Raw genomic sequence first — 41,276 nt, 5'->3', positions numbered from 1 at the left:
GGAGATACCCGGAAACAACTTCTGGCAAGAAGCAGATACCTGCTTTATAAGAGCCGGGAAAAATGGACTCTATCCCAAAGACAGAGAGCCTGCATCCTTTTTACTGAATATCCTGACTTGGAACAAGCTTATCAGCTAACTGATAAACTTAGAAAAATTTATAATCAGAATATTTCAAAATCTATTGCGATGACCAAGTTGGCGCATTGGTTTAAAAACGTCGAAGAGGCAGGATTTAAATCGTTTTCTACATTAAGAAAAACAATAATGAATCATTACAGAGATATTTTAAACTTCTTCGATAAAAGAAGTACGAATGCTTCTGCTGAATCCTTTAATGCCAAGATTAAAAACTTTAGATTACAGCTTAGAGGTGTAAAAGATAAAACTTTCTTTATCTTCAGATTAACCAAACTTTTTGCTTAGCCCCCAGATTTTGTGCTTGATCCAAATTATTGACCATCAATGGCCAGAAAGGATATGAAAACAAAAAAGTCTTAAGCATAAAACTTAAGACTTTTCTTTGCAGAAAGGAAGGGATTCGAACCCTCGATACAGTTACCCGTATACTACCTTTCCAGGGTAGCTCCTTCAACCACTCGGACACCTTTCTTTTTGAGATTGCAAAAATAGGATATTTTCTTTAATTACCAAATTTTTAGTGCATTTTTTCAGTAGTAATTTCTCCGCAAAGGCTTTGGGTAAAGTTATCTGCGAAACTCCCGGAATAATTTGGATTATCGATCAGGTGCATTGCTTTCGTAATGGCAGTCTCTGCAGTCATATCTCTTCCGCTGATGGCCCCTATTCTTGAGAAAATATTACTGTTCTCATATTTCCCGAAGGAAATACCTCCTGAGATACACTGGCTCACTACTACGATCTCTGTCCCATTATTCCTGATTTCTTGAAGCGTTTCCTGGGTTTTTTCACTGCTGAAGATCGTTCCGGAACCAAAAACCTGTAGGATCAATACTTTCATTTTAGGAATTTCTCTGAAGTGGCTCAGGTGCATTCCTGGGAAAATTCTCCAGAACAAAACATCTTCAGAGATATGTTCGTCAACATGAAACTCCACTTCAGGAGCACAACGGAAAAGGTTGTCTTTGATAATGTTTAAATGAACCCCGGACTGCCCAAGGATAGGGTAGTTTGGACTTGCATAAGCATCAAAATATTCAGCAGAATATTTTAATGTTCTGTTTCCTCTTAAAAGTTTATATTCAAAATAAATGGCTACCTCCTGAATGACTGCTTCATCATTTTCGTACAAGCTTGCATAATACAGACTGGTCAGAAGGTTTTCCTTGGCATCAGTTCTCAGGTCACCAATAGGGAGCTGCGAACCCGTCATAATCACAGGTTTTCTTAGTCCTTTTAACATGAAGCTTAATGCTGAAGCGGTATAAGACATAGTGTCTGTACCGTGAAGGATCAGAAAACCGTCATATTCATTGTAATTCTCATGAATGTAATTGGCGATTACTCTCCATTCCTCAGGTCCCATGTCTGAAGAGTCCAGCGGCTTGGCAAAAGGATGTACAAAAACTTCACATTCCATAAGCTTCATTTCAGGCATCTTTTCGAAGATATTGCCAAAATCAAAGGCACGCAGACTTCCGGTTTCATAATCTTTTTCCATACCGATGGTTCCGCCGGTATAGATGAGTAGGACTTTTCGCTTCATGTATTATTTTTAATTAAGAATTTAATCCCGGTTAAGGATCATAGCCCAAAATTACGTTAATTTGCAAAGATTTGAAAATGAATGAAACGCTTATCATCAAATTTTATAAGAATAAAATGAATTCCAGGCGTTACATAAGGCTATTGAAAAAAATAACTAAATGCAGATGAACGATTTAGCACAAACTTATGAATATTTAAAACAGTTTTTAACAGAAGAAAGGTTAGCAAAAATTGAACATTTTTCTCAGGAAAGTTCAGATTTTGTTCTTCCGGTGGTAGAAGACATTTACCAATTCAGGAATGCAGCAGCTATTGTACGTTCTGTAGAAGCCTGTGGTTTTCATAAAGTAGTGGCGTTGCAGGAAGAATATAGTTTTGAACCCAATCTTAGGGTAACCAAAGGGGCTGATACCTGGGTGGAGGTTGAAAAGCTTCCCCGAAATATGGAATCCTTCCAGGAAATTAAAGACAGGGGCTACAAAATTGTAGTAGTTTCATTGGAAAATAATGCCAAAATGTTACCTGAATACGAAATTACAGAACCTATAGCGTTGGTATTCGGAACAGAAATGGAAGGCGTTTCTCAGGAAATTCTGGATTTTGCAGATGAAACACTGGCGATTCCGATGTATGGCTTTACAAGAAGTTTTAATGTTTCTGTAGCTGCTTCCATATGTATGTATGAGTTGAAACAGAAGCTGATAAAATCTGGTATTGATTATAAACTGGATGAAGAAAAGCTTTTAAGAATGAAAATCCTTTGGACCGTAAACTCCATAAGAAGCGGTCAGCAGATTTTTGACAAATACCTGAAAGAAAATAATATTGATTGGAAATAATCAATGAAGCATAGAAAAAGGAGGTCGTAAAACCTCCTTTTTTATTATTGTTAACTATCTGTTAGTGGGGATATGTCATTCTGAATGTAACGAAGTGGAGTGAAGAATCTCAGTAAAGAGAGAGTTTTTTTTTCACCAGAAATCGAAGATTGTACATTTTCAGATTTAAATCATATTGTAATAATTCCACGCGGCTACAAATAGGCCAGCCGTTTCAGTTCTTAATCTCTGATTTCCTAATGAAACTGCTTTGATCTTCTGTTCGGCCAGAAATGCAATTTCCTTTTCTGAAAAATCCCCTTCAGGACCAATGAGAAAAGTGATCTCTTTCATGGCAGGAATACTCTTAAGTTCTATTCTTTCCAGATTTTCATGACAGTGTGCGACAAAAGTATTATCAGGATTAATACCTTTTAAGAAATCAGTAAGCTTTAGGGTATCATGAATAATAGGAAAATGAAATCTCAAGCTTTGTTTAGACGCTGCAATAGCTTGTTTTCTGATCTTATCGATATTGACATTTTTGCGCTCTGTTTTTTCTGTAGCAATAATGCTGATCTCAGAAATACCCATTTCCACTGCTTTTTCCACAAAAAATTCAATTCTGTCAATATTTTTTGTTGGAGCAATGGCAATATGAAGTTTAGGGCTAAAGCTGGAAAGATCGGTTTTGATTTCTGAAACATTAATGCCAGCTTTTTTCCCTTCGATAACAAGTGTTCCTGAAGCCAGGGCTCCTTTTCCGTCTGTTACATGAATATCTTCACCTGATCTCATTCGAAGAACTTTTACAATATGCTGTTGTTCCTCGTCGTTGATGATAACAGTATTGTCTGTTATTTCTCCGTAAAATAATTTCATATATCCTGAGTTAAAAATGCAACTCCTGTTTTTATAGTTGTGTAAATATCCGTATCACATTCACGGTAACTGCACATATAGATTTCTTCTATCCACTTATCATTAATGTAAATAAGATTCAGGTATTCCTGTTTTCTTAAATTATTTTTGATGGATAAATAATCTCCTTCTTTGGGAGTATAGGGAAAGCTGAAAAGGTTTTCAGAATTTATTTTCTCAAGAATTTCTTCTTTTACATCCTGAATATATCCTGTCTCAGAACTTGCCGGAAAATAATCATTAAGTGCTTCTGAATTTTCATTTTTTCCAGTAACGGTTTCTAGTACCCAATAATATTTTGAGTTCTTTTTAGAATGCGTTCCCAGTATTTTTTCTTCTAAGAGTATTTTCATAAGTCATATTTTGCAGTAGCAGAAGTTCTCAGATCTGTAAATTCACCTCTTTCGAACTTCAATTGAGCTACCATGGCAATCATTGCGGCATTATCGGTAGTATATTCAAACTTTGGAATGTAGATATTCCATCCTAATTTTTCTTTGTTGTCTTCCATAGCCCTTCTCAATGCAGAATTGGCAGAAACTCCACCTGCGATGGCTACATCTTTTACATCAAGATCTTTAGCTGCTTTTTCAAGTTTATTCATTAAGATCTCAATGATGCATTTCTGTACAGAGGCACAAAGGTCATTAAGGTTTTCCTTAATAAAATCCGGATTCTTTCTGACTTCCTTCTGAATGAAATATAAAACGGATGTTTTAATACCACTGAAAGAATAGTCGTAGTTTTCAAGCTTTGGTTTATTAAACTTAAATGCATCGGGATTTCCTTCTTTGGCAAGCCTGTCGATGATAGGTCCTGCAGGATAATCCAGGTCAAATATTTTTCCGATTTTATCAAAGGCTTCTCCGGCGGCATCATCCGTAGTTTTTCCGATAATTTCCATATCAAAGTAGTCTTTTACCAATACAATCATCGTATGGCCACCACTTACGGTAAGACATAGAAAAGGGAAAGTTGGCGGCACAGGATTTGCATCCTCGATGAAATGGGCCAAAATGTGAGCTTGAAGATGGTTAACTTCAATTAATGGAACATTAAGACTCATAGCCAGAGACTTAGCAAATGATGTTCCTACAAGAAGTGATCCCAGTAGACCGGGGCCGCGTGTAAATCCTATAGCAGAGATTGCATTTTGTTGTATATTTGCTTTGGTAAAAGATTTTTCAACAACGGGGATTATATTTTGTTGATGGGCTCGCGAAGCCAATTCAGGAACTACGCCTCCATATTCTTTATGGATAGCCTGGTTCGCAGCAATATTTGAAAGAATAGAATTCCCCTTGATGATAGCTGCTGAGGTGTCGTCGCAAGACGATTCAATACCTAAAATTATAGAGTCGCTCATAATAATGGCAAAGTTAGAGAATAATAACGAGAATGAGAATAAAAAATCAGTAGCTGAAAACCTAGGGGATCAGGTACAGAAGACTGTTGAAAATGTAGAAGGAAAAGTACGGGAAACAGTTAAAGAAGCTTCTGAGCTGGCTTCAGATGCTATCAATCATCCTGTGGAAACTGCTGAAGAGTTTGGTAAACAGGCAATGAAAGATGTCACCAGCTATACCTGGTGGGCAAAACTTCTGCTTATTCTTTTTTGGCTGGGGATTGTTCTTGTTGCCGGGGTTATTATTACGATTAACCTTCCCGTTACCAAGCAATGGGCCGCAGATCAGGCTTTGAAGCTTGTGAATAATGATTTTAAATCCGGGTTTTCTACGGAAAGCGTAGATGTAAACTATTTTGGAGATGTTACTATAAAAGGATTAAAAGTAAAAGACTATAAAGGCTTAGATTTTATTCAGGCTCGTGAATTTCGTGCTGATTCAGATTGGCTCTCTCTTGCAGCGAATGCTATTTCAGGGAAAAGTAATTCTTTAAGCTTTAATTCCCTTACTCTTGTTAATGCAGAAGTAAAAGTCATTACTTATAAAGGCGACAGTATTTCCAATTTTGTCAGATTTACAGAGTTGTTTGATGATGGAAAGAAAAGAGACCCAAATAAACCTCCTTTTCAGCTGAATTCAAGAGTACAGATTATAGATTCTAAAGTATCTATCATTAATCAAAACTCTGAAGGCGATCATGGAAAATGGCTTACAGCAACAAAATTTAATTTAAAAGCTCCCAATGTGAAGGTCGTAGGCCCTAATATCACGGCGCTTATTAATAATATGTCTTTCGTAACCTCCAGATGGGGGAAATCTCATATTGTAGATACCTTTTCAACAGAACTGTCTTTGACCAAGCAGTTTTTATCGTTAAAAGACCTTACCTTAAATACAGATCATACTTTACTTCAGGGAGATATAAAATTCAATCTTCATGATGGCTCATGGGCTGATTTTGCAGACAAGGTTCGCTGGGATATGAATATCAATCAGGGAAGCCAGGTGAGTGGATATGACATCAGCTATTTTGTGACCAACTGGGATAATAGTAAGCCATTCAACCTTTCAGGTAAAATGACAGGACCTTTAAATAAATTCCATTTAGAGAATTTTCTGATCAGAAACCCTGATGTAAATATTGCTACCAAAACCATGAAGGTGGATAATCTGCTGAATGGTCATTTTTCTATTGAAACAAAAGACCTTTCAACTGATTTTACCTATAAAGATCTGAAGGCAATGATGCCTACATTCATTTCCAGCAAAATGAAAAATTTTGCAGATGACTTCGGAAAACTGAAGTATAACGGAATGGCTAAAGTAAATCCGGATCAGGTATATGTAGAAAGCGGAAATTTAATGACAGGAATAGGGCAGGCAAAAATTTCTAAACTGTCTTTAACAGGATACAGTACGGCTATGCCAAAGTACTCAGGGCGTCTTGAGGTAAAAGATCTTAATACTTCTGTAATTACTAAAAATAAATCGGTAGGATTGATTTCCGGTAATTTTGATCTCAATGGGCAGAGCTTTGATGTGAATACAATGCGTCTTACCACCAAATCCCAGATTACCAGTATTGAAATTATGGATAAGGTCATTAATAATCTCTATTTGGATGGTTTATTAGACCATAAAAAATATAACGGGCTGATTACGGTTAATGATGAACAGGCAAAAGCCACCATTAAAGGGTTAATAGATTTCAGTACCTCGAAAATTGCAATGGATGTGAATGCTGATGTTACCCAACTGAACATGAATTATTTTACCAATAAACCTGGCAGCCAGATGGTAAGTGGGCAGGTAGAAGGTAAAATGTCTATGTCATCCATTAATGACCTTACATTGGACGTAAATGCCAATAATATTCATTTTGCAACCGCTACACAGAAATACACTATCCCGGCAGCGAAATTAAAAACCTTTATTGAAGCCGGAGGACGTGTTATTGATGTGGATGCACCGGGAGCAGCTAACGGAAAAATTTCCGGTAAATATAATCTTGCGGATCTTGTAGGCATGGTAGAAAACGGTGTAGGACGAATTCTTGTAGGACCGCCGCCAAGAAAATTATACCGAGGTCAGAATTTTGCCATGAAATTTGATATTCAGCAGGGGTTGGTTAACTATTTCTTACCGGATCTAAAGTTACCTAACGGAGCTGCGGTAGAAGGAGAATATGATGGAGATTCAAATAACCTGATCCTAAATCTTGATGCTACCGCACTGAAATATATTATGACCAAAGAAGAGGAAATTACTGATGCAGATGAAGCGTTGGCAAGTTCCAATCCTGACTACCAGATCAATACTAGAAAAAATCTGAGCAAAGATAGTGCTATGGTAGATAGTATTAAGGTAAGAATCAATACTGCGAATCTTGCTCAGCAGCTATATGCTAGAATCAATAGGTTAGAGTACAATAAAAATATCATTAAAGATTTCGAACTTAAAGGGAATAACGAAAACGGAAATACCTTGCATCTGGCTACCGTATTCAAGCATGGAAGCCCAGATGATGAGATCAATGAAAAGCTGAAGGAATATGCTATTAATGTAGACCAATCTACGGATGCAGCCGGTGATTATGTTTTCAGGTTTGAGCCTACAGAAGTTAAATTCAATGAAGTATCCTGGGCTATTGATACCAGCCCTGAGCTTAATCATTCTATTACTTACAGGAAGAATACCGGAGATTTTGATATCAGGAACCTGAGGGTGTATTCTGATAAGAGTGCTTTGTTTATCAAAGAAGCACAATTTAAATCAATCAAGGATTTCTATGTAGATGCAGATATCAGCGATTTTGCCATAGAGAAACTGCTGGATATGCAGTCTGGAGGGAATAGCATGGATATTCAAGGTCTGGCAAATGGAAGTGTAAAGATCAAGATGGATAAAAGCACTTTACAGCCTCTGGTGGACCTGAATGTAGATGATATTAAAATGAATGGTAATGATATGGGAGCCATTTCTATTTCGGCTACCAACGGGTTCTCATTGAACGTATATGATATCGATGTAAAGGTTCACTCTGCAGGTGTTCTAGGAAACAACAGTTTAAATCTTACGGGAACTGTAAATAACAATAGCGCTTCTCCGGATATTGATCTTACAGCAGAAATGCGTGACTTTGATCTTTCATTTACCCAACAGTTTGTTCAATCTATTTTTGGAAACCTTAGAGGAAAAGCAACAGGAGATCTTAAGATTAATGGAAAGCTTAATAATCTTGATTACAGTGGTGACATTGCCTTAAAAGATTTCGGATTAAAACTTTTGTTTACAGGGGTAGATTATTCATTTGACGATAACGTGATCCAATTAAGTAAAGGGTTGGCCATTCTCAACAATATTGAAGTACATGATGGTAGAACCAATTCGAAAGGGAATATTTCCGGGGCGATCCGTTTTGAAACACTTTCTTCAATGGGTATTGATCTGATCATGAGAGCTGATAATCTTTTGGTACTGAATTCTACTCAAAAAGATTCTGATTTGTTTTGGGGAAGAGTATATGGGCAAGGTGATTTGTACGTTTCCGGTCCTGTGTCTGGTTTAAGTATAACTACTCCTAATATGAGAGCACTTAACGGAAGTACTTTTACTTTCAACTCAAGTTCCACTTCAAATGTTGAAGAATTCAAGATGCTTAGATTCCTGAAAGAAGGAAAAGATGGATTGGTAACATTAGAAGACAAGAAAAAGACCGGAGCTAATATGAATATTGATTTCAATTTAGCAGTAGATAAAGGGACTACGGTAAATGTACTTATCGGAGATGATGTGGGAAGCATTACTGTAAAAGGAACGGCAGATCCGCTGAGGTTCCAGATGAACAGACAGGGAAATATTGCCATGAACGGAACGTATAAGGTAGATAACGGAACATTTGTTTCTAAAGCAATTCTTAATAAAACCTTCCAAATTCAGAAAAACAGCAGCATAAGATGGGATGGTGATGCAATGAAACCGGCACTGGATATTACTGCTAACTATGTAAGAATGGTTTCCAATGCAGGAGAATACCTGAGTATGGGGAAACTACAGCCGATAAGTATTTTACTGCAGGCTAATATTACTGAATCTCTTATAGATCCTAAGGTTGAGCTGAATGTCACAGCAATGGATGTTTCAAGCCAGGTGAGAGAAACTTTGGCTGCTAAAATGAGCCAGGAAGGGGAAAAAGTACTTCAGTTTGGTTCCGTTCTTTTGTTGAGCACCTTTAATGTATCCAATAGCGGAGGAGTAGAAGTGAATATGGGTAACGTTGCAGAATCACAAGGGTATAATATACTTCTGAAACAGTTGGGATCAGTTCTTAATACTATGAGTAATGAATTCCAGATTGACCTAAACTATGTAAAGGGTGACCAAAATTCAAATACAGCAGACAGAGCGAATGCTGGAGTGAGTGTAGCTCTTTCGCCAAGGGTGAATATCAAGACCGGACTGGGTATACCATTATCCAAAACGGAAGCAAGCACTACCGGAGCCCAGAACAATTATCTTTCGGGAGAAGGGTCTATAGAATATGATTTATCTAAAAAGAATGACGGTACTTTAGTGGTAAGAGGATACTCTAAGCCCACCAATATTGGGATGATCAGTACAAATGGAACTGCTAATCAAGCCTATGGAGTAGGGGTCTTATGGAGTAAAAGCTTTAATTCTTTGTTTAAAAAGAAGAAAAAAGATAAAAAAGCATCTGCAGAGAAAACGGAAATAAAAACAGATTCTACAAAATCGAATGCTAAATAATTGGAATATTTTAATGATTTTTATCATCCGTGTTAATTATTGTTAATATTTGATATATTTTTTTTAGTTAAATTATTTTTTGTAAATTTGCAAAAAATACATAGATTTTTTAAAGAAATTGTAATTTAACTAATATGAACTATCAACTGGACGAAATAGACAAGAAGATTCTTGATTTCTTAGTAGAAAACACAAGAATGCCTTTTACAGAAATTGCTAAGCAGATGGATGTTTCTGCTGGAACAATTCACGTAAGAGTGAAAAAGATGGAAGATGCAGGTATTATTTTGGGATCATCTCTAAACATCGATTATGGTAAGCTGGATTATCACTTTACAGCTTTCATCGGAATCCTTTTGACAAAATCAAACCGTACTCAGGAAGTATTGAAAGAATTGTCAACTATTCCTAACGTAATCGAAGCTAGCGTTATTTCCGGGAAATATAATATTTTCTGTAAAGTAAGAGCTAAGAATACGGATGATGCTAAGAGAATTATCTATCAGATCGACGACATTCAGGATGTAATGAGAACTGAAAGTATGATCTCTATGGAAGAATTCTTGAGTGACAAAAATAGACTGATCGACGCGATCTCTATTTAATTCAAATTTTAAACGAATAACTATAAAAGAACTTATGAAATCTCTCATAAGTTCTTTATTTTTGTACCTATGGAAGAATACAGCTATTTTGACGAAGATCCGAAGAAAGGATGGGGTTTTGTACTGGCATTTGCTGCCTTAATGTTGTTTACAGTAATGGGACTGGGAATAGATGTTGATGAATATCTTCAGCATGAATATCTTGAGATCCCAAGATGGTATTTTTATGTTATCTTTTCAATTGATGCATTGATGATGATTGGCCTAGTACTGATGTTCTTTTACAAAAAAGTAGGAATTATAATGTTCCCGGTTTTACTGGTACTGCATTTCTTCATGCATAATTACTACCTGTCGACCTTCTTATATACAGATGTTACCAATCTGTTTCTTTTTACAGGCTTTGGAATGCTGGCCATTATCCCGAAGTGGAAGTTTTTTAAATAAGATTTTTTTTAATCTCTTATTTCTACATAAAAATAGCTTTTGAACATTGTTTAAAAGCTATTTTGTTTTTTGTATCTCATAATAATGAATGACTTTCTTTTTAAGAGGATTTTTACTCCATTCTTTCCATTCATTGGTATAAGGGTTATAACCGCATTTTAATGGCTTTGATATATCCAGGTTTCCAGACGTATAATGAGTTCGTTCGGTATAAGCCCTGCAGTCTGTACAGATATGCCTGAATTCGCAGTCTTTGCACCCTTCAATGCTGTCTTTAGTAATATTCCAGTATTTCCTAAATTCTGGGTGGGATAAAGCATCCTCCAGACTTGTGTCCTGAATATTTCCAAAGTTTTCCTGCATTAAAGGACAGTTTTTAATATGGCCATCTTTATCTATCCCTATTTTTTTATGCAGACAAGAATTATGGTTGACAGCCTCCAACACTTTGGTGAGATTGGTATTGAAATATTTCATATCTACTTTTCCACAGGATGATATTTTTAGTTCTTCGCTTGTAAAAGTAACTGTAAAACGAAGTTTATTTCTTATTTTAAAAGAAGACGATGGAGAACAATATACTATAAGGCTGCTAATTCGGGATACTTTTTCATTTAAGTTGTCAAATAAATGACTATTAATCTGGTTGTGGTAAGGTAAATAAATATCAATATTGTTTAGAGGACCATCTCCAAACAATAAATCAATCTCAAGAATCTCATCATAGGTCATCTTATTTTTGGTGAATATAATAAGGTGTCTGCTATTTAGATTTTCTATAGAATGTTTTATTTTGTAAAGGACCTCCAGATTATCCAGTTCTATAAAAATATTTGAAATAGTAGTATAATCTTTATACTCATAAGACAATGGTGGAAAGTTGTCTGCCCAGCTATTTTCAGTGATAAAACCATATTCCCTTTCCAAAAGAATATCTAGATACTCTTGGATAATTTCTTTAGATTCATGATCATAGCCCAACAGTATGTTTTCAATAGAGCAAATTTTAAGCTCTTCAATAAGCGCATACAGCTCTAAGGGATATAACTCTGATCTATTTCTCTGTAAATCTGAAATAAGGATTCTGTTAGCACCTTTTGTAATCATAATATTGCTAAACAAATTGAAGCATTTCATAGAATTCTTACAAGGAATTTATTGGGCTTTAGCTTTACATAGAAATCTGTCTGGAATTTTTCGCACTTTATAGTAGTACTGCCAAGGGTTTCTCTTGTTTTATTCTTTACCACTTCTACATGTTTATAAATAAGAGGAAGGTCTTTTTTTTCTTTTGGTATAAAGTTTTTTTTCATAAGTATTTTGCTATTTCTTTTTCTAATGAATAGTTGCATTTAACTGACAGGCCAAGAAACTGCCCCACAGCATTGACTTCCAAAAAATAATGTTTATCTCCACTTTTAATAAAATCCAAAGAACCACAGTTGAGATCTAACGATAACATCAATAGCTGTACTTTTTCTTCAATATCTTGGGGAAGTTGATAAGGTACATTTCTGTTAGGCTTTTTAGTATTATATTTTCTGAAATCAATTTTAGTTTGTTCATCATCCTGAGAAAAAATAGCTGTTGACCAAATTTTTCCATTCAGATAAAAACTTCTGATCTCGAAATCTTTTTCAATTTTTTCTTGAAAAAAAGTGGTAAAGAACATTGTACTCTCTTGTTCTTCAACTACATAAGTGTACATCATACCACTATAATTTTTAATAATGTTTTCCATTCTTGGATTTTCTCCAATAGTTTTCATGATGGTTTTACCTAAATCTACATCATCAGTGTTTTCAGCAAGGAAATAGGGCGGAACATCTAAACCATATTTTTGTGCTTGTTCCAATACCCATAATTTATTAATATCACTATTGCTTTCTTTGTTAATGTGCTTTTTTGATTCCAGCTTTTTTCTAACATAATCTTCTAACCAATGCTGGTATTCATCCATACTCAGATTAATAGAATTATTTTTATACTGTAAACGGTTGAATTGTAAACCTCCTCGTCTGTACCACAAACTAGTAATGTCATCAATAAAAAAACAATTTCTATGACTTTCTAAATAAATTCTTTTATCTTTTGTCCTGATATTAAAAACTTCATCTTCATGAACCCGGATGAAACTTTTCTTCATCTTTATTAACCACTTTATTACCTCGGTAGTTGTAGTTTCTTGATTTTGTGAGATAATCAGAATCATTTTTCCGTTTTATTCTTTTTATTATAATCTTTTATAATAGCATTTCCATGTTTCATACTTGGTAATCCTATGCCTTTTCGATTACGATTGATAGCTGCAGAATCTTTTACAGAACTTTGTCCTACATAGATGTAATAAGGAGGATCCTTTTTAAGTACATGCAGATTATATCGGTCTATAAAAGCAGCGTAATCCCGAGGAGGGCAATCGCCTGATTTTACATATTCTAATATTTTGGTTTTGAAATATTGATGATATTCTTCATAATTTGCCATATGAAGTAATACTGGACCAGTAGGTATAAAAAGATCTTTATTCCATAGACCTATTTTTTGTATACTGGGAAATCCTTCATTTTCAAACATCCATTTCAACATTTCAGCATTTTTTTTATCATTTTTGAATAAATTTTCATAGTTTGAATCTTTACGACTGTCTTGGTCACGCTTAAATGCAACGGTGAATGAATCTATCATTTTTTTATTGAGGCCTTTCTCCCATTGTGAAATTTCTTTTTCCATTTCCTGACGACTTATACCATTTTTTTGAAATAGATTTATAAACATGCTATCCTTCTTTTTATACTGCCAATTAGGAGCAACCAAAGGGATTAGTTTATAAAGGCTTTTTTTTCCGCCAAAGTTTTTATGCTTCTGGTTGGCAAGCCTGAGGTAGGTTTCATATTCCTGAATACGGTCCTGGTTTTTTGGTGGATATTTTTTGAATAACTTTTTATATTGTCTGATAACTGTTAGGGTATCCTTCTGGAAACGGTAAATGCTGTCTATGTCGTTCACTTTGTTATAATAAGCGATATAATTTAAATTTCTGTTCTTACATGCAGAAAGAATAAAAAAAATAATAATAATTAAGATACATGAAAAATAATTCCTAATATATTTTTTCATTGATTTTGTAGGATTGGTTTGACAATTAATGTTTTGAAAACATTTTAGATTTACCGCTATATTAGTAAACAGATATAGAGGGATAATCCCTCTATATTTTCTGGGAATACATATATTTAAGTATTTATATACAATGTATTCAGTCTTACGCCACCTTTCCAAGTCTCTTTATCATAGCAGTTACCTCCACAATCTGTTTCTATATAGCTGTAACCATCGCCACCTCCTTGAATTAATTTCAAGTCTTTTCTTTGTAACTTCTTGTTTTCTGTTGAAGAGAAATCTCTCTTCATTCCAACTAATTTTTTCATTTTTGATTGTTTTTTGTTTAATAAGTAGTTTGCCATATAATCCCTGGCATTGGGTGTGATGTATTTAATTTGCACTGTACACATGCAATTTAAATACAGAATTTTATCAACGTTGATATTTCAAAACTAAAAATAATTACATCACTTTAATGTGATTAAAATTGTATTTTTTTTGTAATATTTCATTGTGTAAATCCGTAATCTGTACAGTAATTAAGGTTATTGTACAGATTTATTGTATCAAATTTGGCAAGGATTTAATGATGCTTTAGAAAATAGAAAATAGTATAAACTATTGGTAGAAAAGTGAATAAATAACTTAATTGAGTATGGCAAAAAACTCAGAATTATTTTCTATTGTACACAAATGATGCATAAAATACAAGTTGTATCATCATGTATTTAACTCGTTAAAGCAGTGAGGCTTTTTATTGCAAAAACTATTTTATGTATCTGCATAGCTAATAACAAGATAGATAAATAGGATAAAGTTGGTATTAATTAAATAGTGGAATTTATTGTCAAGCCATACTGTTCAAAAAAAGCGAAATAATTAGTGTATTCACAGCAGAAAGGCGGTTTATGCAGAAAATACTCCTTGAAAGAAAGTATCCAAAGGCATATTCTCATCCAATCCGAATTTCTTTTTCAGACGATATTTGGTCATTCTTACACTTTTAGGTTCCACATTCAGCAGATTGGCTATTTGTTTCGTGTCCATTCCGAGATAGATGTAAGCGCAGTATTTTAAATCCAGCGGGGTGAGCTTCTGTTTAGCTTTTTCATTAATGTTTTTTAAAAAGTCAGGGTGAAGTTCCTGAATGGTAAATCGGATCTTTTCAAAATCATTATCTACACGGTTTTGCTCTTTGACTACCTGGTTGATATTAATATCCGTATCAGAAAGCTGGGTCTGAAGTTGGTAAAGGACTTCATTTTTATGCTGAATATGGAGCTGGCTGGCAAGAACTTCACTTTGAAGTTTCTGCTGTTGTAAGGTAAGAAGTTCCTGTTCTGCTTTTAGTCGGGCTTGTTCTTCTTCCTGAAGTTTTACGAGCATTTCAGCTTCATGTTTTTCAGTATTTAATTTTTTCTCTTGTGCTATAGAGTAGCGTAATTTATAATGATAAGAACGGAACATGAAAAATGCACCAATCATCCCAATGATTCCCAATCCGATATAGAGAAACTTTTCTTTCTTCAGACTTGCCGTTTTTTCTGTGAGGGCTTTCAGTGCAGATTCTTTTTTTTGAGACTGGAACTGCGCTTCAAGTCTTTTGGCCGTTTCTGCCTGTCCTTCATTATAAAGAAGACTGTTGTATTCCGTTACCTTAGCTTGATATTCATATGCCTTTTGATAGTTTTTCCGTTTTTCATACAGTTTAGCCAAATCGCTGACTACATTGATCATGACATGGTAATAAACAGGCTGCTGAGTAAGTAAAATCTGCTCAGCTTTTAAAAGATATTGTTCTGATAAGGTATCATTTCCGTCACGTGCAGCAAGATTACTAAGGATTCCTAAGGCCCCTGCTTGAATACCCTGGTTTAATGTGGTATGCTGCGTAAGGGAGAGGATTTCAGCAGTATTTTCCTGGATTTCCTTGCGAATTTCCGGGGTAATCACAGGGTAACTCAGGTTGTAGTTGGCAAGGTTTAGTAACGCCATAGCATGAGCGTGGGCAGAAACCTGTCCCGGAAACTGATGATAAAGAGCAACTGCTTTTTTGCACATGGCTGTAACAAGCTTTAGATCCTTTAAATTTCCTGTTTTTTCATAAGGAAAATAATAACAGACAGCCATAGCGGAATATGCTGAGCTCAGCATATTTTTATTCCCTGATTTTTGAGCTAATTCTACAGCCTTTTGAGCATAGATTGTGGCATTCTTAGCATCATTCCATTCAGAATGGATTCCGTATAGGAGGTAATTGAGCTTAGCATTCAGAAGAACTTCTGAGGAGAGCTTTTCAACTTCAGGAAGGGTTTTCTGAATCAGTTTCATGGTATTTTCAGACTCACCCAGGATATTATTATAGTAGATATTTAAATACGCTGCATATAGTGAAGCTGTTTTATCATTTGTTTTTTGTGCAGATGCATTCGCTGCATCAATTAGCAGAGGAACTTTGTCATATTGTGACTGATTAAGTTTAATAATTCCATCCTGAACTAAAGCTTTTACCTCTTCTGCATAATTATGTTCATTTCTAGCCAGTTTTAATTGTTCCTGGACATATTTTTCAGCAGCAGAATATTGGTCACTGACTCTATAATATTCTGTAAGTTCATTATAGATTTTAAATTTTTCCTCAACAGCCGTATTGCCTTTCAATTGATTTTGAAGACCTTCAATAAATGTATTTTGAGCAGGGCAGAGAACGCAGATCAAGAATAAAAAATAAAAAAAAGTGAACGGCTGTTTCATGAAGTGAAAGTACAAAAATTGCGGACACTTATCAATAATTCATATAAAAAAAAGAAAATGATAATAGTATTTAAGTGTTTGTAAATTAATTATTTGTGTGAATGTGTAGACACTTTGTAGACACTTTTGTTTTGTGTTGAAGTTGTTTTGTAGGCATCCGAAAAATTGAAGCTTTGTTTTTCTGTAGCAATTTTGAACCAACAAAAAATCAAAGAATATTAATTCATAAAAACTTTATCATGGACAACAAAACATTATCTATCATCTCATACATTACCATTATTGGATGGTTGATTTCTTTTATATCAGGAAAAGATAAGGCCGATAGTTTATTAAAATACCACCTTAAACAGGCTTTAGGAGCGGTTATTCTATCTTTTATTTTACCTGTTATTCTAGGGATCCTAATTTCAGTTACTCATATTGGTATGCTGGGAGTATTAGGAGTATTGCCATTTGTACTCATGATTATTGGAGCTATTAATGCGGCTAATGAGGTAGAGAAACCTTTACCATTGATTGGAAAAATAGCCGAAGAACAATTTTCATTTATTGGATAAAACTTCAAATACTTAAAGGGATGGACGATTTTAAACATTTAAAAAGAGAGGGAACGGGTTATCAGGTAAAGCAATATCTTTCATTACAGCATAGTATAGTGATTGCATGGGTTCTGATTTCAATCATTGTGATTGTGTATACCAGTTATCTGAAAACGGGAATCATAATGTTGATGTTTTCATTACTTCTTACCATTGTTTCGTTCATGCCTCCTGATATTACTTTTGATCCTGTATCAAAGCTTCTTACTATTTCTAATAGAGGATTGAATCGTAAAAAGTTTACTTATGATTTAAATGACTTTGGAGGATTTGAGCTTCAGACTATGTATATAGGTTTTATTCCTTTAGGATGCTATTTATATGGTAATTTTAAAAATGTGCCCCATTTTAAGCGTCCAGTAATATCTCAGTCTTTCAGTAAGAAAACCATGCAGGAAGTGATTAATGAATTGGAAGATGTTAATGAAAAATACAAAACAACACCTATTTAACTTTAAATATTAGAGTATGAAAAAATCATTAATCATTTCAGGAATACTTATTATAGTATTTTCTATGACATCCTGTGATAAACTTGAGAAAATCAAAGAAAAGCTTTCACAGCCTGGAAATAGTAATCAGGTGAACCCTTTTAGTGTTAATTCTGGAGATGGAAACAGAGACATCGTTGCTTTTAACAATAAAGTAGTGAAAATGGATGAAGCTCAGGCTGATTTTATTAAAAATTTTCAGAGTTCACTGACCCAGATGGAAGAATATGTAAAGAGTGTATCAGAAAATCCTCAATATATTGGCATGTCTCCAATATTTACGCCTACCATAACGATGTGGATGAACCAGGATATTAAAGCACCGGATATATTGGGAAAAGACTATCAGGTTCTTGTTGATAAAATGAAGGATACAGCAGCTCAGTTAGAAATACTGAAGAAAGAATTTGAGGCTTATAAAAATGGAGAAGACTGGAAGGATGATAAAGGAAAGAAAATCGCTGAGATCAATGAAAAGGCAGATAAAATTATTCAGGAGAACCGAAATGCTGCCAATGAACTGTTTGCGAAACTGTCACCAAAAGCTGATAAGGCAGAAATAGAAGTGCTTAAAGACCATCCACTGAAGGATCATATCATCTACTCAAAAGAAACAATGGAATTTACTCAAAAAATTATTGATGATTCTTATAATATTAAAGATATGAATGCTTACAAACAGAAGTTTAGCCAGCAATATCAGCAAATGGAAACTCTCTATAAACGAAATGTAGATGAAAAAATTCCATCATCGGAAAAACAGAAAGAGAGCAGTTATACAGCATTTAATAATTCTGTGAATGACTTTCTTGGAAAAATGAGAATCGTCCAAAGAAGCTTGAATGAAAACAGTACTGAACTGAATAAAGATCTTGATGACCTTGAAGGTGAGGCTGGTACGGTGCTTAGCCGCTATAACAATTTTGTAGACTAAGGAATTTATAACCATTAATATTAAGTTGTATGAAAAAGACATTAGGAATTATCATGATCATTATAGGCTTCTGTTTAGCTGTTGTAGTGAAAATAGGCCCTTCCAAAGAAACTTCCTGGCTGTTTGAGTATGGAGAACTGCCTCCATTACTTATTGCAGCGGCATTTGTAATTCCGGGATGGGTCATTTATAACAAGAACAAGTAATCTTCTATGCCAAAATTGACTATTCATAATCATGAAACTGGCTATACTTTTAATCAATATGTTAATCTGAATTAGCGGGATAAGGGTAATTTTACCGCCCCATTTAAAAAAAGAAATGAAGCATGGATTTTGAAACGTTGAAAAAACAGATAGAGGCAGCAGCAAAGAAGGCTTTTTTAGAAATGTACGAAAAGCACAGAGCTGAAAATATTTACAGTTTTGCATTGTACAGTGATGAAGGGGCAATGACAGTATGTCCCTCTTCCAATACGCTGGAAGGGCTTAAAAATATAAACGAGGATGATGCTGTCTATTTTAAATATCAACCTGCAGAATGGACGTATGAAATGGAAGGAGCAGATGAAGAATTTAATGATATCTGTACCAGCCTGAGAACAGAGTTAGAGAAATATGAAAATAGATATGAAGAGGAGGAGGAATATGATATGTGGTTTCATGAGTTTCAGGATAAGCTCTATGATACCTGTATCGAAGTTTTAGAGAAACTTAAAAATGAGAACTTTTTTAGAAATACTATAGGAAAAGAAGTTTTCTTGATTTTCACCGTTTCAGATTATGAATTTGAGAAGCAGGATCTGAAAGACATTATTATCCGGTTGAATGATAATGAATATAAAAGTGAATATCTGGATTGGATGGATACCTGGGACAATTAAATTAAGGATGAAGAATAAAAAAACACATTTCATTATATAGAATGAAGCGGAGTGAAATAATTGTCTCAGAAACATCCAATCATAAATTTTAATACAAAATCAGGTTATGGAAGATTTGAAAAAACTCAATATTGAATTAAAAAAATACCTCGAAGAAATCAGTGGGCGGCTTACGGATGATCTTATTCATCTGTTGAATGGAGAACATATCAGTTATCTTGATAATAATGGGAAATCTGATATTAAAGCCTTCTATTTCGAGTATGAATATGAATATCTTGATATTGTATTCTGGGGTGTGGACAGTAAAGGTAAAATAGCTACCAATACTGTTTTTTTACCCACTAAAAAAAATGCTGGCAATGAAAATGATTGGAATGCGCTTATTCCGGAAAAAATATGGACTGCATCCTCAGATTTTCAAGATCATTATGAAGGAGAAGATTTTGATGATATTCTGGATGAATATGATGACGAGAAGTACAAGATATTTGAACAATGGTTTTTTGATTGCTGGAAGAAAGCATCTGCACAAACCCAAGTAAAAATAGATGCCTATTTTTCTATTCATGATACCTATTTCAGGACAGATTTGAATACTCTGAAAACAATTAATGAAGATGAAATTGCATTACGCTACGAAAATTAATTTCCAACAATAAAATCAAACAAAATCAAACCAAATTCACTATGAATTCATATCAATTTTACAAGCAGGAAGGAAACCAGTATGTGTTTAGAAATCAACCGGTTTTTATTACTGTATTATGCCTTATCTTTTTAATAATAGCAGGGTTAATATTTAATTCTGCCAGAACTTTCAGCTTTATTATCATTGCGGTCGTAGCTCTTATCATTATTAATTTTTTTACCAAGAAATTCATCATCGATATGGACCGGAAGACAATTACCGGAAAGCATACCATTTTTGTTCCGGCCAGAACCTATGATATAAAGGATTTTACCAATTTCCATGTGTTATCTACAAAATATATGGGGTTTATTACTACCAATGTGATATTGTCTATTTATTTTGAAATAGATGGTAAAGAAAAGCATCTGACTGTTGGGCAGGCTCTGACTCAAAAAGGAATCCAAAAGATGGTCAATGAAACAGAAGACATCATGAGAATTAATGATCGGGACAATGAACGTAATAGACCGTTATAAATTTGAAGAGAACGGCAGTGAAATAAGCATGATGCCCAATTACTACTTTCTCCGTACTTTAATTTGGTGGCTGGTATTGGGAATTATTGCTCTTCCTGTGGTTATCTGTTACTTTATGGATAAGATGTCTTCGGACCAGTTCAAAATTGCATTGATGGTTTGGGGAATTTATATGATCTATTTTCTGTTTGATCTGTTTTTCAGAATTCCTGTAAAATATGTTTTTGATAAATCAGAGAAGTGTATTTATAGAAAATTAATGCTCTCTAAAAGGATCATGACTTTTGATGAAATGACTTATTTTATCAATGATGAAAGGGGTGGATATTACTATTCTATCGGAAGAAAGCGCCATCAGTTTGTCAAAAACTATAGAATCAGTAATTATTTTTCAGGCTCAAAGAAATCTATTGAAAGAGAAGAGGATTATATAAAAGAAATATTGTGCCCCATCCTGATTGCTGTTGGAATTCCATTCAATGAACATGAATAAAAAAACAAACGAAAAGTAGGGTAGAAGCTACAACCATGACAAGTATATGTATAACTATTCCCGTCCTGTGGAGGGGTGACAAAAATTCTTTGAATTTTTGGCGGGGTGGTTAACTCCAACATTGAATCATTCAATAAAAGACTGCGGGCTGTTTCGAAGAAACAGCCCGCAGTTATTATAATAAAGCTAATCATTAGTTAGCTAAAATTCTCTTTACAGCTTCTTTCACTGCAGCAGCATCAATCTTATACTTCTTCATCAATTCAGCAGGAGTTGCAGATTCTCCGAAAGTGTCGTTTACTGCTACAAATTCCTGTCTTGTAGGTCTTCTTCTTGCAAGCATTCCTGCAACAGACTCCCCTAAACCACCAAGGTAGTTGTGCTCTTCAGCCGTTACAATTTTACTTGTTTTTTCAACAGATTTTAAGATGATTTCTTCATCAAGAGGTTTAATCGTGTGGATGTTGATCACTTCACAAGAAATACCTTCTTTTTCAAGCTCATCAGCTGCTACAAGAGATTCCCATACAAGGTGTCCTGTTGCAACAATGGTTACGTCAGTACCTTCCTGAAGCATGATTCCTTTTCCGATTTCGAAAGGCATATCTTCAGGGATAAATACAGGAACAGTAGGTCTACCGAATCTTAAATATACAGGACCTTCGAAATCAGCAATAGCAAGAGTGGCCGCTTTTGTCTGGTTGTAGTCACAAGGGTTGATTACAGTCATTCCTGGAAGCATTTTCATCATCCCGATATCTTCCAATACCTGGTGAGTAGCTCCATCTTCTCCTAACGTAAGACCTGCGTGAGATGCACAGATTTTTACATTCTTTCCGGAGTAAGCAATAGATTGACGAATTTGATCATATACTCTTGAAGTAGAGAAGTTCGCAAAAGTTCCTGTGAAAGGAATTTTTCCTGTGATACTAAGACCAGCAGCAAGTCCCATCATGTTGGCTTCTGCAATACCCACCTGAACAAATCTTTCAGGAGCTTTCTCAATGAATTTCTCCATTTTCAAAGATCCGATAAGGTCTGCACAAAGTGCTACAACATTAGGGTTTTTGTCAGCAAGCTCAGCTAATCCGGCTCCGAATCCTGAACGTGTGTCCTTTTTTTCTGTATATGTATATTTCATTTTTATTTTTATTAATCGAGAGTTTAACTGATGGTTAGAGATTAGTAGTCAGCAGGAGCTTCTAAATACAATTGTTTGAATGCAGTTTCCAATTGCTCATCATTAGGAGCTTTACCGTGCCAAGCGTGAGATCCCATCATGAAATCTACTCCAGCGCCCATTTCTGTGTGAAGCATAATCGCTACAGGCTTTCCTTTTCCTGTTTCAGCTTTGGCTCTTTCAAGAATACCGATTACAGCTTCAAGGTCGTTACCGTTCTTTTCTTCTAAAACAATCCATCCGAAAGCTTCAAGTTTAGCATGAAGATTTCCAAGGCTTAATACATCATCTGTATCACCATCAATCTGACGTCCGTTGTAGTCGATTGTAGAAATGATGTTATCTACTTTTTTAGCAGCAGCAAACATCAGCGCTTCCCAGATCTGACCCTCCTGAAGTTCACCATCTCCGTGAAGAGTGTAAACAAGAGACTGATCTCCGTCCATTTTTTTACCTAAAGCAGCTCCTAATGCTACAGAAAGACCTTGTCCTAAAGAACCTGAAGCAATTCTGATTCCTGGAAGACCTTCATGAGTAGTAGGGTGTCCCTGTAATCTTGAATCAAGCTTTCTGAAAGTTCTCAATTCATCTACCGGGAAGAAATTGAATCTTGCCAAAGTAGAGTAGTACACAGGAGAAATGTGCCCGTTTGATAGATAAAAATGATCTTCATTTTTGCCTTCCATCGTAAAAGGAAGATGATAGTTCATTACCTTTCCATAAAGTGCTGTAAAGTACTCTGTACAGCCTAAGCTTCCTCCCGGGTGTCCTGAATTTACAGCGTGAACCATTCTTAAAATGTCTCTTCTGATCTGTGTAGTAAGAGATTTTAACTCTTCGATACTTTTACTCATTATATCTGATTTATTTGCACGCGAATTTACAATTTTTTACCGGCTTATGGAAATGCAAAAATCCGGATGTGAAAACCCGGATTTTGTTTGAATTGAATATTTTCCTGCTTTTAACAGCCTTCGTTGATGTAAACAGTAATTTCAGTCACGATATTATTAACAAATTTAAATGTTAACTGGGTTCCGGCATCATCGTCATCAATATTAAAGTATCCGGCATCTTTAATACGTTTGCCATTATTATCTACTTCCGGGCGAACACTGAATGTAGGATAATTTCTGTATGTATTGATAAGCTCATCTCTGGTACTTCCAACACCCATTCCGCTTTTGGTTCTGAATTTTTTACTGGTGGTTGACATTCCTGTAATCGTAACAGCATTTGGTTTTGCTTCACCACCATAACCCTGGAAAACTTCAATATTGATGAGCTCTCCATTGTATTTTACTCCATTTTTTTGTTCTCCATCAGAAATTTTCAGTTTTGTACCGGAAATTTTTTCTGCTTCACTTTTTTCCATAAAGATTTTGTAAGGTCCGATTCTTAAAGTGGATACTTCAAAATTCTCCTGAGCAGCCAAAGATCCAAATGTTAATACAAAGATGAAAAGTGAAATAATTTTTTTCATAGTTTATAGAATATTTTTTTGAATTTTTATTTTTTTCCTAATGTTTTATTGATTGCATTTTTAATGAGAGGTTCCATGATGGCGTATCCTGCCGGAACCGGATGAATACCATCCTTTGAAAGTCCTTCACGCATTCCGCCCTTTGCATCGCGCATCGCAGTGTTGTAATCCACAAACAGGAGTCTGTTGCTGCTTGCGTACTGCTTTAATCTTTGATTCAGAGCATCTACTTTTTGAGCAACATCCGTAATCTCTTTACGCCATGGAAATGATGCTGCAGGTAAAAGAGAGGCAATAATTATTTTAATTCCGTTGTTTTGAGCAATATCAGCCATAGACTTGATATTATTAAAAGTGAAATCAGGATCATAAATGCCTGTATTTTGTGCAATATCATTAGTTCCTGCATTGATAATCACCACCTTTGGTTTTAAAGCAATAACATCATTCTGGAAACGCAGCAACATCTGTGATGTTGTTTGTCCGCTGATTCCTCTCCCTGTATAATTGTTTTCAGAGAAAAATTCCGGATGACTTTTTACCCAGCCTTCTGTAATAGAATTCCCCATAAAAACAACATCCACTTTTTTCTTTGAATTTATAAGACTTATATTTTCATCTTTGTACTTTGCAAGATTTGCAAAATCCACAGCACTCTGAGCATTTACAAATATGCCAGCAAACAGGCTAAAGGTTAAAACAACAAATAATTTCATGATTGATATTTTGTGATTACTTTTTCATTAAACAACTCTTAAATGCTGTTTATCCTTCACCATCCATAGCCCAATGAAGGTCAGCAAACCATTAAGAACAATAAGCTCTACGCCAATTCTGTAATCTGTATATGTAGTCACTGCAAAATTGATTAAATAAGTGATAATAGGAGCCAGAATGGTTACCATAAGAATTGAATACTTCCTGGATATTTTGAACTTGGTGAAGATTCCAAAAGCAAAAAGTCCTAATAGAGGGCCATACGTATATCCTGCAATTTCCATAATCAGGTAGACAATAGATTTGTCATTCAAAGCTTTGAACACCATGATTAAAATGAAGAACATCACGGTGAAAGTTAAATGCACTTTCATACGAAGGCTTTTCTTCTCTTTTTCAGTCTTTGTTTTATCTTCATTAAGGTTTAACAGGTCTACACAATACGAACTTGTTACTGCCGTTAATGCACCATCTGCAGAAGGGAATAATGCAGAGATCAATCCGATAATAAAAATAACGGAAATAGCCATTGGGAAATACCCGTTAAGAGATAAGGCTGGGAAAAGATCATCTCCCATAATATTTTTGATGTTTCCTGCAGCATCTTTGAACCCGAAAATATTACTCACAGGATCAGTTCCTGTCGTTCCGTATTCTGCGCCATGTTGTAACGCAAAAAGATAAAGTAAACCACCTAAAAATAGAAATGCAAGATTAACCAAAAGAAGAGTTCCTGCAAAAGTGAGCATGTTCTTCTTTGAGTTTTTAAGATTGTCTACGGAGATATTTTTTTGCATCATCTCCTGATCCAGTCCGGTCATGGCAATCGTGATGAAGATTCCACCCAGAATCGTTTTAAGGAAAAACGTCTTGGAATTAGGATCAAAATTGATGAAGTGGGTATAATTTTTCTGTCCTAATATAGTATAAGCTTCACCAAAAGACAGGTTCAGATTGGATAAAATGTAAACAATACAAGCCACCAAACTAATAATCATAAAGGAAGTCTGCAAAGTATCAGTGATCACAATAGTTTTTACTCCACCTTCAAAAGTATAGAGAAGGACCATCAGTAAAAGAACCATAGAAGTAACCCAAAAAGGAACGCCTAAACCTTCAAGAAGGAAGATCTGCAATACATTTACAACCAGATATAATCTCGCTGTAGCTCCAATGGCTCTTGAGATAATAAAGAAGATAGATCCGATCTTATGGGCCTCCACATTGAATCTTTTCCCCAAATAGGTGTAAATGGAAGTAAGATTCATTTTATAATACAGAGGAAGCAGAATAGCTGCTACAATAAAATACCCAATGAAAAATCCGATGACCATCATGTAATATTCAAAACCTCCATAAATATATTCGGAGCCAGTCATTTTCCCGACTGTCCCCGGAACTGAAATAAAGGTAACCCCACTTAAGCTAGTTCCTATCATTCCGAATGCAACGAGCCACCATTTACTTTTTTTATTACCGATAAAGAAAGACTGGTTGTCAGAATTTCGGCTGGTAAAATAAGAGATCACCAAAAGACCGATAAAATAGATAAAGACAAACAGCAAAAGGACAGTTCCTGGATTCATGCTTAGATTTTAAATTTTAGCAAATATATAAAAAAGAACCATCGTGAATAGTGAATTTCAATAACAGGTAATTTTTATATAATTACTCAAAGGAAGTAATCTAAGCCCGGGATAAAACTTATATTTTCAGAAAGGTTGGAAGCTGGGAGCTGGAAGTAGGGAGTTATAAAGCTCATGAAAGTAGCTATTCTCTATATTTTCATCATTTCTAATATTTTGTAAGTAATAACGACTAACAGTTCGCTTCATCAAATCGATTCTCTCTTTGCTCACTTAAAATTTAATATAATCCAAAATAAACTTTGCGTTTAAGAAAAAACCTTCCAGATCTACTCTGAAAGGTTTGTATTGTAAGGGTGGAACCTGTGATTAATTCACCAAAACATCCTGCAATTCCTCACTCTTCTGGAAACTGGCCTTAGCAAAAGGACAAAGCGGAATGATTTTCTTTCCGTTTTTTCTTGCAAAATCTACAGCAGCCAAAAGCATTTCCTTACCTACTCCTTTTCCGTTGTAGGCTTCTTCCACCTCAGTGTGGTCAATAATAAATCTTTCTTCTCCTGCCCAGGTATATGTCATCATTCCTGCGCGTCTTCCATCTATGAAAGCTTCAAAACTTCCGTGTTTTTCGTCGTTGTTTTGTTTTACTTCGATCATGTTTTATGAGAATTTAGTTAATATTTCTATATCGTTGGTTAATATTTTATGTACTGGGCATGCGTCAGCAATGGTATGGAGTCTTTTCATTTGTTCATCATCCAAAACCCCTTCAAAAGTAATATCTCTTTTAAAGATTGCTTTTTTGGTTAAGGGATAATTTTCAAGTTCCACTTCCACATTAATGTTTTCCACATCCCATTCTTTTCTTTCGATGTACATTCTCAGAGTAGCTGCTGTACAGCTAGCCAAAGATGTAGCGAGGATTTCCATGGGATTGAAACCTTTATTTTGTCCGCCTTTATCTAAAGGTTCATCAGTAATGATTGTATTTTCACCTGCTGTTACTTCTGTATAATATTTTGTTTTTCCTAAACTTGCTTTTACCGTTACTGCCATTATTTTTCAGTATTGAATTTATAACTTAATGCTCCAGATGGGCATTGGTCTATCTGTTTTTTTAATTCTTCAGGGGTTGCATTTTGCGCTTTTATCCAAGGTCTGTCTTTGGGATTGTAGACTTTGGGAAGCATTTTTACACATACAGCCGAGTGGATACACTTCTGAGGCTGCCAGATGACAGTAATGTCGCCGTTGGGATATTCGTGTGTTTCCATATTAATTGTCTTTTAATGATTTTTCGATTCTTCTGTCGGGAATCAGCCATATAAGAGCCACTATATAATAAAAACCTATGGCAATATAAGGATAAAAAAATGAAGTAGCGATGCCCAAAATATAAAATATAATGGATATATTTTCTTTATACTTTGAATGTATGGCTTCTTTCAGCTTTGAATTTTCACCTTCACATCGGATAATAACATTTTCCAGAATAGTATAAGCTACAGCACTCATGATAAGTCCTATACCATAGGTTGCAACAGGGTTTTTAGCAAAACCTGTAGTTCCTATCCATTCTGTTGCAATCGGCATCATAGAAAGCCAAAATAACAAATGAAGATTAGCCCAAAGAATACCTCCGTTTACTTTTTTTACCGTCTGAAATAAGTGATGATGATTGTTCCAGTAAATTCCAACATAGATAAAACTGAAAATATAAGCTAAAAACTTAGGAATTAGAGGTTTTAAGCTTGCCCAGCTACTCCCTTCAGGTACTTTCAGTTCAAGAACCATGATGGTAATAATAATGGCCAGAACGCCATCACTGAATGCTTCCAGTCTTCCTTTAGTCATGGGGTTTAATGATGTTTTTGAAATTTTCAATTTTTGTTTTCAGCTCGCCCAGCATATCAGGGTTAATCACTCCGCTTTCCAAATCAAAATTTTCATAAAACTTTGGAAGTGAAAAAGTGTCTTTGATGTCTGCTGCAAATTGTGGGAAAAATGTTTTGGCTGTATTCATTACATTGCCGCCACCGTATCCTCCGGGAGAAGTACTCATCAGAAGCATTGGTTTATTCTGAAATACTTTCACATTAATCCTTGATGCCCAATCGAAAACATTTTTAAAAGCAGCACTGTAAGACCGGTTGTGCTCTGCAAGAGAACAGATGATGACATCACATTCTTCAATGGCCTTTAAAAATTGGTGCGCCTCATCCGGAAATCCTTTCTTTTCAAGATCTACAGAAAAAACAGGCATCGTGAAATCATTGAGGTCGATAAGATTGATCTCTTCCTCCTGAAAATCTTTTAAAACAAACTTTACCAGCTCTCTGTTAATTGATGTGGAGGAGCTGCTTCCTGCAAATGCTAATATTTTCATGGTTTTCTAAGAAATGGAATTATTTTCTGTTTAAAATAGACTTTGGAAGAGGAACATACTCTTGTTCATCGCCCGGAACTAAAGGAAATGCATCATGATTTTGGTCATGCCAATTCACTTTAGCCTGATCAATTACTTCCTTGTCAGAATTAACAAAGTTCCAGAAGATAAAACGTTCCTCATCAAAAGGCTCCCCACCAAAAAGATAAACCGTTCCGTTTTCGCTCATATCAAACTCACAAAGCTTCGTGTCTTTTGCAATCATCAGTTGTTTAGAACCGTAAGAATTACCATCTGTAGTGACTGTTCCATCCAGAACATACATGGCAGCTTCTCCATAAAGATCTTTCCCAATGCTGATTTTCTTAGCTTCTTTGGTTTTGATCTCAATGAAAAATAATTTACTGTGTACCGGAACAGGAGAGGTTTTTCCAAATGCTTCTCCGGCAATTAATTTATACTGAATACCATCTTCCTCCCAAACCGGAATTTCATCCGCTTCAATATGATGGAAAGTAGGCGCAGACTGTTCAAGATGTTTTGGCAGTCCTACCCAGATCTGAAATCCATGAAGTCTTTTATCGCTGTGTCTTAAATATTCAGGGGTTCTTTCAGAGTGTACAACTCCTTTCCCGGCAGTCATCCAATTAACAGCACCCGGTTTAATCTCAAGAGCACTACCAATACTGTCTCTATGGAAAATAGAACCTTCCAGCAGGTAAGTTAATGTAGATAATCCGATATGTGGGTGAGGGGGAACATCAAGGTTTTGATAATCCTTTAACTCTGAAGGCCCCATGTGATCAATAAAAACAAAAGGTCCTACTGCTCTTTTTTCACGGAACGGAAGGAGTCTTCCTACCAGGAAATTCCCAATGTCTGCTGCTTTTTCTTCAATGATAAGTCCAATATTTGACATAATGATGTAATGCTTTTAATGTTTGTTTAAATAAATAGTGATGAAAATTTACAGTTTATCGTATCCGTCAAATTTTTGATCTACGATACGCTTCCACTCCGGATGCTTTTTGATAAAAGCAAAGACATACGGACAGAACGGAAGCAGTTTTTTACCACTTTCTTCAATATAATTTAATGTTTTCTCTACTACTGCCGCAGCTGCACCTGTTCCTGCTAATTCCTGATCAGCTTCCGTGTGGATCAATGCAATCTGATGGCTTGTTTCACGATAATCAATAAAGGCATAATGCCCATTGACTTCTATTTCAAATCTTTTTTCGGTTTTTACAAGAGGTATATTTTCGAATTCTGATTTCATAATTTTCTGTATTAAAAGTTGATAGGTGAAGTTGTAAGAGATTGACATCTTTGGTTTTTTATGTGAAAAATCTTGTTAAGAAAACAAACCTTATAGGTTTCAAAAAACTATAAGGTTTATCTCTACACATTACTTAACATTAATCTTCTAGACTTCAACCTGATATAATGATATATAAAGTTAGTAAAAAAAGAGCTGATTTAAGATTAAGAAAAATTTAATTCTATATTCTTAATCTTCAAGATATCCAAATTTTCCGGTATTGAAATCCTCAAAGGCCTGCATAATTTCCTCTCTGGTATTCATCACAAAAGGTCCATGAGGGAAAATAGGCTCATTAATAGGTTCTCCACTGATAATTAAAACAACAGAATCATCTTTAGCTTCAATATTGAAGCTTTCCCCCTCATTTTTAAATAATGCAAAATGATCTGCTTTAACGGTTTCTTCTCCGTTGATGATAATACTTCCTTCAATTACTAAAGCAGCGGTGTTGAAGTGGGCAGGAAAATGAAACTCTGCCTTACCTCCGGCTTTCAATTTGGCATTCATCATATGAACAGGAGTGAAGGTAAATGCGGGACCTTTATTCCCATTATATTCTCCGGCAATTACTTCTATAAAACCGTTTTCACCAAGGTCTACTTTTTCCATTTTAGAATTTTCAATAGCCTGATATTTGGGAGTACTCATCTTGTCTTTTGCAGGAAGATTCACCCAAAGCTGAACCATTTGAAAGATTCCGCCTTCTTTGGCCCATTCTGTTTCATGATATTCTTTGTGAAGAACACCTTTGGCAGCTGTCATCCACTGTACATCACCTTCTCCAATGATACCACCACCTCCGGCACTGTCGTGATGTTCCACTTTACCGTTATATGCTATAGTTACTGTTTCAAAACCTCTGTGTGGGTGTACTCCTACACCTCTTGGTCTGTCTGAACCATTGAAATGGAATTTTGAATTATAATCAAGCATAATAAACGGGTCCATTCTTTTCATATCTAACCCATGTACACCTGGAATAAAATTATGAACTCTAAAACCGTCACCTACAAAGTGTGCAGGTCTTGGAGATACTACCATTTCTACTTTTTTAGTTGCCATAATATTACTGATTTTATATAAACAAAAATACCATACTTATAAGGCAGATGCATTGATCTGTGATAAGTTCGTATCGAAGTGAAAAAGTAAATGGTTAAAAGGCTGATAAAGCAATAAATCTTATCTAGTCTTCTTTGGATTTCATATTCTTTCCATCTGAAATGTGCAGTCTTCTAAACACAAAGCCTGATAAGATTGTTAGAATTCCTACCGTAAGAAAAGTATATCGGAAAGCATTATGAGTTTCACCCTGGATGAGGTCAGAGGTTTCAAATATTTTTAAAACAATTAATCCAAAGGCAATTCCGAAACCGATTGCGAGCTGTTGATTAACTGATATTAATGAGTTACCACTGCTGGTCTGGAAATTTCTAAGATCTGCAATGGAAATGGTGTTCATAGAGGTAAACTGAATAGAGTTGAAAAAACCGAGAACTGCAATAATAGGGACAAACCAATATAATGAGGTATGAATATTCGGAATAGCCAGCATACAGATCAAGGTTCCGATAATAAAAGTATTGATCATTAAAGTTTGCCGATAGCCATATTTATCCAGAATTTTAATAACCGATGATTTCCCGAATATAGCAGTTAGAGCCATAGGAGCAATGATCCATCCGGAAGTTACGGCAGACTGTTTATAAGCAATCTGGATCATAAGTGGAAGTAATAACGGAACTGAGCTGATTCCGAGTCTTGTGGCAAGGTTTCCTACAATTCCCACACGGAAGGTTCTTACCTGAAACAAGTTTAAAGGAAAAATAGGATGTCCTTCTTTTTTTGCATGTTTATAGTAATAATAAAGAAACAGGAATCCGAGGATAAATACAACGAGAACAGGTGTTATATTCTGCATATCTCCAAAAAGTTCCAGCGAAATAGAGAGCAGGAGAGAGGCTGCAGCAAATATCAAAAATCCTTTAAAATCAAAATCTACATCATCAGACTTATAATCAGGCATGAATTTTAACCCCAAAATAATTCCTAAAAAACCAATTGGGATATTAATGAGGAATATCCAGTGCCATGAAAGATAATCTACCATATAGCCACCTACCAGTGGTCCAAGGACAGGACCTATTAAAGCAGGAATAATGGCAAAATTCATTGCTTTAAGCAGCTCATTCTTATCAAAGGTTTTAATGAGTGCCAGCTTTCCGACCGGTGTCATCAAGCTTCCTCCAACTCCCTGAATCACCCTTGAGATAACAAGATGAGTAAGGTTTTGAGATAAAGAACAAAACAAAGATCCAAGACTGAATAATATCAATGAAAAAATAAATACTTTTTTAGTCCCGAAACGATCCGCCAAAAAGCCACTTGCAGGCATAAATACAGCTAATGTCAATACATAACTGATGATGGCATTCTGCATATTCAGCGGGGATTCATGAAGATCCTTGGCAATGGATGGTAGGGAAGTATTCAGGATGGTTGAGTCCAGCATCTGCATGAAAATAGCAGTGGCCAGGATCAGTGGAAGAATTTTTTTTATGGAGGTCTTTTGAGGGCTTGTTTCTGTCATTTTGTATAGGCTGGAATGCTTCAAAAATTTCCAGGCTTATTTTATTTGAAGAAAATGCTTGCTTTAAGCAGTTCAATTCTTAGATAAAGAAATCCATATAAAATTAAAAAAGTCCTGCGAAATATCACAGGACTTTTTGATTTATTTTTTAGGTTTTTCTACTCCTTTCCATTCATCACCAGCTTTTCTGTACTGGCTTAAGGTAAAGTTTTTGAAATCCTTTGTTTTGTATTCTATATTATCAGCATTTTGTTCAAAAGGCATAATATAATAATATTCAATATCCGTTTTATCCGTCTTGTTTCCTTTTTTTACAGTCGGAACATATTTTGAAAATTTATAGCTAGGAAGATATTGTCTCAATCTTGTATAGAATGACTTGTCATCTTTCTCACTTGGAATAATATCTACAATATTCAAATCATCTTTTTTCTTATCTACCCAAAGATAGTACGTCTTTTCTTCTCCTAAGTTTCTGTTGAAAGAATTGAAAGCAAATAACTCCTTTGGAACCAGCTCTTTAATTTTTTCAGGATCAACTTTGGTATAAAATTGTCCTTTTGATGGATCTACATAGGTTTCAAGGTTGTACATCAGAACAGAGTTGTTCTCAAAATTCTTGTTTTTGAAGTATTGGTTTAAAGATAATTCTGCTGTTGCTCTAAGTTCTTTATCTCTCTTATCCAATTTTTTTGTTGGATTCTGAGGGTTAACGTATTTTACAAATTCATATAGAACGACAGGCTTTATATCCTTGAGGTGAGGATAAGTCTTAAGTTGCTCAGCTTTTACCAACCAGTAAAACTGTTGATAATAGTCATCCTTATCAGCATCTTTCACGCTTTTATAAGCTAAAGCAAGCTTTTTTGAGTTCAGATATTTGCCATATTTTCCCTGTCCAAAAGCAAAACTGATGGATAATAAGGCAAATAAAACAGTAAGGTTTCTTCTCATTTTTTTATAATTGATATTTTCGTTTTCCAAATATAATTATTTATTAGATATTATTTTTGATTGTCAGTTAAATTATGCCATATTGTTATAGTTAATTCAAAAAATAATCCCGTATTGCTACAGGATTAATAAATTATTGTGGTAGAAGTTAGAAATAAGAAGTGTAGATGTATAAAATGTCAATAATCAAATTTACTTCACAAGTGAATTGTGAATAGATTTAGAATCATAATAACTTTAATCATTGAACATCAAAAATAGACAATTACAACGAATAGACCATTCAGTATTGACTCTATGGCACTCCTACTCTCGAACTCCTAATAAGAAGTCTCATGTACCTTCACCGCTCTTCCACTAGGATCGTTCATCTTTTTGAAAGCTTCATCCCATTCCAAAGCGATAGGAGTAGAGCAGGCTACGGATGGAACAGACGGAACAGTTGCGGCCGCCGTTTCACTAGGGAAGTGCTCTTCAAAAATTGTTCTGTATCGGTATTCTTCCTTATTTTGTGGAGTGTTGAGCGGAAATCTGAATCTTGCGTTAGCCATCATTTCATCTGTAACTTCTTTTTCAGCTACTTCTTTTAAAGTATCGATCCATGAATAGCCTACACCATCTGAAAACTGCTCTTTCTGTCTCCATACAATAGATGAAGGAAGAATATCTTCAAAGGCTTTTCTTAATACCCATTTTTCAATTTTTCCTTCAGCTGTGTTAATCATTTTATCCTGTGGGTTAACAGCCATGGCAATATCCATAAATTCCTTGTCTAAGAAAGGAACTCTTCCTTCTATTCCCCAGCTCATTAAGGCTTTGTTGGCTCTCAGGCAGTCATACAAGTGAAGTTTTCCAAGTTTTCTTACTGTTTCATCATGGAATTCTTTAGCATTAGGAGCTTTATGGAAATACAGATAACCGCCAAACAGCTCATCCGAACCTTCACCTGATAATACCATTTTGATACCCATTGACTTGATCACTCTTGCTAAAAGATACATAGGAGTGGAAGCTCTGATGGTGGTTACATCATAAGTTTCCAGGTGATAAATCACATCACGCACTGCATCCAGCCCCTCCTGAACGGTAAAGTTAACTTCATGGTGAACAGACCCAATATGTTCTGCGGCTTTCTGTGCAGCTGCTAAATCTGGAGATCCTACAAGACCCACTGCGAAACTGTGTAATCTTGGATACCATGCTTCCTGAGTGTCACCACTTTCAATTCTTTGTCTTGCAAATTTTGCTGTAATCGCAGAAATAACAGATGAATCTAAACCTCCCGAAAGCAATACCCCATAAGGTACATCACTCATCAATTGTCTGTGAACAGCATCTTCAAGCCCTTTTCTTAGCTGATCAATATCGGTTTTGTTCTCTTTAACATGATCAAAGTTTTGCCATTCTCTGGTATACCATTGTTGAAGTTCAGTCCCATCTTTACTGTATACAAAATGCCCGGGTAAGAATGTTTCAATAGTCTTGCATACGCCTTCCAGTGCTTTTAATTCAGAAGCTACATAATAGTTTCCGTTCTTATCCCATCCCTGATAAAGAGGACAAATTCCCATATGGTCACGGGCAATAAGGTACACTTCATTTTCAGTATCATATAGTGCAAATGCGAAAATACCATTCAGTTTTTCCACAAAGTCTTTTCCATATTTTCTGTAGAGAGCAAGAATCACTTCGCAATCAGATTGAGTCTGGAACTCAAAATCGGGAAATTCTTCTTTTAGTTCTCTATGGTTGTAGATTTCACCGTTTACAGCTAATACTACTTTTCCGTCTTTTGTAAATAAAGGTTGTTTTCCAGAGGTCGGATCTACAATGGCGAGTCTTTCATGAGAGAACACTACTTTTTCATCCTGAAAAACTCCACTCCAATCTGGTCCTCTGTGACGGATCTTTTTTGACATTTCCAAAACCTGAGGCCTTAATATCTCAGTTTTTTGCTTGGCATCGAATAAACATACAATTCCACACATATTTTTATTATTTATAGTGACAAAAGTAAAAGAGATGTTTATAAATAACAATAAAAAATATGTATAAGTTAAAAATATAAATTAAATAATTTATTTTAAAGAAAAATATTAACTATTTATGAGAATTAGTATGTTTTTGATTGATTTTTTTCGTTGGCTTAAAATTTCTTTACTCTCTATACGAAATAAAAATGACATATTTCTTAATATATGATAATTTATTATGCAAATTTTAGCCCTTACTTTGTGGCTCGAAATAATTTTTTTTCATCATTTGTGTTTTTACCTTCTTGCAATTCTCATGCAAGAAGGTTTTGTTTTTATAGGGTTTTAGCAAGCCCTTCATTAGTAATATAAAATCACTAACTATATATGCTATTCATCCTTTGAAATGATTTTCCTATATTAAAAAAGGAAAAGCACCATCAGTCGGCTATGTCTTGAGTAATCGTTTTGTGGAAATTCTCTTTGAGAATATATATTGGCATCCTTAGGGCTGTATCGAAAACAGATAAGGTTTAGAATACAGGCAAAAAAAAATAAATTCAGTCCTTATATCCATACTATAAATTGCTGAAGGGTATTTTAACTATAAAAATATACCAACAGCGTCAAAACGGTTAATCTATAGAGTTAGTAGGAAATAAAGATGAAATGTTACACAATACTCTGAAAAAACAAAAAAACTACCCCTTGGAGTAGTTTTTATTTGTATTGTATTTTAAAGTCAATTAAGAAACTCTTTCAATCAATGCCATGTAGAATCCATCGTATCCTTCGCTTGGCATTACCTTCTCATCCTTAATCATTTTAAATCCTGGATTATTTTTAAGGAATTCTTCTACTTGCAGATTATTTTCAGATGGAAGGATAGAGCATGTAGCATATACCATCTTCCCTCCTTTTTTAAGCATTTTAGAATAATCCTGAAGAATCTGTTGCTGCTCTTTTTTGATTCTGTCAATAAAGTCCTGGTCAATCTTCCACTTACTGTCCGGATTTCTTTTTAAAACACCAAGACCAGAACATGGAGCATCAATCAATAATCTGTCTGCTTTGTCATGAAGACGTTTGATCACTTTGTTGTCGGAGATCATGCGGGTTTCAATGTTGTGGGCTCCGGCTCTTTTAGCACGACGCTTCAATTCAGCCAGTTTCCATTCGAAAATATCTAAAGCTACGATCTGACCCTTGTTTCTCATTAATGCTGCCAGGTGAAGGGTCTTTCCTCCGGCACCTGCACAAGCGTCTACCACTCTCTGTCCTTCTTTTACATCAAGAAAATATCCGATTTTCTGAGATGAAGCATCCTGAACTTCAAATAATCCTTCTTTAAAAGCAGTGGTAAGGAAAACATTCTTTTTTTCTTCCAATTGTACCGCATCAGGATAGTTTTTGATAGGGTAGGATACCACTCCTTCGTCTGAAAGGTCAGAAATAAGTTCCTTTGTACTCGTTTTTAATGAATTGGTTCTTAAAACAGTAGGAGCCTGCTCATTCAGAGCAATCATTTCTCTTTCCCAGTTAGCACCCAATTCTTTTTCCAGAGTTTCTGCTAACCAATCCGGAATAGAATGTTCAATTGCTTTGGTAGGAACTGTATTCTTTTTAAGTTTGGTAAGGATGTCCGCAATCTTAATTCCGTCAAACTCTTCAAACTTTTTATAATTGGTTTTGCTCCAAAGAAGATAAGCAATGATCAGTTTATAAATATTGTTAGGTTTTACCCCTTCGCCCATATAATATTCAAGGCGCTTTTTCCAACGGATGATATTGTAGAAAATCTCAGAAACAACGGCTCTGTCCTGGCTTCCCCATTTTTTGTTTGCCTTTAAAAGTCTTTCAATAACTTTATCGGCATACTTGTTTTTTTCAAAAAATGTTTCTTGTAAGGCATCGTGAATTCCGATAGCCAAGTTTCTGTGAATAAGTTCCATAAATTTGCTTCGCTGTTTGAATCTGCAAAAATACGAATTAAAGTTGAGAGTTGAAGATTGAGTTGGAGGGTTTGGGAATGAGAGTGTTTTAGAGTAGAAGAGTTAGAGTGTTTTAGAACGAGTAGTGCTTTATTGTTCTACGTGTTAGATCGATCGCAGTAATGTTTACTCAGTAATGAATAAGTTGGTACCTTAGCTGAATGAAATGTCTTTGCTAACAAAAATAGAGTGTTAGTCAAAAAAATTGTGAGTATTAGCGTTTAAAATTGAAACAGAATTATACATAGCAATGACTTTGTGGCGTATATTAATCTTTTAAATACTATTAATAAATTTCGATCCTGAATTTATTAAGACTTTCCTTACGATTCATATTTTTTTAGTCAGTTAAAATGCCTTCTATTCAATGGCGAATGAACTCCTTTTTTGCTTAAATGAAAAAACTTTGCAAATAAATTGTACATGGTTTATCAATATCCTTTATTTCTTTACATTTAACTTAATTAACTTTATTTAATTCACCTATTGGCGTGTAATTAATGCGTGTTTATAGTCTGCTATACTGAACTTTATCTCTTGACTTTAACCTTGAAAAAGCCCTACCTTTGCAAAAAATTAAAATATGAGTGATACAGTACTTTGTCCGAAATGCAGCTCTGAGTTTACTTACCCGAGCGATAATATGATGGTATGTTCTCAGTGTTTCTACGAATGGAACCCTGAAGAAGCAGCTTCTGAAGCAGCAAACGAGGGTAAAATATTGGACTCAAACGGAAATGAGCTTCAGGACGGTGATTCTGTAGTGGTGGTGAAAGATCTTCCTGTAAAAGGAGCACCAAAACCGGTAAAAGCTGGAACTAAAGTGAAAAATATCCGTCTAAGACCGGGAAGCGATCATAATATCGACTGTAAGATTGATGGTTTCGGAGCAATGGCTTTAAAGTCAGAATTTGTGAAGAAAGCATAATTACAATTCACCTTTGATATGGTTTTTAAGTCCATAAAAAAAGGAAAAAATTGGACAGTGTAATCTTTCAAAGACTTAATTGCAAGATTGCTAATGTCCGTCTAAAAGGCAGAAAGAGAAATAACCAATAATTTCCTTATGCTGTGGAAATACAAATGTAAGAAAAAGTTTAATAACAGATTCTTATGTTTGTGTTTTTTTTATGGGTAAGTGTAAGGAAATGTACGAGTTATCTTTTTTTTTGAAGAGCGGAAAAGGCTATGGGAGCTGTGAGCGATGAGGTTTAATATTAAATGTTTTTGGTCTCACTCTTTTCGACTAAACAAATGAAATACTCACAGAGTTATGCAGCTTTTCATCAGTATACATTACCAATTCTTTATTTTTTGCTATTATTTTATTCCAATAATAATTTCCTGCAAATCTGCTTTCTAAAACTTCAGCTTCAAAACCGTTTTCAGAAATTTTTATTCCTTTTGGATAATAGAAAAATTTGGATAACTGGAAAGCTTCTGCTTCATTTTCACTGAAGATATTTACCTCACCAAATAATTTGGCAACATATGAATTGTAAGGATTTTTATAGGTTTCTTCAGGACTGTCATTCTGAATGAGTCTTCCATTTTGAAGGATAACAATCTGATCCAGCCACGGCATAATGTCCTGAAGTTCGTGGGTGGAAATAATCAGAGAAATCTGATGTTCTTTTACATATCTGAACAGTCTTTCTCTAAGTTCAATCTTTCTTGGAAAGTCAAGATTACTGAAAGGTTCATCAAGGATCAACAGTTTAGGCATCACGGAAAGTGCTCTTGCGATAGCTACTCTTTGCTGTTGTCCGCCGCTTAAATATTTTGGAAGTACATCGGCAAACTCCTGAAGTCCTACAACTTCAAGAAGTTCCATAACGGTTTCTCTTTTCTTTGTTAAGTTAATATTCGAAATAAATTTACCTACATTTTCAGCAACTGTAGCATAAGGCATCAGATCAAAATTCTGTGCTACAAACTTCATTTCAGCTTCACCGGGAACAAGATTTCCTTTGGGTCCTAGCAGTTTGGCTCCATTAAAAATGATCTCTCCGCTTTCCCAATCAAGCAGTCCGTACACCAAGCTCAAAAGAGTAGATTTTCCGCATCCGCTTTCTCCTGCCAAAGCAATAATTTTATTGGCCTCAAATCTTAAATTAAGGTTTTGAAAAAGTGGTTTTTCTTTGGTGTGAGAGAAGAATAAATTGTTTATTTCTAAAAGCATATTACAAATGTAAGGTTTTTATGAAAACATAATTTTTTTTATTATATTAGCGGGAGTAATAAAAATAAATCAAAAATGAGAAAAAAACTGTTTTCGTTAGCTATTCCTGCTTTATTCGTTGCTGCTGTAATGGTTTCTTGTAAAAAAGATAAACCGCTTACCAGCGAAAGTAATGAGGTGACTACAACCAAGGATGGTAACCAGTACACTTTGGATACGCTAAACAGTAAAGTTGAATGGAAAGGATATAAAGTATTCAAATCTGAGAATACAAGCCACTTCGGAACAATTAAGTTTGAAAGTGGTGATGTAACAGTGAAGGAAGGAAAACTAGAAAGCGGTAAATTTGTTGCTGATATGAATTCCCTGACCTCTGTAGACTTGAAAGACAGTCCGGATGATATGGGAAAATTGAACGGTCACCTGAAAAGTGGAGATTTCTTTGAAGTGGAAAAATTCCCAACGGCTTCTTTTGAAATTACAAAAGTTACTCCTGCTACAGAAGGTGATTATAATACTCTTTTAGATGGTAATTTAACAATTAAAGGGATTACAAAACCAGTTCAGTTTAAAGCGAATGTTTCGGTGAAAGATGGAGATGTAAGTATTGCTACTGAGCCTAAAGATATCAAAAGAGAAGAGTTTGGCGTGAAGTTCCAGGCTCCTGCTGAAAACGGAGTGATTAAAGATGAGGTAACTCTTCAGATCAACGTTAAAGCCTTAGAAAAGAAATAATTTTTTTATTTAAGTGAAATAAGTGATTGAAGTCTGCCTCTCGAAAAAGAGGCAGATTTTTTTATGACGGACCTATTATTCAACTTAAAAGTCGTATTTTTGCAAAACATTTTGAAAGGGTAAAATAATGATAGAAAAGATAGAAGAACTACTGATCGAAGTAAACGGCTTCAATGCTACCTCTAAGGAAGAGATAGAGAACTTCCGTATCAAGTACAACGGTAAAAAAGGAGTTCTGAATGATTTTTTTGAAAAATTTAAAGAAGTTCCTAACGATCAGAAGAAAGAATTCGGACAGAAGATCAATACTTTGAAACAAGCTGTTGCTGTGAAATTGGAGGACTTGAAAACGGCTTCCGCATCTTCTGTTGTGATAGAAAAAGAAGATCTTACTAGACCGGCATTTCCACTAGATCTGGGATCAAGACATCCGATCAACCTGGTTAAAAACAGAATTATTGAAATCTTTAAATCCATTGGATTTGCAGTAGCAGATGGTCCTGAGATTGAAGATGACTGGCATAACTTTACCGCATTAAACCTTCCGGAATATCACCCGGCAAGGGATATGCAGGATACGTTCTTCATTGAGCAGAATCCGGATATTCTTTTGAGAACGCATACTTCTTCTGTACAGACTCGCTATATGGAAGAAAACCAGCCGCCTATCAGAATTTTATCTCCGGGAAGAGTGTTCAGAAATGAAGCAATTTCTTCACGTTCTCACTGTATCTTCCATCAGATTGAAGGATTGTATATTGATGAGAATGTAAGTTTTGCAGACTTAAAGCAAACGATCCAGTTCTTTACTACTGAGCTTTTCGGAAAATCTAAGATCAGAATGAGACCTTCTTATTTCCCATTCACTGAGCCAAGTGCTGAGATTGATGTATATTGGGGGCTAAACTCGGAAACTGATTATAGAATTACCAAAGGTACAGGATGGTTAGAAATCATGGGTTGTGGTATGGTAGATCCTGCCGTATTAAAGAATGTAAATATTGATTCTGAGAAATATTCAGGATATGCATTTGGAATGGGTATTGAAAGAATTACCATGCTTCTTTACCAAATGAGCGACATCAGAATG

Annotated in this window: 44 protein-coding genes and 1 tRNA gene (1 of these 45 only partly in view); 16 read left to right on the top strand and 29 right to left on the bottom strand. The window is 35.0% G+C overall.

Annotated elements, in window-relative coordinates; all coding sequences use genetic code 11:
* On the top strand, positions 1–426 hold a 426-nt coding region (locus AC3HD6_RS21015), incomplete at its 5' end, for an ISL3 family transposase (protein WP_488897300.1).
* Positions 427–526: 100 nt separating this feature from the next.
* Here the strand turns inward: AC3HD6_RS21015 and AC3HD6_RS21010 are convergent.
* Together AC3HD6_RS21010 and AC3HD6_RS21005 are read right to left on the bottom strand one after the other, a co-directional pair.
* A tRNA-Ser gene (locus tag AC3HD6_RS21010) sits at positions 527–613 on the bottom strand.
* A 45-nt stretch (positions 614–658) separates the two neighbouring features.
* Positions 659–1,687, bottom strand: a complete 1,029-nt coding sequence (locus AC3HD6_RS21005) for an asparaginase (protein WP_488898098.1) — start codon at positions 1,685–1,687, stop codon at positions 659–661.
* Positions 1,688–1,847: 160 nt separating this feature from the next.
* Between AC3HD6_RS21005 and AC3HD6_RS21000 the strand changes: the two genes are divergently transcribed.
* A complete protein-coding gene (locus AC3HD6_RS21000; RefSeq protein WP_068939692.1) occupies positions 1,848–2,528 on the top strand; it encodes a TrmH family RNA methyltransferase in 681 nt (226 codons plus the stop codon).
* Positions 2,529–2,693: 165 nt separating this feature from the next.
* On the opposite strand, the gene AC3HD6_RS20995 is transcribed toward AC3HD6_RS21000, so the two are convergent.
* The 3 genes from AC3HD6_RS20995 to tsaD are packed head-to-tail and all read right to left on the bottom strand — an operon-like array spanning position 2,694 to position 4,794.
* Positions 2,694–3,389, bottom strand: coding sequence for an RsmE family RNA methyltransferase (locus tag AC3HD6_RS20995; protein WP_488898097.1), 696 nt, complete (start codon positions 3,387–3,389; stop codon positions 2,694–2,696).
* The gene (locus tag AC3HD6_RS20990) at positions 3,386–3,781 is read right to left on the bottom strand and encodes a hypothetical protein (protein ID WP_488898096.1); all 396 of its coding nucleotides are present in this window, start codon (positions 3,779–3,781) and stop codon (positions 3,386–3,388) included. The genes AC3HD6_RS20995 and AC3HD6_RS20990 overlap by 4 nt, the downstream gene beginning before the upstream one ends.
* Positions 3,778–4,794, bottom strand: coding sequence for a tRNA (adenosine(37)-N6)-threonylcarbamoyltransferase complex transferase subunit TsaD (gene tsaD / locus AC3HD6_RS20985; protein ID WP_488898095.1), 1,017 nt, complete (start codon positions 4,792–4,794; stop codon positions 3,778–3,780). The genes AC3HD6_RS20990 and tsaD overlap by 4 nt, the downstream gene beginning before the upstream one ends.
* Before the next feature lie 4 nt (positions 4,795–4,798).
* Here tsaD and AC3HD6_RS20980 point away from each other — a divergent pair, with 4 nt between their 5' ends.
* The 3 genes from AC3HD6_RS20980 (at position 4,799) to AC3HD6_RS20970 (ending at position 10,653) form a co-directional block, all read left to right on the top strand.
* Positions 4,799–9,601, top strand: coding sequence for a translocation/assembly module TamB domain-containing protein (locus tag AC3HD6_RS20980; protein ID WP_488898094.1), 4,803 nt, complete (start codon positions 4,799–4,801; stop codon positions 9,599–9,601).
* A gap of 134 nt (positions 9,602–9,735) precedes the next feature.
* On the top strand, positions 9,736–10,206 hold the full coding sequence (locus tag AC3HD6_RS20975) for an Lrp/AsnC family transcriptional regulator (protein ID WP_068939683.1): 471 nt from the start codon (positions 9,736–9,738) through the stop codon (positions 10,204–10,206).
* A 69-nt stretch (positions 10,207–10,275) separates the two neighbouring features.
* Complete coding sequence (locus AC3HD6_RS20970) at positions 10,276–10,653, top strand: hypothetical protein (protein ID WP_347218003.1); 378 nt, start codon at positions 10,276–10,278, stop codon at positions 10,651–10,653.
* A gap of 57 nt (positions 10,654–10,710) precedes the next feature.
* Here the strand turns inward: AC3HD6_RS20970 and gwsS are convergent, their stop codons facing one another.
* From gwsS to AC3HD6_RS20940, 6 genes are all read right to left on the bottom strand, one after another.
* Positions 10,711–11,790, bottom strand: a complete 1,080-nt coding sequence (gene gwsS, locus AC3HD6_RS20965; protein WP_488898093.1) for a grasp-with-spasm system SPASM domain peptide maturase — start codon at positions 11,788–11,790, stop codon at positions 10,711–10,713.
* Positions 11,787–11,966: a hypothetical protein gene (locus AC3HD6_RS20960; protein WP_488898092.1), complete on the bottom strand. Its 180-nt coding sequence runs from the start codon at positions 11,964–11,966 to the stop codon at positions 11,787–11,789. Before AC3HD6_RS20960 ends, gwsS begins: the two co-directional genes overlap by 4 nt.
* Positions 11,963–12,865: a grasp-with-spasm system ATP-grasp peptide maturase gene (gene gwsG, locus AC3HD6_RS20955; RefSeq protein WP_488898091.1), complete on the bottom strand. Its 903-nt coding sequence runs from the start codon at positions 12,863–12,865 to the stop codon at positions 11,963–11,965. Before gwsG ends, AC3HD6_RS20960 begins: the two co-directional genes overlap by 4 nt.
* A complete protein-coding gene (locus AC3HD6_RS20950; RefSeq protein ID WP_488898090.1) occupies positions 12,862–13,773 on the bottom strand; it encodes a hypothetical protein in 912 nt (303 codons plus the stop codon). The genes gwsG and AC3HD6_RS20950 overlap by 4 nt, the downstream gene beginning before the upstream one ends.
* A 116-nt stretch (positions 13,774–13,889) precedes the next feature.
* Positions 13,890–14,084, bottom strand: a complete 195-nt coding sequence (locus tag AC3HD6_RS20945) for a TIGR04139 family peptide modification target (protein ID WP_488898089.1) — start codon at positions 14,082–14,084, stop codon at positions 13,890–13,892.
* A 580-nt stretch (positions 14,085–14,664) separates the two neighbouring features.
* On the bottom strand, positions 14,665–16,512 hold the full coding sequence (locus AC3HD6_RS20940) for a helix-turn-helix transcriptional regulator (protein WP_488898088.1): 1,848 nt from the start codon (positions 16,510–16,512) through the stop codon (positions 14,665–14,667).
* Positions 16,513–16,751: 239 nt separating this feature from the next.
* Between AC3HD6_RS20940 and AC3HD6_RS20935 the strand changes: the two genes are divergently transcribed.
* The 8 genes from AC3HD6_RS20935 to AC3HD6_RS20900 all read left to right on the top strand — a co-directional run bounded on the left by AC3HD6_RS20935 (position 16,752) and on the right by AC3HD6_RS20900 (position 21,085).
* Positions 16,752–17,072: a magnetosome magnetite crystal formation protein family gene (locus AC3HD6_RS20935; RefSeq protein WP_068940127.1), complete on the top strand. Its 321-nt coding sequence runs from the start codon at positions 16,752–16,754 to the stop codon at positions 17,070–17,072.
* A gap of 20 nt (positions 17,073–17,092) precedes the next feature.
* The gene (locus AC3HD6_RS20930; RefSeq protein ID WP_488898087.1) at positions 17,093–17,566 is read left to right on the top strand and encodes a hypothetical protein; all 474 of its coding nucleotides are present in this window, start codon (positions 17,093–17,095) and stop codon (positions 17,564–17,566) included.
* A gap of 16 nt (positions 17,567–17,582) precedes the next feature.
* Positions 17,583–18,539: a YiiG family protein gene (locus AC3HD6_RS20925; RefSeq protein WP_488898086.1), complete on the top strand. Its 957-nt coding sequence runs from the start codon at positions 17,583–17,585 to the stop codon at positions 18,537–18,539.
* A 29-nt stretch (positions 18,540–18,568) separates the two neighbouring features.
* Positions 18,569–18,745 (top strand): hypothetical protein, encoded by a 177-nt coding sequence (locus AC3HD6_RS20920; protein ID WP_488898085.1) that lies wholly within the window; start codon positions 18,569–18,571, stop codon positions 18,743–18,745.
* Between the two features lie 122 nt (positions 18,746–18,867).
* Complete coding sequence (locus AC3HD6_RS20915) at positions 18,868–19,422, top strand: DUF4303 domain-containing protein (RefSeq protein WP_488898084.1); 555 nt, start codon at positions 18,868–18,870, stop codon at positions 19,420–19,422.
* Positions 19,423–19,528: 106 nt separating this feature from the next.
* Entirely contained in the window at positions 19,529–20,071 is a 543-nt protein-coding gene (locus AC3HD6_RS20910; RefSeq protein WP_488898083.1) for a hypothetical protein, read from the top strand.
* Between the two features lie 41 nt (positions 20,072–20,112).
* Positions 20,113–20,592: a hypothetical protein gene (locus AC3HD6_RS20905; protein ID WP_488898082.1), complete on the top strand. Its 480-nt coding sequence runs from the start codon at positions 20,113–20,115 to the stop codon at positions 20,590–20,592.
* Positions 20,570–21,085 (top strand): hypothetical protein, encoded by a 516-nt coding sequence (locus AC3HD6_RS20900; protein ID WP_488898081.1) that lies wholly within the window; start codon positions 20,570–20,572, stop codon positions 21,083–21,085. Before AC3HD6_RS20905 ends, AC3HD6_RS20900 begins: the two co-directional genes overlap by 23 nt.
* Before the next feature lie 193 nt (positions 21,086–21,278).
* Here AC3HD6_RS20900 and AC3HD6_RS20895 read toward each other — a convergent pair whose 3' ends face one another.
* The 17 genes from AC3HD6_RS20895 to AC3HD6_RS20815 form a co-directional block, all read right to left on the bottom strand.
* Positions 21,279–22,226, bottom strand: coding sequence for a transketolase family protein (locus AC3HD6_RS20895; protein WP_488898080.1), 948 nt, complete (start codon positions 22,224–22,226; stop codon positions 21,279–21,281).
* A gap of 41 nt (positions 22,227–22,267) precedes the next feature.
* Complete coding sequence (locus tag AC3HD6_RS20890) at positions 22,268–23,122, bottom strand: transketolase (protein ID WP_488898101.1); 855 nt, start codon at positions 23,120–23,122, stop codon at positions 22,268–22,270.
* Between the two features lie 107 nt (positions 23,123–23,229).
* On the bottom strand, positions 23,230–23,748 hold the full coding sequence (locus AC3HD6_RS20885) for a hypothetical protein (protein WP_488898079.1): 519 nt from the start codon (positions 23,746–23,748) through the stop codon (positions 23,230–23,232).
* 26 nt (positions 23,749–23,774) lie between these two features.
* Entirely contained in the window at positions 23,775–24,464 is a 690-nt protein-coding gene (locus tag AC3HD6_RS20880; RefSeq protein ID WP_488898078.1) for an SGNH/GDSL hydrolase family protein, read from the bottom strand.
* Positions 24,465–24,491: 27 nt separating this feature from the next.
* A complete protein-coding gene (locus AC3HD6_RS20875; RefSeq protein WP_488898077.1) occupies positions 24,492–26,051 on the bottom strand; it encodes a sodium:solute symporter in 1,560 nt (519 codons plus the stop codon).
* Positions 26,052–26,420: 369 nt separating this feature from the next.
* A complete protein-coding gene (locus tag AC3HD6_RS20870; RefSeq protein ID WP_002984420.1) occupies positions 26,421–26,708 on the bottom strand; it encodes a GNAT family N-acetyltransferase in 288 nt (95 codons plus the stop codon).
* Between the two features lie 3 nt (positions 26,709–26,711).
* Positions 26,712–27,107: an OsmC family protein gene (locus AC3HD6_RS20865; RefSeq protein WP_488898076.1), complete on the bottom strand. Its 396-nt coding sequence runs from the start codon at positions 27,105–27,107 to the stop codon at positions 26,712–26,714.
* Complete coding sequence (locus tag AC3HD6_RS20860) at positions 27,107–27,325, bottom strand: (4Fe-4S)-binding protein (protein WP_068939648.1); 219 nt, start codon at positions 27,323–27,325, stop codon at positions 27,107–27,109. Before AC3HD6_RS20860 ends, AC3HD6_RS20865 begins: the two co-directional genes overlap by 1 nt.
* A 1-nt stretch (position 27,326) precedes the next feature.
* Positions 27,327–27,905, bottom strand: coding sequence for a TMEM175 family protein (locus tag AC3HD6_RS20855; RefSeq protein ID WP_488898075.1), 579 nt, complete (start codon positions 27,903–27,905; stop codon positions 27,327–27,329).
* On the bottom strand, positions 27,898–28,437 hold the full coding sequence (locus AC3HD6_RS20850; RefSeq protein WP_488898074.1) for an NADPH-dependent FMN reductase: 540 nt from the start codon (positions 28,435–28,437) through the stop codon (positions 27,898–27,900). The genes AC3HD6_RS20855 and AC3HD6_RS20850 overlap by 8 nt, the downstream gene beginning before the upstream one ends.
* 19 nt (positions 28,438–28,456) lie before the next feature.
* Positions 28,457–29,356 (bottom strand): pirin family protein, encoded by a 900-nt coding sequence (locus AC3HD6_RS20845; protein ID WP_488898073.1) that lies wholly within the window; start codon positions 29,354–29,356, stop codon positions 28,457–28,459.
* Between the two features lie 48 nt (positions 29,357–29,404).
* A complete protein-coding gene (locus AC3HD6_RS20840) occupies positions 29,405–29,716 on the bottom strand; it encodes a GNAT family N-acetyltransferase (RefSeq protein WP_488898072.1) in 312 nt (103 codons plus the stop codon).
* A gap of 231 nt (positions 29,717–29,947) precedes the next feature.
* Positions 29,948–30,823: a pirin family protein gene (locus AC3HD6_RS20835; RefSeq protein WP_488898071.1), complete on the bottom strand. Its 876-nt coding sequence runs from the start codon at positions 30,821–30,823 to the stop codon at positions 29,948–29,950.
* Between the two features lie 124 nt (positions 30,824–30,947).
* Positions 30,948–32,351 (bottom strand): MFS transporter, encoded by a 1,404-nt coding sequence (locus tag AC3HD6_RS20830; protein WP_488898070.1) that lies wholly within the window; start codon positions 32,349–32,351, stop codon positions 30,948–30,950.
* Positions 32,352–32,492: 141 nt separating this feature from the next.
* A complete protein-coding gene (locus tag AC3HD6_RS20825) occupies positions 32,493–33,335 on the bottom strand; it encodes a hypothetical protein (protein ID WP_488898069.1) in 843 nt (280 codons plus the stop codon).
* Positions 33,336–33,625: 290 nt separating this feature from the next.
* Positions 33,626–35,293: an asparagine synthase B gene (gene asnB / locus AC3HD6_RS20820; RefSeq protein ID WP_488898068.1), complete on the bottom strand. Its 1,668-nt coding sequence runs from the start codon at positions 35,291–35,293 to the stop codon at positions 33,626–33,628.
* Positions 35,294–36,024: 731 nt separating this feature from the next.
* Positions 36,025–37,230 (bottom strand): RsmB/NOP family class I SAM-dependent RNA methyltransferase, encoded by a 1,206-nt coding sequence (locus AC3HD6_RS20815; protein ID WP_068939631.1) that lies wholly within the window; start codon positions 37,228–37,230, stop codon positions 36,025–36,027.
* 622 nt (positions 37,231–37,852) lie between these two features.
* Between AC3HD6_RS20815 and AC3HD6_RS20810 the strand changes: the two genes are divergently transcribed.
* Positions 37,853–38,197, top strand: a complete 345-nt coding sequence (locus AC3HD6_RS20810; protein WP_027373877.1) for a zinc ribbon domain-containing protein YjdM — start codon at positions 37,853–37,855, stop codon at positions 38,195–38,197.
* Between the two features lie 318 nt (positions 38,198–38,515).
* Here AC3HD6_RS20810 and AC3HD6_RS20805 read toward each other — a convergent pair whose 3' ends face one another.
* The gene (locus AC3HD6_RS20805; protein ID WP_488898067.1) at positions 38,516–39,451 is read right to left on the bottom strand and encodes a sulfate/molybdate ABC transporter ATP-binding protein; all 936 of its coding nucleotides are present in this window, start codon (positions 39,449–39,451) and stop codon (positions 38,516–38,518) included.
* 75 nt (positions 39,452–39,526) lie between these two features.
* Between AC3HD6_RS20805 and AC3HD6_RS20800 the strand changes: the two genes are divergently transcribed.
* Entirely contained in the window at positions 39,527–40,186 is a 660-nt protein-coding gene (locus AC3HD6_RS20800; RefSeq protein ID WP_488898066.1) for a YceI family protein, read from the top strand.
* Positions 40,187–40,313: 127 nt separating this feature from the next.
* On the top strand, positions 40,314–41,276 hold the 5' portion of the coding sequence (gene pheS, locus AC3HD6_RS20795) for a phenylalanine--tRNA ligase subunit alpha (protein WP_488898065.1). It continues 48 nt past the right edge of the window; only the first 963 of its 1,011 coding nucleotides appear in the window; the start codon lies at positions 40,314–40,316; its stop codon lies beyond the right edge, outside the window.

The sequence above is a fragment of the Chryseobacterium sp. II3a genome (genome assembly GCF_057815135.1).
The sequence above is the reverse complement of the archived record's forward strand: the minus strand, read 5'-3'. Positions and strand labels throughout refer to the sequence as shown.

Bases quoted from the DNA above. Each gene is read 5' to 3' on its own strand.
- AC3HD6_RS21005 (WP_488898098.1), bottom strand. From the start codon at position 1,687: ATGAAGCGAAAAGTCCTACTCATCTATACCGGCGGAACCATCGGTATG.
- AC3HD6_RS21000 (WP_068939692.1), top strand. From the start codon at position 1,848: ATGCAGATGAACGATTTAGCACAAACTTATGAATATTTAAAACAGTTT.
- AC3HD6_RS20995 (WP_488898097.1), bottom strand. From the start codon at position 3,389: ATGAAATTATTTTACGGAGAAATAACAGACAATACTGTTATCATCAAC.
- AC3HD6_RS20990 (WP_488898096.1), bottom strand. From the start codon at position 3,781: ATGAAAATACTCTTAGAAGAAAAAATACTGGGAACGCATTCTAAAAAG.
- tsaD (WP_488898095.1), bottom strand. From the start codon at position 4,794: ATGAGCGACTCTATAATTTTAGGTATTGAATCGTCTTGCGACGACACC.
- AC3HD6_RS20980 (WP_488898094.1), top strand. From the start codon at position 4,799: ATGGCAAAGTTAGAGAATAATAACGAGAATGAGAATAAAAAATCAGTA.
- AC3HD6_RS20975 (WP_068939683.1), top strand. From the start codon at position 9,736: ATGAACTATCAACTGGACGAAATAGACAAGAAGATTCTTGATTTCTTA.
- AC3HD6_RS20970 (WP_347218003.1), top strand. From the start codon at position 10,276: ATGGAAGAATACAGCTATTTTGACGAAGATCCGAAGAAAGGATGGGGT.
- gwsS (WP_488898093.1), bottom strand. From the start codon at position 11,790: ATGAAATGCTTCAATTTGTTTAGCAATATTATGATTACAAAAGGTGCT.
- AC3HD6_RS20960 (WP_488898092.1), bottom strand. From the start codon at position 11,966: ATGAAAAAAAACTTTATACCAAAAGAAAAAAAAGACCTTCCTCTTATT.
- gwsG (WP_488898091.1), bottom strand. From the start codon at position 12,865: ATGATTCTGATTATCTCACAAAATCAAGAAACTACAACTACCGAGGTA.
- AC3HD6_RS20950 (WP_488898090.1), bottom strand. From the start codon at position 13,773: ATGAAAAAATATATTAGGAATTATTTTTCATGTATCTTAATTATTATT.
- AC3HD6_RS20945 (WP_488898089.1), bottom strand. From the start codon at position 14,084: ATGAAAAAATTAGTTGGAATGAAGAGAGATTTCTCTTCAACAGAAAAC.
- AC3HD6_RS20940 (WP_488898088.1), bottom strand. From the start codon at position 16,512: ATGAAACAGCCGTTCACTTTTTTTTATTTTTTATTCTTGATCTGCGTT.
- AC3HD6_RS20935 (WP_068940127.1), top strand. From the start codon at position 16,752: ATGGACAACAAAACATTATCTATCATCTCATACATTACCATTATTGGA.
- AC3HD6_RS20930 (WP_488898087.1), top strand. From the start codon at position 17,093: ATGGACGATTTTAAACATTTAAAAAGAGAGGGAACGGGTTATCAGGTA.
- AC3HD6_RS20925 (WP_488898086.1), top strand. From the start codon at position 17,583: ATGAAAAAATCATTAATCATTTCAGGAATACTTATTATAGTATTTTCT.
- AC3HD6_RS20920 (WP_488898085.1), top strand. From the start codon at position 18,569: ATGAAAAAGACATTAGGAATTATCATGATCATTATAGGCTTCTGTTTA.
- AC3HD6_RS20915 (WP_488898084.1), top strand. From the start codon at position 18,868: ATGGATTTTGAAACGTTGAAAAAACAGATAGAGGCAGCAGCAAAGAAG.
- AC3HD6_RS20910 (WP_488898083.1), top strand. From the start codon at position 19,529: ATGGAAGATTTGAAAAAACTCAATATTGAATTAAAAAAATACCTCGAA.
- AC3HD6_RS20905 (WP_488898082.1), top strand. From the start codon at position 20,113: ATGAATTCATATCAATTTTACAAGCAGGAAGGAAACCAGTATGTGTTT.
- AC3HD6_RS20900 (WP_488898081.1), top strand. From the start codon at position 20,570: ATGAACGTAATAGACCGTTATAAATTTGAAGAGAACGGCAGTGAAATA.
- AC3HD6_RS20895 (WP_488898080.1), bottom strand. From the start codon at position 22,226: ATGAAATATACATATACAGAAAAAAAGGACACACGTTCAGGATTCGGA.
- AC3HD6_RS20885 (WP_488898079.1), bottom strand. From the start codon at position 23,748: ATGAAAAAAATTATTTCACTTTTCATCTTTGTATTAACATTTGGATCT.
- AC3HD6_RS20880 (WP_488898078.1), bottom strand. From the start codon at position 24,464: ATGAAATTATTTGTTGTTTTAACCTTTAGCCTGTTTGCTGGCATATTT.
- AC3HD6_RS20875 (WP_488898077.1), bottom strand. From the start codon at position 26,051: ATGAATCCAGGAACTGTCCTTTTGCTGTTTGTCTTTATCTATTTTATC.
- AC3HD6_RS20870 (WP_002984420.1), bottom strand. From the start codon at position 26,708: ATGATCGAAGTAAAACAAAACAACGACGAAAAACACGGAAGTTTTGAA.
- AC3HD6_RS20865 (WP_488898076.1), bottom strand. From the start codon at position 27,107: ATGGCAGTAACGGTAAAAGCAAGTTTAGGAAAAACAAAATATTATACA.
- AC3HD6_RS20860 (WP_068939648.1), bottom strand. From the start codon at position 27,325: ATGGAAACACACGAATATCCCAACGGCGACATTACTGTCATCTGGCAG.
- AC3HD6_RS20855 (WP_488898075.1), bottom strand. From the start codon at position 27,905: ATGACTAAAGGAAGACTGGAAGCATTCAGTGATGGCGTTCTGGCCATT.
- AC3HD6_RS20850 (WP_488898074.1), bottom strand. From the start codon at position 28,437: ATGAAAATATTAGCATTTGCAGGAAGCAGCTCCTCCACATCAATTAAC.
- AC3HD6_RS20845 (WP_488898073.1), bottom strand. From the start codon at position 29,356: ATGTCAAATATTGGACTTATCATTGAAGAAAAAGCAGCAGACATTGGG.
- AC3HD6_RS20840 (WP_488898072.1), bottom strand. From the start codon at position 29,716: ATGAAATCAGAATTCGAAAATATACCTCTTGTAAAAACCGAAAAAAGA.
- AC3HD6_RS20835 (WP_488898071.1), bottom strand. From the start codon at position 30,823: ATGGCAACTAAAAAAGTAGAAATGGTAGTATCTCCAAGACCTGCACAC.
- AC3HD6_RS20830 (WP_488898070.1), bottom strand. From the start codon at position 32,351: ATGACAGAAACAAGCCCTCAAAAGACCTCCATAAAAAAAATTCTTCCA.
- asnB (WP_488898068.1), bottom strand. From the start codon at position 35,293: ATGTGTGGAATTGTATGTTTATTCGATGCCAAGCAAAAAACTGAGATA.
- AC3HD6_RS20815 (WP_068939631.1), bottom strand. From the start codon at position 37,230: ATGGAACTTATTCACAGAAACTTGGCTATCGGAATTCACGATGCCTTA.
- AC3HD6_RS20810 (WP_027373877.1), top strand. From the start codon at position 37,853: ATGAGTGATACAGTACTTTGTCCGAAATGCAGCTCTGAGTTTACTTAC.
- AC3HD6_RS20805 (WP_488898067.1), bottom strand. From the start codon at position 39,451: ATGCTTTTAGAAATAAACAATTTATTCTTCTCTCACACCAAAGAAAAA.
- AC3HD6_RS20800 (WP_488898066.1), top strand. From the start codon at position 39,527: ATGAGAAAAAAACTGTTTTCGTTAGCTATTCCTGCTTTATTCGTTGCT.